At 64.5% G+C, this 57,143-nt stretch carries 51 protein-coding genes and 3 pseudogenes (1 of these 54 only partly in view); 22 read left to right on the top strand and 32 right to left on the bottom strand.

From position 1 onward, the window contains the following. Both U5768_RS06260 and U5768_RS06265 read left to right on the top strand, forming a co-directional pair. Window positions 1-410: the 3' portion of a MacB family efflux pump subunit gene (locus U5768_RS06260; RefSeq protein ID WP_322029502.1), read on the top strand. 1,588 nt of this gene lie to the left of the window's left edge; 410 of the gene's 1,998 nt are visible here — the last part of the coding sequence; its start codon lies beyond the left edge, outside the window; its stop codon occupies window positions 408-410. Window positions 411-414: 4 nt separating this feature from the next. Beyond that, window positions 415-1,818 (top strand): efflux transporter outer membrane subunit, encoded by a 1,404-nt coding sequence (locus U5768_RS06265; RefSeq protein WP_322029503.1) that lies wholly within the window; start codon window positions 415-417, stop codon window positions 1,816-1,818. On the opposite strand, the gene U5768_RS06270 is transcribed toward U5768_RS06265, so the two are convergent. Beyond that, window positions 1,749-2,552: a 4'-phosphopantetheinyl transferase family protein gene (locus tag U5768_RS06270; protein WP_322029504.1), complete on the bottom strand. Its 804-nt coding sequence runs from the start codon at window positions 2,550-2,552 to the stop codon at window positions 1,749-1,751. The two genes, U5768_RS06265 and U5768_RS06270, sit on opposite strands and share 70 nt — an antisense overlap. Window positions 2,553-2,753: 201 nt before the next feature. On the opposite strand from U5768_RS06270, the gene U5768_RS06275 reads away from it, so the two are divergent. Beyond that, entirely contained in the window at window positions 2,754-3,539 is a 786-nt protein-coding gene (locus tag U5768_RS06275) for a hypothetical protein (RefSeq protein ID WP_322029505.1), read from the top strand. Window positions 3,540-3,581: 42 nt separating this feature from the next. Here U5768_RS06275 and U5768_RS06280 read toward each other — a convergent pair whose 3' ends face one another. The 12 genes and pseudogenes from U5768_RS06280 to U5768_RS06335 form a co-directional block, all read right to left on the bottom strand. Then, the gene (locus tag U5768_RS06280) at window positions 3,582-4,547 is read right to left on the bottom strand and encodes a chemotaxis protein (RefSeq protein ID WP_322029506.1); all 966 of its coding nucleotides are present in this window, start codon (window positions 4,545-4,547) and stop codon (window positions 3,582-3,584) included. Window positions 4,548-4,696: 149 nt separating this feature from the next. Then, window positions 4,697-7,018 carry a putative bifunctional diguanylate cyclase/phosphodiesterase gene (locus U5768_RS06285; RefSeq protein WP_322029507.1) on the bottom strand — a complete coding sequence of 774 codons (2,322 nt, stop codon included), beginning with the start codon at window positions 7,016-7,018 and terminating at the stop codon, window positions 4,697-4,699. 300 nt (window positions 7,019-7,318) lie between these two features. Next, the gene (locus U5768_RS06290) at window positions 7,319-7,612 is read right to left on the bottom strand and encodes a hypothetical protein (RefSeq protein WP_322029508.1); all 294 of its coding nucleotides are present in this window, start codon (window positions 7,610-7,612) and stop codon (window positions 7,319-7,321) included. 22 nt (window positions 7,613-7,634) lie between these two features. Next, the gene (locus U5768_RS06295) at window positions 7,635-8,129 is read right to left on the bottom strand and encodes a 3-hydroxylacyl-ACP dehydratase (protein ID WP_322029595.1); all 495 of its coding nucleotides are present in this window, start codon (window positions 8,127-8,129) and stop codon (window positions 7,635-7,637) included. Between the two features lie 2 nt (window positions 8,130-8,131). Beyond that, a complete protein-coding gene (locus U5768_RS06300) occupies window positions 8,132-9,004 on the bottom strand; it encodes a beta-ketoacyl synthase chain length factor (protein WP_322029509.1) in 873 nt (290 codons plus the stop codon). Between the two features lie 5 nt (window positions 9,005-9,009). Next, entirely contained in the window at window positions 9,010-10,215 is a 1,206-nt protein-coding gene (locus U5768_RS06305; protein WP_322029510.1) for a beta-ketoacyl-[acyl-carrier-protein] synthase family protein, read from the bottom strand. Further along, window positions 10,212-11,105, bottom strand: a complete 894-nt coding sequence (locus U5768_RS06310) for a polysaccharide deacetylase family protein (RefSeq protein ID WP_322029511.1) — start codon at window positions 11,103-11,105, stop codon at window positions 10,212-10,214. Before U5768_RS06310 ends, U5768_RS06305 begins: the two co-directional genes overlap by 4 nt. Next, on the bottom strand, window positions 11,102-13,663 hold the full coding sequence (locus U5768_RS06315) for an MMPL family transporter (protein WP_322029512.1): 2,562 nt from the start codon (window positions 13,661-13,663) through the stop codon (window positions 11,102-11,104). Before U5768_RS06315 ends, U5768_RS06310 begins: the two co-directional genes overlap by 4 nt. Then, window positions 13,663-14,325 carry an outer membrane lipoprotein carrier protein LolA gene (locus U5768_RS06320; protein ID WP_322029513.1) on the bottom strand — a complete coding sequence of 221 codons (663 nt, stop codon included), beginning with the start codon at window positions 14,323-14,325 and terminating at the stop codon, window positions 13,663-13,665. The genes U5768_RS06315 and U5768_RS06320 overlap by 1 nt, the downstream gene beginning before the upstream one ends. 110 nt (window positions 14,326-14,435) lie before the next feature. Next, window positions 14,436-15,395, bottom strand: a pseudogene (locus U5768_RS06325) (acyl-CoA synthetase); the annotation flags it as partial. Further along, window positions 15,392-17,143, bottom strand: a complete 1,752-nt coding sequence (locus tag U5768_RS06330) for an AMP-binding protein (protein WP_322029596.1) — start codon at window positions 17,141-17,143, stop codon at window positions 15,392-15,394. The pseudogene U5768_RS06325 and the gene U5768_RS06330, both read right to left, overlap by 4 nt. A gap of 68 nt (window positions 17,144-17,211) precedes the next feature. Further along, window positions 17,212-17,916, bottom strand: a complete 705-nt coding sequence (locus tag U5768_RS06335; protein WP_322029514.1) for a hypothetical protein — start codon at window positions 17,914-17,916, stop codon at window positions 17,212-17,214. A gap of 528 nt (window positions 17,917-18,444) precedes the next feature. Here U5768_RS06335 and U5768_RS06340 point away from each other — a divergent pair. From U5768_RS06340 to U5768_RS06350, 3 genes are all read left to right on the top strand, one after another. Continuing rightward, the gene (locus tag U5768_RS06340) at window positions 18,445-18,705 is read left to right on the top strand and encodes a phosphopantetheine-binding protein (protein WP_322029597.1); all 261 of its coding nucleotides are present in this window, start codon (window positions 18,445-18,447) and stop codon (window positions 18,703-18,705) included. A 41-nt stretch (window positions 18,706-18,746) separates the two neighbouring features. After that, entirely contained in the window at window positions 18,747-19,469 is a 723-nt protein-coding gene (fabG, locus tag U5768_RS06345) for a 3-oxoacyl-ACP reductase FabG (RefSeq protein WP_322029515.1), read from the top strand. A 234-nt stretch (window positions 19,470-19,703) separates the two neighbouring features. Beyond that, entirely contained in the window at window positions 19,704-20,462 is a 759-nt protein-coding gene (locus U5768_RS06350; RefSeq protein WP_415913863.1) for a glycosyltransferase family 2 protein, read from the top strand. A gap of 55 nt (window positions 20,463-20,517) precedes the next feature. Here the strand turns inward: U5768_RS06350 and U5768_RS06355 are convergent, their stop codons facing one another. Continuing rightward, window positions 20,518-24,096, bottom strand: coding sequence for an indolepyruvate ferredoxin oxidoreductase family protein (locus U5768_RS06355; protein ID WP_322029516.1), 3,579 nt, complete (start codon window positions 24,094-24,096; stop codon window positions 20,518-20,520). Between the two features lie 229 nt (window positions 24,097-24,325). On the opposite strand from U5768_RS06355, the gene U5768_RS06360 reads away from it, so the two are divergent. The 4 genes from U5768_RS06360 (at window position 24,326) to U5768_RS06375 (ending at window position 28,761) form a co-directional block, all read left to right on the top strand. Further along, the gene (locus U5768_RS06360; protein ID WP_322029517.1) at window positions 24,326-24,961 is read left to right on the top strand and encodes a hypothetical protein; all 636 of its coding nucleotides are present in this window, start codon (window positions 24,326-24,328) and stop codon (window positions 24,959-24,961) included. A gap of 290 nt (window positions 24,962-25,251) precedes the next feature. Then, window positions 25,252-26,409, top strand: coding sequence for an HPP family protein (locus U5768_RS06365; RefSeq protein ID WP_322029518.1), 1,158 nt, complete (start codon window positions 25,252-25,254; stop codon window positions 26,407-26,409). A 121-nt stretch (window positions 26,410-26,530) separates the two neighbouring features. Continuing rightward, complete coding sequence (locus tag U5768_RS06370; RefSeq protein ID WP_322029519.1) at window positions 26,531-26,944, top strand: MarR family winged helix-turn-helix transcriptional regulator; 414 nt, start codon at window positions 26,531-26,533, stop codon at window positions 26,942-26,944. A 5-nt stretch (window positions 26,945-26,949) separates the two neighbouring features. Next, window positions 26,950-28,761 (top strand): chloride channel protein, encoded by a 1,812-nt coding sequence (locus tag U5768_RS06375; RefSeq protein ID WP_322029520.1) that lies wholly within the window; start codon window positions 26,950-26,952, stop codon window positions 28,759-28,761. A gap of 16 nt (window positions 28,762-28,777) precedes the next feature. Here the strand turns inward: U5768_RS06375 and U5768_RS06380 are convergent, their stop codons facing one another. The 5 genes and pseudogenes from U5768_RS06380 to U5768_RS06395 form a co-directional block, all read right to left on the bottom strand. Next, window positions 28,778-29,185: a DUF2000 domain-containing protein gene (locus tag U5768_RS06380; protein ID WP_322029521.1), complete on the bottom strand. Its 408-nt coding sequence runs from the start codon at window positions 29,183-29,185 to the stop codon at window positions 28,778-28,780. Window positions 29,186-29,467: 282 nt separating this feature from the next. Next, a complete protein-coding gene (locus tag U5768_RS06385; protein WP_322029602.1) occupies window positions 29,468-29,908 on the bottom strand; it encodes a hypothetical protein in 441 nt (146 codons plus the stop codon). A gap of 61 nt (window positions 29,909-29,969) precedes the next feature. After that, window positions 29,970-30,095: pseudogene (locus U5768_RS31950) on the bottom strand (IS30 family transposase); the annotation flags it as partial. 6 nt (window positions 30,096-30,101) lie between these two features. Beyond that, window positions 30,102-30,248 (bottom strand): annotated as a pseudogene (locus tag U5768_RS06390) (hypothetical protein); the annotation flags it as partial. A 28-nt stretch (window positions 30,249-30,276) separates the two neighbouring features. Further along, on the bottom strand, window positions 30,277-30,663 hold the full coding sequence (locus tag U5768_RS06395; protein ID WP_322029522.1) for a hypothetical protein: 387 nt from the start codon (window positions 30,661-30,663) through the stop codon (window positions 30,277-30,279). A 634-nt stretch (window positions 30,664-31,297) separates the two neighbouring features. Here U5768_RS06395 and U5768_RS06400 point away from each other — a divergent pair. Further along, complete coding sequence (locus U5768_RS06400) at window positions 31,298-32,017, top strand: hypothetical protein (RefSeq protein ID WP_322029523.1); 720 nt, start codon at window positions 31,298-31,300, stop codon at window positions 32,015-32,017. Between the two features lie 112 nt (window positions 32,018-32,129). Continuing rightward, a complete protein-coding gene (locus U5768_RS06405) occupies window positions 32,130-32,756 on the top strand; it encodes a tyrosine-type recombinase/integrase (protein WP_322029524.1) in 627 nt (208 codons plus the stop codon). Between the two features lie 51 nt (window positions 32,757-32,807). On the opposite strand, the gene U5768_RS06410 is transcribed toward U5768_RS06405, so the two are convergent. Continuing rightward, window positions 32,808-33,377: a hypothetical protein gene (locus U5768_RS06410; protein ID WP_322029525.1), complete on the bottom strand. Its 570-nt coding sequence runs from the start codon at window positions 33,375-33,377 to the stop codon at window positions 32,808-32,810. Window positions 33,378-34,122: 745 nt separating this feature from the next. On the opposite strand from U5768_RS06410, the gene U5768_RS06415 reads away from it, so the two are divergent. Then, window positions 34,123-35,148 (top strand): dienelactone hydrolase family protein, encoded by a 1,026-nt coding sequence (locus U5768_RS06415; RefSeq protein WP_322029526.1) that lies wholly within the window; start codon window positions 34,123-34,125, stop codon window positions 35,146-35,148. Between the two features lie 525 nt (window positions 35,149-35,673). On the opposite strand, the gene U5768_RS06420 is transcribed toward U5768_RS06415, so the two are convergent. Beyond that, the gene (locus U5768_RS06420) at window positions 35,674-36,228 is read right to left on the bottom strand and encodes a hypothetical protein (protein WP_322029527.1); all 555 of its coding nucleotides are present in this window, start codon (window positions 36,226-36,228) and stop codon (window positions 35,674-35,676) included. Window positions 36,229-36,548: 320 nt separating this feature from the next. Further along, window positions 36,549-38,108 (bottom strand): FAD-dependent monooxygenase, encoded by a 1,560-nt coding sequence (locus U5768_RS06425; RefSeq protein ID WP_322029528.1) that lies wholly within the window; start codon window positions 38,106-38,108, stop codon window positions 36,549-36,551. A 447-nt stretch (window positions 38,109-38,555) separates the two neighbouring features. Between U5768_RS06425 and U5768_RS06430 the strand changes: the two genes are divergently transcribed. Both U5768_RS06430 and U5768_RS06435 read left to right on the top strand, forming a co-directional pair. Continuing rightward, on the top strand, window positions 38,556-38,981 hold the full coding sequence (locus U5768_RS06430; protein WP_322029529.1) for a lipocalin-like domain-containing protein: 426 nt from the start codon (window positions 38,556-38,558) through the stop codon (window positions 38,979-38,981). Window positions 38,982-39,154: 173 nt separating this feature from the next. After that, entirely contained in the window at window positions 39,155-39,655 is a 501-nt protein-coding gene (locus U5768_RS06435) for a GNAT family N-acetyltransferase (RefSeq protein WP_322029530.1), read from the top strand. A gap of 5 nt (window positions 39,656-39,660) precedes the next feature. Here U5768_RS06435 and U5768_RS06440 read toward each other — a convergent pair whose 3' ends face one another. Genes U5768_RS06440 through U5768_RS06450 form a run of 3 tightly spaced genes read right to left on the bottom strand, consistent with a single transcriptional unit; the run spans window position 39,661 to window position 41,460 of the window. Then, on the bottom strand, window positions 39,661-40,560 hold the full coding sequence (locus tag U5768_RS06440; protein WP_322029531.1) for an MBL fold metallo-hydrolase: 900 nt from the start codon (window positions 40,558-40,560) through the stop codon (window positions 39,661-39,663). A 20-nt stretch (window positions 40,561-40,580) separates the two neighbouring features. Then, complete coding sequence (locus U5768_RS06445) at window positions 40,581-40,907, bottom strand: hypothetical protein (protein WP_322029532.1); 327 nt, start codon at window positions 40,905-40,907, stop codon at window positions 40,581-40,583. Window positions 40,908-40,914: 7 nt separating this feature from the next. Then, window positions 40,915-41,460: a sugar ABC transporter gene (locus U5768_RS06450; protein ID WP_322029599.1), complete on the bottom strand. Its 546-nt coding sequence runs from the start codon at window positions 41,458-41,460 to the stop codon at window positions 40,915-40,917. 166 nt (window positions 41,461-41,626) lie between these two features. Here U5768_RS06450 and U5768_RS06455 point away from each other — a divergent pair, with 166 nt between their 5' ends. From U5768_RS06455 to U5768_RS06470, 4 genes are all read left to right on the top strand, one after another. Further along, a complete protein-coding gene (locus U5768_RS06455; protein WP_322029533.1) occupies window positions 41,627-42,520 on the top strand; it encodes a LysR substrate-binding domain-containing protein in 894 nt (297 codons plus the stop codon). Window positions 42,521-42,710: 190 nt separating this feature from the next. Further along, on the top strand, window positions 42,711-43,499 hold the full coding sequence (gene lpxA, locus U5768_RS06460; RefSeq protein WP_322029534.1) for an acyl-ACP--UDP-N-acetylglucosamine O-acyltransferase: 789 nt from the start codon (window positions 42,711-42,713) through the stop codon (window positions 43,497-43,499). Window positions 43,500-43,992: 493 nt separating this feature from the next. Continuing rightward, entirely contained in the window at window positions 43,993-44,574 is a 582-nt protein-coding gene (locus tag U5768_RS06465; RefSeq protein WP_322029535.1) for an ANTAR domain-containing response regulator, read from the top strand. After that, window positions 44,571-45,692: a CmpA/NrtA family ABC transporter substrate-binding protein gene (locus U5768_RS06470; RefSeq protein ID WP_322029536.1), complete on the top strand. Its 1,122-nt coding sequence runs from the start codon at window positions 44,571-44,573 to the stop codon at window positions 45,690-45,692. Before U5768_RS06465 ends, U5768_RS06470 begins: the two co-directional genes overlap by 4 nt. Window positions 45,693-45,717: 25 nt before the next feature. Here U5768_RS06470 and U5768_RS06475 read toward each other — a convergent pair whose 3' ends face one another. From U5768_RS06475 to U5768_RS06495, 5 genes are all read right to left on the bottom strand, one after another. Continuing rightward, the gene (locus U5768_RS06475) at window positions 45,718-46,011 is read right to left on the bottom strand and encodes an antibiotic biosynthesis monooxygenase (protein ID WP_322029537.1); all 294 of its coding nucleotides are present in this window, start codon (window positions 46,009-46,011) and stop codon (window positions 45,718-45,720) included. Window positions 46,012-46,060: 49 nt separating this feature from the next. Beyond that, complete coding sequence (locus U5768_RS06480; RefSeq protein WP_322029538.1) at window positions 46,061-47,170, bottom strand: NAD(P)/FAD-dependent oxidoreductase; 1,110 nt, start codon at window positions 47,168-47,170, stop codon at window positions 46,061-46,063. A 139-nt stretch (window positions 47,171-47,309) separates the two neighbouring features. Then, complete coding sequence (locus tag U5768_RS06485; RefSeq protein WP_415913858.1) at window positions 47,310-48,425, bottom strand: porin; 1,116 nt, start codon at window positions 48,423-48,425, stop codon at window positions 47,310-47,312. A 57-nt stretch (window positions 48,426-48,482) separates the two neighbouring features. Further along, a complete protein-coding gene (locus tag U5768_RS06490) occupies window positions 48,483-48,842 on the bottom strand; it encodes a protocatechuate 3,4-dioxygenase (protein ID WP_322029539.1) in 360 nt (119 codons plus the stop codon). Continuing rightward, entirely contained in the window at window positions 48,839-49,684 is an 846-nt protein-coding gene (locus U5768_RS06495) for a gallate dioxygenase (protein WP_322029540.1), read from the bottom strand. Before U5768_RS06495 ends, U5768_RS06490 begins: the two co-directional genes overlap by 4 nt. Before the next feature lie 506 nt (window positions 49,685-50,190). Here U5768_RS06495 and U5768_RS06500 point away from each other — a divergent pair. Together U5768_RS06500 and U5768_RS06505 are read left to right on the top strand one after the other, a co-directional pair. After that, window positions 50,191-51,450, top strand: coding sequence for a LysR family transcriptional regulator (locus U5768_RS06500; protein ID WP_322029541.1), 1,260 nt, complete (start codon window positions 50,191-50,193; stop codon window positions 51,448-51,450). A gap of 137 nt (window positions 51,451-51,587) precedes the next feature. After that, window positions 51,588-52,715, top strand: a complete 1,128-nt coding sequence (locus tag U5768_RS06505; RefSeq protein ID WP_322029542.1) for an aminotransferase class V-fold PLP-dependent enzyme — start codon at window positions 51,588-51,590, stop codon at window positions 52,713-52,715. Between the two features lie 81 nt (window positions 52,716-52,796). On the opposite strand, the gene U5768_RS06510 is transcribed toward U5768_RS06505, so the two are convergent. Continuing rightward, complete coding sequence (locus tag U5768_RS06510; protein WP_322029543.1) at window positions 52,797-53,492, bottom strand: 4-carboxy-4-hydroxy-2-oxoadipate aldolase/oxaloacetate decarboxylase; 696 nt, start codon at window positions 53,490-53,492, stop codon at window positions 52,797-52,799. Continuing rightward, window positions 53,489-54,220, bottom strand: coding sequence for a PIG-L deacetylase family protein (locus U5768_RS06515; protein WP_322029544.1), 732 nt, complete (start codon window positions 54,218-54,220; stop codon window positions 53,489-53,491). Before U5768_RS06515 ends, U5768_RS06510 begins: the two co-directional genes overlap by 4 nt. Window positions 54,221-54,609: 389 nt before the next feature. Here U5768_RS06515 and U5768_RS06520 point away from each other — a divergent pair, with 389 nt between their 5' ends. After that, window positions 54,610-56,838, top strand: coding sequence for a TonB-dependent siderophore receptor (locus tag U5768_RS06520; protein ID WP_322029545.1), 2,229 nt, complete (start codon window positions 54,610-54,612; stop codon window positions 56,836-56,838). The last annotated feature ends 305 nt before the right edge of the window (window positions 56,839-57,143 follow it).

Here is a 57,143-nt window from a genome sequence, read left to right on the forward strand (position 1 = left end):
TCCGGACGCAAACCGAAACGCAGGACATGCTGACGCTGATGCTGGGTTTGATCGCCGCGATCTCGCTGGTGGTGGGCGGAATCGGCGTGATGAACATCATGCTGATGACGGTTCGCGAACGCACGCGCGAGATCGGCATTCGTATTGCGACGGGCGCACGCCAGCGCGACATCCTGCGCCAGTTCATGACGGAGGCGATATTGGTGTCGGGCATTGGCGGCGCGGCGGGCGTCGTCTGCGGGCTGCTTATCGGCGCGGTGCTGATCGCGGTGAATGCGCCGACCATCTTCTCGCTGCGCGCGATCGTTGCGGCCTTCGGCTGCGCGCTGCTGACGGGCCTCGTATTCGGGTTCATGCCGGCGCGCGCCGCCGCGCGGCTCGACCCTGTCGTCGCACTGGCGAACGAGTGACAGCGTGAAAAAGCCCCTCTCTTTCACGCTGATGCTCGGCCTCGCGGGTTGCATGAGCGCCCCGCCACCGCCCGACGCCGCCATTGCTTCGCCCGCCACGTACCGTTACGCAGCGAATGGCGCTGCGGGCGCCGACGACACAAGCGACTGGTGGCGCAGCTTCGGCAGCGACGAACTCGATAACCTGGTTGCGCGCGCATCGACCGGCAACTACGACGTCGCGGCCGCGCTCGCGCGTGTCCAGCAGGCGCGGGCGAATGCACGCATTGCGGGCGCAGCGCTTTATCCGAACGTCGAAGGATTCGCCGATGCGAGCCGCGAAGCGGGCTTCTCCATCAACGACACGCTGCCAAGCGGCAATGCCTTCGATCTCGGCGTCGCGGCGAGCTACGAACTCGACCTGTGGGGACGCAATCGCGCGCTGAGGGACGCGGCGCGCGCGAACGCACGCGCGTCCGGATTCGACCGCGCGACCGTGACGATCACGATTACCGCGGACGTCGCGAACACATGGCTGCAAAGTGTCGCATTGCGCGAGCGCGAACACATCGCCGAGGCGAATCTGCAGACCGCGCGGCGTCTGCTTGCCGTTGTCGAATCGCAGTGGCGCGCGGGCTTCGCGGGACCGCTCGACGTGGCGCAGCAACGCACCTTGCTGGCCGCGCAGCAACGCCAGCTTGCCCAGCTTCGACAGCAGTCGAACGACAGCGAAGCGGCGCTCGCGCTGCTATCGGGCGTGCCGGCGTCGGGCTTCGACATTGCCACGCGAACGCTTGCCGGCGTGCGCGCGCCCGCCATCGACGCTGGTCTGCCGTCCACGCTGCTCGCGCGGCGGCCCGATGTCGCCGCCAACGAGGCGCGGCTCGCGGCGGCGCACGCCGACGTGGCGGCCGCGCGCGCGGCGATGCTCCCTTCGCTGACGCTCACCGCCTACGCGGGGACGGGCAGCGACCGCGCCGTGCGCATTTTCGACAATCCCCTTTACAGCGTCGCCGCGGCGTTGACGGCGCCCATTTTCAACGCGGGCTCGCTCGCCGCGGGCCGCGATCTCGCGCTTGCGCAGCAGGAAGAAATGCTGGCGGCTTATCGCCAGTCGATTGTCGCCGCGTTCACCGATGTCGAGCGCGCGCTCAATGCGACGGCTGGCGTCGATGCGCAAAGCGCTGCTCAGGACAACGAACTGCGCGAAGCGCGCCGCACGCTGCACCTTGCCGAGAGCCGCTACGGCGCCGGCGCCGCAACTTCGCTAGACGTGCTCGATGCGCAACGCACGCTGTACGCGGCAGAAGACGAGCACGTCCAGTTGCATCTCGCGCGGCTGCAGGCGGCGGTGTCGCTTTATCGCGCGCTGGGCGGCGGCTGGCGCAATAGCGAGGTTTCCGCCGCGCGTGCCGGTCCTGACTCCTGAACGGATGACGAAGAAGTAAACGCAGGCCGGGCGTTGTCGTCTCCGAACGCCACACAGGCCGCGTGCCCTTCGACTTCGTCTATCCAGCGGTATTTAAGGGCGGCCGCCGCCGCGAATTCGCTGCCCGTCGCGACCGCGGGCCGCTGCGGGCTTCCCGCCGCCACATGAACGCTGATGCTGGCGAGATCGTCGCCAATGCCGAGACCGAGCGCCTTCACGAGCGCTTCCTTGGCTGTCCAGATTCGATAGAAATGCGCTCGCCGCTGATCGGCGCGGGCATCTTCGATGATGCGTTGCTCCTGTGCGGAACAGACGAGGTCCGCGATCGCGTGCCAATCGACCCCGGCGTTGACATGCTCGATGTCCACGCCGACGCTGCGCCGCGCCGAAACGGCGATGAGCCCGTGACCACCCGAGTGCGATGCATTGAACGACAGGCCGGGATGATCCTCCAAAAACGGCTTGCCGCGCGCGCCTTGCCGAAAACGAAGCGCCGCGGGCTCGCACCCGGTGTATCCCGCGAGCACGGTTCTCAATGCGTATCGCGTACAGACGAAGCGTTCACGATCCGCCTGCAAACGATATCGGCCTGCTCGCTGCCGCTCGGATGCATCCAGCGTTTCCTGCATGCGCGCGAGGTCGTCAGCGCTCGCGGACGCATCGATCAGGCGGACTTCGACATCCTCCGGCCAGCGACCGTGCCGCTCAAGCAAACGCCCTTCCGCGAGACGCATGGGTTTCGTCCTTTTCAAATGAGAATCATTTGCAATTATAGAGGAAATCGCTCATCATAGCCTTCGACGACACCTTTCCAAACCGAGGGTTCAATGAGTGTCCACACCCTGTCAGCGAGAGAGCTATTGCTCCTCGACGATGCACAAGCATGCGGAACATGCGAAGGATTACTAAGTGGTAACGGGAAACGCCAGCCCGTCATGCAGCCTCATCCGATACCGAAGTTCGTTGCGCACAGACTCAACTTCCGGCCCGGCGACGAACGCTCTCTCGTCGAGGACAACACGCTCTTCCTGTGGCGATTCCGGCCCGAATGGAGCCAGCTTTCGCGAGACTCCGGGTACGCGACGCTTTCAAGGGCCGAACTGGCGCGCATCAAGAACTATCCCAATCCTGCGCTGGGCAAGCGCTACGCCGTTGCGCGCGCATGCTTGCGCGAAATACTCGCGGGTTTGACGGGATTGCCCGCCAGCGACCTGCCCTTGTACGAAGACCGCGAGGGGCGTTTGCGCCTCGACCCTCTGCGCAGTCCGCTGTCCATCGCCACTGTCTACGCGGGCGCGTGGGTACTGGTCGCGGTCGCCAGAGCGAACGTTGGCCTTGCAATCAGCATGGTCACTCCGGCAGGTTCGTCGCTCGGCAGTTCATTCAACGACGCCGCAATCGCCGACGCGCAGCCGCTAGCGAGCCACACGCACCACACGCGCCAGCATGTCCGCCGCGCGAGTCTCGCCGACGCCGCCGACAAGCCGTTGTTCGACGTGACCGAAGGGCTCTTGCAGGACGACAGCCCGAGCGTCGTTCTCGACGCTCATAAGGATGGAGTCTGGCATCTCCTCGACTTGCCGATGCCCGGCACCATGCTCGCTTCGGTTGCGGTTGCTTGCCCTGTCGCTGCGGTGCATGGTTTTGGCTGGGTCAGCTACGAGGCTTCTGCGTTAAATGCCGCGAAAGCCCCGACGCGATTTCGTTTCGCAGTGCGATAGAAAGGCCGGCGCGCCTCGATGCGCGACGATCCAATCGGCAAATCACGCGTAAACCGCCTTCCCGGCAAGCGCGCTGCGAATCGCCCCGGCGAGATCGCCCGCGGCGAATTTCGCCACGTAACCGCTCGCGCCCGCATTCTTCACGTGCGCTTCATTCGCGGTGCCCGTGAGCGACGAATGGATCACCACGGGAATGTCCACGGTGCGCGGGTCCGCCTTGATCTTGCGCGTGAGCGTAAAGCCGTCCATCTCCGGCATTTCAAGGTCGGTCAGCACAAGCGCGATGCGATCCTTAGCGCGCACGCCGTCGCGCTCCGCGCTCGTCGCAATCGCGTCAAGCTGCTTCCATGCTTCGAGGCCGGTCTTCGCCATCGTGTATTCCACGCCGAGCGCCTGGAGGCTCTGCCCGATCAGTTCTCGCGCGAAACCCGAGTCGTCGGCGGCCAGCACTTTCGCGCCGGGCGGAATCATCGCGGGCTCGCCCACGTCCTCCGCCACCACCGCGCCGTGCTGCGCCGGGAAAACGTCGCGCAGCACCTGCTCCACGTCCACCACCTGCACGAGCTTCTTGCTCTCGGGGTCGTTCTCGAGCCGCGCGATGCTCGTCACGCGGTTGCCCATCGTGACGTCGGCGGTCAACACCTGGCTCCATTCGAGCCGCACGATTTCATCGACGCTTTCGAGCGCGAAGCCCTGCGTGGAGCGCGCGAACTCGGTCACGAGCAGGATGTTCAGGCCCGTGGCCGGCTCGCAGCCCATGAGCCGCGGCAGGTCGATCACGGGCATCACCTGCCCGCGGATGTTCGCCGCGCCCAGCACGTAGGGCGACGACGCCGCGATCGGCGTGATCGCCGGCATGCTCAGGATTTCCCGCACCTTGAACACGTTGATGCCGAAGGCTTCGCCAACCTCGCTGCCCGGCGCCGCGCCGAGTCGGAAGAGCAATAGCTCGAACTGGTTCGTGCTCGTCAGGCGGGTCCGTTCGTCGATTGCGAAGCCGCTGTCCATGATTCTCTCGTGTCCTTTTCCTTTGGCGCGATGCGTGCAGCATCCGCTTCCTGCCTTCGTCTACGGCCTGGCGCGGGAAATCTTGAGCCTGCCGCTTTGCGCCCGATTTTCCCGGTCCTCCGGCCCGGCCGTGCCGAAACAAGGCCCGTTCACGCGCCCTCGCGCACGCGCCGGGCGGCATGCTCGCGCAGCAGCGTCGCGCACGCCTGCGCGCTCACCGGCCTGCCGAACAGATAGCCCTGCTGCCGCTCGCAGCGCAGCGAGCGCAGAAACGACGACTGTTCGGGCGTTTCCACGCCTTCCGCCGTCACGCGCATGCCGAGCGAATGCGCCATCGCCACGACGGCCTGCGTGATCGCCACCGAGTCGCGGTTGTCGGGCAGGCCCGCCACGAACGTGCGATCGACCTTGAGATGGTGCAGCGGAAAGCGCTTCAGGTACGAAAGCGACGAATAGCCGGTGCCGAAGTCGTCCACAGAAATGCGCACGCCAATGTCGTTGAGCGCATGCAGCAGCGGCAGCACGCTCTGGCTGTCGCTCATGAGAATGCCTTCGGTGATCTCCACTTCGAGCGCATCGGGCGCGAGGCCCGTGCGCGCAAGGCAGCCCTTCACCTGCTCGACCAGGCCGTCCGCGATCTGGCGCGGCGAAAAATTGACCGCCATGACGAAGTCGGGCGCGAACAGCCGCCGCCACTGCACGGCCTGGCGGCACGCGTGTTCGAGCACCCACTGGCCGATCGGGATGATCATGCCGGTGTCCTCGGCCACGGGAATGAACTCCGCCGGCGAAACCTGGCCGAGTTCCTCGCTTTCCCAGCGCAGCAGCGCCTCCGCGCCGATCATGCGGCCGCTTTCGCCGTGCACGATCGGCTGGTAGGCGAGCCGCAGTTCGCCCGAAGCAAGCGCGCGGCGCAACCCGCGCTCGATCTGGAAGCGGCGCTGCAAGCGCTGGCGCAACTCGGTCGTGAAGAACTGGAACTGGTTGGTGCCGCGCTGCTTGGCCGCGTACATGGCCGAGTCGGCGTTGCGCATGAGGGCGGCGGCGCTGCGGCCATCGTCGGGATACAGGCTGATGCCGATCGACGCGCCCAGGTAATACTCGTTGCCCGCCACCGCGAACGGCGCGGCAATCGCGCCGAGCACGCGCTGCGCGAGCGCGACGAGTTCGTCCACGTCGTCGTAGCGGCGCACCGCGATCACGAATTCGTCGCCGCCCACGCGCGCAAGCGTGTCCGCCTCGCTCACGCAGCCGGTGAGGCGCCGCCCCACGTCGCGCAGCAGCGAGTCGCCGGCCTCGTGGCCGCCCGTGTCGTTGACTTTCTTGAAGCCGTCGAGATCGACGAAGAGGAGCGCCGGCCGCGCTGCGCCGCTCGCGCCTTCGAGCAGCGCATGCATGCGCTCGGCGAGAAACGTGCGGTTGTAGAGGCCCGTGAGCGCGTCGCGCGTGGCGAGGTAGCGCAACTGCTGTTGCGCTTCGCGCACGGGCCCGATGTCCGTGAACGAAACCACCACGGAAATCGGCTCGCTTTCGCCGGGCCGGAAAATCGGCAGCACGTTCTCGCTCACCCACACGATCTCACCATCCGCGAGTTCGAGGCCGACCGTCTCGCCGAGCACGGGCTTACCCGTTTCGAGCGCCTGCATGCTCGGGCGTTTCGAGGTGGGCCGCGGCTTGCCGCTTTCGTCGAGCACGCGCGGAATCACCTTCATGATGCTCTGGCCGATGGCGTCCTCGGGCAGGCGCAGGATACGGCGCGCGCTGCGGTTGCAGGCGAGCACGGTGTCGTCGCGGGCCTGCATCACGATGCCTTCGTTGAGGTGGTCCACCACGAGGCGATGGTGTTCCTCGCTCTGCGCGAGCCGCTCGGCGATGGTCTGCTGGTTGAGCATGGCCGCGACGCTGCGCGCGATATCGCACAGCAGCGCCTCCTCGGCCGCCGTCGGGCGCCAGGGGCGGTTCCGGTACACGGCGAGCACGCCGAGCACGCCGCCGCCGTCGCCGTCGAGGGGCGTTGTCCAGACCGCGCGCAAGCCGCTGTCGAGCGCGATGCGGCGGTACTCGCCCCACTCGTGCGCACGCTCGAAATCGTCGACGCACACCGCGCGCCGCGCGAAGATCGCCGTGCCGGACGGGCTCGTGCCGGAACCGACGGGCGTGCGGTCGAAAGCGGCGTGATACCGCGCCGGCAACGACGGCGCGCTGGCGATGCGCAGGCGCCGCCCGTCGCCGTCCAGTTGCAGGATCGCGCAGTGCGCGCCGGCGCCCAGCAGCCGCTCGGCGCGGCAGCACACCTCCGCCAGCAGTTCGGGCAGCGGCATGCTGCGCGACAACAGGCGCAATACGCTGCGCTCCTGTGCGAGCGCCGCATCCGTTCCGTTCGCCGCCTCGCTCGATTCCTTTGACACCTCCGGCTGACCGCCCCGTAATCCCGCTGCGTCGAACGCTCCCGCCGCCTGGGAATGGACCATACCTTCTTCCCCTCTTGTTGCCGCGGTGCATGTCGTGCACGTAGCGCCCGTGGTCGGCTCGATCTCGTTGTGTGGTGCGCGGCGTTCCGTCCGCCCTCAGGCGAGCGACTGCGCCGCCCCTGCATTAACGGCAACGGCGGCGGTATCTTGAAGTGGGAAGTAGCGAGGCGCGGGGATCGGCGGCGAGCAGGGAGAACTAAGCGCGGATGGAAAGCCGCGCCGGGCGGCGATGCAGAGGTCGCGCGGCGGCACGCGCGAGGGTAAACGCCTGGGGCGTGCCGGCGCGCGGCGAAAAATGCCTTACGCCTGGCTCTTTTCGCTGCTATCCGCGCTGCCGTCCTTGTGGAACACGCGCTTCGTCGCGCGTTTGGTGGCCTCGTAGCCTTCGCGCGACGCATGCGCGATGCCGTGGCCCACGGTCCTCGCCGCGTTCGCGGTGGCGTGGCCGAAGTCGCGCGCGGCGTGGCCGGTTTTCGCGGCGGCTTCCTTCGAATCGTGCTTGATGTCCTCTTTCACTTCGTGAACGTCGGCGTGCGCCATCGTGCTGGCCATGCCCAGCACGAGCGCGGCGAGTATGAACCGCCTGGATTTCATTGTCGGGCTCCCTTTTGTGTTGTCATCGAACGACCGCGGACGCGTCGAGCATGACCGCCGCGCGCCCCGTCAGCAGCACGCGGCCCTCGCCGCGCACCGTAAAATCATAGAGGACCGTGTTGCCGCCGCCGCTCACGCGTTCGGCTTCGATGACGAGCGGCGCCGCGATCGTGTCGAGGCGCTCGACATGCGCCTGCACGTTGCGCACGCTCGCAAGAAAACCCGCGCGCGGGCGGGCCGCCGCTGCGCCATCCATCGCGCCCAGCAACGCGCCATGCACCGCCATCGCCTGCGCCGCGTACTCCACGCCGCAGACCGCCGCGAGGCGTTCGCGCGAGCGCAGCGGGTTCTGCGGATCGCGATGACTTGCCGCCGTGCAGCGAATACGCGTTTCGTCCCACGCCTGCACGCCGTCGAGCAGGCACATCGCGCCGCTGTGCGGTATGCGGGCCGCGATCCATGCGCGGTCGATCGTTCCGATCGTCTCCATGAGCGAGCCCGGCACGACGGCTTGCATCGTCATGCGCCCTCTCCCAACGCGCCCGCGGGCGTCACGTCGATCTGCATGCGCAACTCCGGCAAATAGTCGATGACCACGCGTGCCGGTTTTGCGGGTTCTGCCGGTTTTGCCGGTTGGCCCGATTGGCTCGCTTGGCCCGCCTGGTTCATGCACGCGAGCGCTTCGAGCAACGGCAGCGCACGCGCGGCGGGATTATTCGTGCGCAGCGCTTCCAGTTCGGGCGAAGCGAGCGGTGTCGCGAACGCTTCAGTGAGCGTCACGTCGAGCCGCGCGAGCGTCGCCGCGCCCGCCTGCGGCGCGAGCACGAGCGCGACGCCGAATGCATCGGCCACGGGACGCAGCGTGTGCAGCGGCTCGGGATAATCGGCGTCGTAGGCGATCAGCAACGTGGGCACGCCATCCACGGCCACCTGGCACGCGCTTTCGAGCAAACCCGCCGCGAAGCTGCCGTCGTGCGCGCACAGCACGTTCGACGTCGCCTGGTCACGCGTGGCGATGCTCCAGTAACCTGCGGGCGCGTTATGCACCGAGTTGTGAAAACGCGTGGGCGATAGCAGGCGGTCGTCGCTGGCCAGGGCGTCGCAAATAATGTGGCAGTTCTGACCATCTCCGCCCGAGGCCGCGAACACGGCGGCCAGCGTCGCGGCGTCCCGCCCGCTTGCCGCAACGGCTTCGTGACCCACGGCGAGCGCGATCTTGACGACGGCTCCTGTGCGCCGCCGCTCCGCCGCCGGCAAGCCCTCGGGCGGCGGCAAAACGGTGCGCGCGCTCGCGTATGGCGCGCGCGCCGCAAGCACGTCCGCCGACTGCGGCCAGTTGGCGAGCCCCGGGCCAATCACGCCGACGCTTTCAATGAATGCGGAAAGTTTCATGACGCTCATCCGTGATGTGCGCGGTCCGCGCGGCCGAACAACAGGCTGCAGTTCGTGCCGCCGAAACCGAAGGAATTGCTGAGCGCGGCGCCGACTCGCGCCTCGCGGCTCTCCAGCACGTAGTCGAGGCCGAGCGCGGTGTCGGGCTCCTTGGTGTTGACTCCCGCGGGAATGAAGCGGTGGCGCAGCGCGAGCGCCGAGATCACCGCTTCGAGCGCGCCCGCCGCGCCGAGCGTGTGGCCCGTCGCGCCCTTGGTCGAACTGCACGGCGTGCGCTCGAACAAGGTGTTGATGGCGCGGCTTTCGGCGGCGTCGTTGCTCGGCGTGGCCGTGCCGTGCAGATTGATGTAGCCGACGTCGCCCGGCGACACGCCCCCGGTCGAAAGCGCCTGCGCCATCGCGGCGCGCGCGCCGAGCCCTTCGGGATGCGGCGACGACATATGATGCGCGTCGCTCGATTCGCCTACGCCGAGCAGCAGGATGGCGTCGTCGTCCAGCGTGTCGGGCGCGCGCTCCAGGAACGCGAACGCCGCGGCCTCGCCTATCGAGATGCCGTTGCGGTTTACGTCGAACGGGCGGCACGGATCGCGCGAAAGCAGTTCGAGCGAATTGAAGCCGTACAGCGTCGTTAAGCATAACGAATCAACGCCGCCCACCACCGCTGCGTCGATCAGCCCCGCCTCGATCATCCGGCGCGCCGAGCCGAACACCTTCGCGCCCGACGAACAGGCCGAGGAAATCGACGTGGCCGGACCGCGCAGGCCGAAGTACGCGCGCACGAACGAGGCCAGTGCGAACGGGTTGTGCGTTTGCGCGTAATGGAAGCCCGGCCTGAGCGCACCGCTTTCCAGATCGCGTTGACGGTAAGCGTTTTCGGTTTCCAGAATGCCCGAGGTGCTGGTGCCGGCGAACACGCCCACGCGGTTCGCGCCGTAACGCGCAATGGCGGCCCGAACGTGCTCGGCGAAGCCATCCTGCGTGAAGCCGATTTGCGCGAGACGGTGATTGCGGCACGTGTAGTCCGCGAGATCGGCGCGCAAGGTCTCGCTCTCCAGACCGGCCACCGCGCCGATCCACGTGTCGAGGTCCGCGCGCGGGAAGTCGCAGCGCGCGAGGCCGCCGCGTTTGCCGCGCAGGGCGTCTAGCGTCGCGTCGAGGCCGCGCCCGAGGCAACTGGTAGCGGTGAAGTGCGAAAGAATGAGTGGTTTCACGTCAGTCGTTCCGTTTGCGCTGCGGTGGAATCAGGGCGTCCGGTTTCGCCGTCGAGGCACGCGCGCAGCGTGGTCCACTGCAACCTGCGCCCGGCTGCGCAGCGCAGGAGCGGCGGCAGCACGTCGAGCACGAGCGGCTTGCCGCTCGCGTCGCGCGCTGCGTGACCGTCGTGCACGAGCAGGATGTCGCGGGCAGCGAGGCCGTCGAGCAGGCGGTGCGTGACCGTGGCGGCGTCTTGCGCGCGCGTGTCGAAGCCGCGCCGCGTCCAGCTTGCGAGGTGCAGGCCGAGGCCGCACAGCGCCGGCTCCAGGAACGGGTTGCGCAGGCCCGCCGGAGCGCGGAAAAAGCGTGGCGGCGTACCCGCGATGTCGGTGAGCGTGCGCTGCGCCGCCTCGATCTCGCGCTTCATCGCGTGCGGTCCCAGGAGAGAAAACGTATGCCGATGGCGCTGGCTATGGTTCTCGACGGCATGGCCGCGCGCCACCATCGCTTCGATCAGATGCGGGTAGCGTTGCGCCCGTTCGCCGATGCAGAAGAACGTTGCGCGCGCATCGAAACGATCGAGCCAGTCGAGCACGCGTGGCGTGACTTCGGGGTCCGGACCGTCGTCGATGGTGAGCGCGATGCGCTGCCCCGCGCGTTCGGGAAGGCGCGTCCAGTTCGGGCCGAGCAACGCGCTGCGCGGCCACAGGCCCGCGACGGTGAGCGCGATATGCGAGGCTGCCACGCTGCCCGCAGCCCACGGCCACGCGTGCGGCTGCGCGACCACAGCGGCCAGCGCACCCGCGTGCAACGCCGCCGCGCCGCACACGAACGGCGACGGCTTCCAGCGGCGCGCCTGGGCGGGTAAAGGCATCGCACGCGCGGGAGTCAGCGAAGCGGAGTTCATGCGCGGCCTCCGTGCGGGCCGCTCATATGCGCGCGTTCCGTGCGCGGGCGAGCGGCCTCGCGCGCTTCGGCGGTATCGGCGGCTACGTGCGCCTCCTCGCTGCTGCGCGCGAGCGGCGGCGCGAGAATCGCCGCGAACACGAGCGCGAGCATCGCGCCGGGGCCGACAGTCAGCCCGAACGTTTCGAGCAGCGGCACATGAGAGAGCGCGAGCAGACCGAAGCCCGCCACTGTCGCGAGATTGGCCACGAGCAGCGAGACGAGCGTGCGCGGCGTGACGCCCGCTTCGTCGTCGCGCTTGCAGAAGAACAACGCATAGTTCGAACCCACCGCGACGATGAGCAGCATGCCGACCAGGTGCAGGATGGTGAGCGACACGCCCGCCAGCGCGAATCCCGCCGCCACGACGAGCACTGCCGCGACGAGCGGCGCGAGCGCGCGCGCCGCGCGCGAAAACGAGCGCAGCGCGAGCGTGAGCAGCACGACGATGGCGACGAAGCCCGCGAGCGAAAGGCGGATGTCTTCGTGCACGTAGTCGACATACATGCGGTCGGCTTCGGCCTTCATGTCGACGAAGAGCGCGCCCGGCACGTTCGCATGCGCGACGGCGTCGCTCACGGAGCCTGCATTGAGGCTCGGCGCGTTCACGGCCTGCGTGGTCTGCGCGCCCTCCGGATGAGGCGGCGCGCGCAAGGCGAGCATGGCGTTCCACTGGCCGTCGCGCTGGGTCAGGAGCGCATCCACGGCGAGCGCCATCGACGTGCCCTTGAGGTCCGCGCGCGTGACGAGCGGCGCGTTGCGCGCCGCCTCGACGTCGGCGAGGAACGGGGCGAAGGCGTCGGGCCTCACGTCCACCGGCTGGTTTCTGATCGCTTCTTGCAGGCGCGCCGCGAGCACGTCCCTCGCGGGCAGGCTCGCGCGGCGCGCTCGCTGCGTGGCGTCGCTCGGCAGGTAACGCGCGGGGCTTTCGAAGCCGCCCAGCACGCCGCGATCGACGAGCGGCTGCAACTGCGCGCCGACCTTCTCCGCGCCTTCGAGCGCGGCCTGCTCGCTCGCGGCGGGAACCACCACGAGATAGCGCACGTCGGGGGCGCCCACGTCCGCGCGCAGGCGCGTGTCGAGCGCCTGGCTCGCGGCCGGCACGGGGCTCAACGCAGCAAGCTCGTGGCTCCAGAGATCGTCGCGATGCAGCCAGAGCGACGCCAGCGCAGCAAGCACCAGCGCCGCGAGAGGCCAGCGCAGACGCGGCGCCGCGTTAGCAAGCCGCGCGAGCCCCGCGCCGATGCGCGAAACGTCGCGAATCGCCACTGCGCCGCCGCAGAGTTGCGGCAGCACGAAGCGCGTGACGAGCGCGGCGCTCACGAGGCCCGCGATCGAATAGAGTCCGAGTTGCACGAGGCCCGGAAAGCCCGAAAACAACATCGTCGCGAAGCCGCATACGGAGGTGAGGACGCCCAGGCGAATGGTCGGCCAGTAGGCGGCGAGCCATGCGCGCATCGTGTCGCGGCCGTGCGCAACGCCACGTGGCGCGCCCTGCGACGACTGCACGAACAGATAGATCGAGTAATCCACGGCCTCGCCCATCAGCGTCGTACCGAAGCCGAGCGTCAGGCCGTGCACCGTGCCGAACACGAGCGAAACCGTGGCAATGCCCGCCGCCACGCCGGAGAGCACCGGAAGGAGTCCGAGCGCCAGCGTCCGCGGCGAGCGGTACAGCGTGAGCAGCAGCGCGACGATCAGCACGAGGCTCAAGGTGGAGAGACGTTCCACGTCGTGACGGATGGCGTCGCGCGTGGCGACCCCGAACACACCGGGGCCCGTCATCGATACCTGGTACGCCGAAGCATTGGGCAACGTGCGCGTGGCGGCAGCGAAGGCCGCTCGCACGGCGTCGATGGCGCGGGCCTGGGCGTCGGTGTCGGAGCCGGCGGCGGCGGTCTGCGCGACCAGCACGGCGCGCCGGCCGTCGCGCGACGCCCACACGCCGCCGCGGGTTTCGGGCTGCGCCGCGCTGTCGAGCTGGCCGAGCATCGCCGCGACCTCGCCCGTCGGGTCGCGCGGCAGCAGGTCCTTGGCGACCAGTCCCGCCGATGACGTAAGCAGATCCAGGCTTTCGCCCAGCGCTTCGTGCAGCCCGTGTTCCGTGAAGCGCTGCGGCGTGACGTCGGGGCTCAGCACGTAGCGATGCGCGAACATGAACTGCTCGTCGCGCGCGTCGCTCTCGCCCGAGCCGTTGTGGATGGCGGCGAATTGCGGGTCGGCGCGCAAGGTCGCCGCCACGCGGCGCGAGAGTTCGGCGCGCGTGCTTTCGTAGCCGCCGTCGATGCCAACGAGAATGAGCCGCGAAGCCAGGCCGTCGCGCAGTTGATCGACCAGCACCTGCTGCGTCGGGCTCGGCGAGCGCGGCAGGAACGCCGAGAGATCGGCGGTGAAATTCGCGCGGCCTATGGTTACCGCGCAGGCGATGAGGCACAGCAGCCACACGGCGACGGCGCGGCGCTGCACGAGCGCGAAAAACCACCGCGCACGCGCGAGAAGCGGATGTGCGCGCGCTCTCATCAGTTCGCGTCCGCGGAAAGGGCGTGCAGCCGCATCACCGAATGATCGCCGTCGGCCTGCTGGATCGCGACGCTGCGCATGGCGTCGCGCGTGCCGTCTATCGTGATCGTGCTCACCACCTTGCGCATGCGCGAGTCGAGCGGCGTGAGCGTGAGCGTCCAGTCGTCGCCCTGACCCGCGAGCGCGACCTTGTACACCTGCTCCAGCGCGAAGCGGTTGCCCGCGAGCGTGGCCCGGATGCTCTCGATGAACGCGCCCAGTTCCGGATAGCGCGCGAGCGCCAGCGTGTATTTGTGGCTCTCGCGCTGCACGGTCAGCATGTCGCCGTCCACCACGAGGTGCTCGGGCTTCGGGTTCTGCGTGATCTTTTCCAGATGATCGGGCGCGACGAACACCAGTTCTCCTGACGATTCCACGGGCTGCGCGGCAATCGAGAGGTATTTCGTCTCGGTGAAACTCGCGCGGCCGGACTTGCGCTGCGCGAGCGTGGACATCAGGCGGTCGAGCGTCCAGGCGGGTTGCGTGGATTCGGCGGCCTGCGCCTGCACGACCGTGACGCCAGGCAAGCCCGCCGTCACGATGAGCCCGGCAATGAAAGCGGCGCTCGCCAGCGCACGCAGGCGGCGCGCGCGCAACGTTGTGATACGGCGGATCGCGCTCATGCTTCGTTCACCTCGCGCACGGGTAGTTCGGCGTGCGGGCGCGTTTCGCGGCGGCGCGCCGGAGCGGGCGCGCGGGGCGCCGCGCTTGCAATCGGTGATGCCACCGGTGTTGCCACCGCCGTTGCCGCCGCCGTTGCCGTTACCTCGGCATTCGCGTCCTGCGCGCCGCCCTGCCAGAAGTCGTAGTAGTTGAACCAGTTGTACGGCGCCATGCGGCAATAGCGGTCGAGCAGCGTGACGTAGCGCGCGAGCGCCGCGTCGATGGCGCGCCGGCGTGCCTCGCGCGGTACGTCGGTGAAGTCCGCCAGCGTTTCGAAGTGGACATCGTAGCGATTGCCGCCGCGATAGAGGCCGGTCATGAAGAGCACGGGGCGCTTGAGCATTGCCGCCATGTAGAGCGGCCCGAGCGGGAACGCCGCCGGCTGTCCGAGAAACGCCATGCGCCGCATGGTGGCCGCGTCGTCGGCGAGCAGCGTGCGGTCCGCGAGCATGCCGACCATGCAGTTCTGGTCGAGACGGTCGTGCACCTTCATCATCGAGCCGACCTCACCGAGCCCGATCACTTCGGGCTTCGCCGCGGGATTCACGGCGGCGAGCGCCGCGTTGATCTTCTGCGCGTTTTGTTCGTACATCGTCACCACCACGCGCAGGTCGGGCCGCGTGCGGCCGAGCGCGCGCACGATCTCGAAGCTGCCGAGGTGCGCGCCCATCAGGAACACGCCGCGCCCCCTGGCGAGCGTTTCGTCCACGAGCTTATGGCCGTGCGGGCGGATGTCGAACATGTCGAACCGTCCGTTCGCCAGATAGATGCGGTCGTGGATCGTCGAAGCGAACGTGAACACGTGGCGGTAGACGTCGCGCCAGCGCGCCGGGCGCCCCAGCACGCGGCGCAGATAATCGCGCGAGGCCACGCACGCGCGCGGCGAAAACAGCACGAAATACAGCGCGATCAAACGCAGCAGCGCGCGGCCCGCGCGGCGGCCCATGCGCAGCGAGAGCCACGTCATGATGCGCAGGAGCAGCGTGTTGCTGCGCTCCTGCTGGCTCGCCCAGTCGGTGCGCTTCGTCATGGCCGCGCTCCGGTTGGCTTGCCGGCCATGCTGCCCGTTGCCTCGCTGAGCACGCCGCTCGCGACATCGCGCGCCCCCGAGCGCAGCGTGAAGCGGATCGCGCCGCTCGCCGCCGCGTCCCAGGCAAGATCGAGCGTTTCGCCGGGCGCGGCGGGGCTCAGGAATTTAGCGGTACTGAGCTTCCACGTAGCGAACGGCCGGTTCAGCGCGGCGCCGATCGCGTCGATCGCGTGATCGAGCAGCACGACGCCAGGCACGATCGGGTGGCCCGGAAAATGGCCCGGCAACGCGGGATGATCGGCGGGAATCGAGAACGAGAGCATGGACGCTTGCGCGCCCGTTTCCTTCATTGCCGCCGCCGCGCCGCCGCCGCGCACGTGTCGCGCGACGAATGCCGCAAGCACGTCGTGCGGCAGCTTGCCGGTGTCGTTGCGAGGCAGCGCATCGACGAACACGAGCGGACGCGGCAGGAATGCCCCGTCGATGCGCTCGCGCAACGCGCGCTGCAAATCGCCTGAACCAAGCGTAGGCGCCACCACGAGCGCGACGAGGCGCTGCACGACGTCGTGGCCCGTGTGCGCATCGTGTTCGAGATGCGCGGGCATGAAGAAGACGCCGTCCTCGACACCCGGAATCGCGTTGAGCTGATGATTGAGGTAAGCGAGCGAAGTCCGCTTGCCCGCGATGTTGACGAGGTCCGCCTTGCGCCCGTGCAGCAGGAAACGCTGCGCGTCGAGCCGTTCGATGGCGTCGCCCATCGGCACCGGCTCTTCCACGTGGCCGCCCGAAACCCACATCGTCGGGCCTTCGCCGTCCTGCGCCGCGCTCTCGCGCGCTTCGAAACGGACTTTCGGGAACAGTTGCCACGTCGCGCCCTTCGCGGTGCGGCGCGTCGCGATCTGGCCGGTTTCGGTGCTGCCGTAGATTTCGACGAGCGGCGCCTTCAGGCGCGCTTCTGCTTCGAGCGCGAGCTTTTCCGAAAGCGGCGCGGTGGCGGAGAGCACCAGTTCGGCCGGCGGCAGCGCGTGGCCCGTGGCGAGCAGCGCGCGCAGATGAATGGGCGAGGTCACGAGCACGCGCGGATGCGGCACCGCCTCGAGTTCGGCGCGGATATCGACGGGATAAAACGGCAGCCGGTTGCTGAACGCGAAACCGCCGATCAGCGCGAGCAGCACCGTCACCTCGAAACCGTACATGTGCTGCGGCGGCACGGTGCCGACAATCGTGCAGTCGTGCGCGTCGAGCAAACCGAGGCGCTCGGCCGATGCGCGCACGCCCGTCACCAGCATGCCCCACGTCTTGCCGTGCGGCACCGGCGCGCCGGTGGAGCCCGACGTGAACACATAGGCCATGATGCGCGAGGCATCGATCCGCGGGACGACGAACGGCGCGTCGGCGGGGGCTTTTTGCTGCGCTTCCGGATACGCGAAACGCGGCAGGTCGATCGCGCAGCCGGGCGCGTCGTGCAGGCAGAACGCGTCGGGCGCGAATGAGGCGAGCTGGCGCACCGTTTCCGGCGTCTGCGTGGAGGGCAGCAGGCTGATGCGGCCGGACACGAGCGCCGCGCACAGGCCGACGGTAAAACGGTAGCGGTCGCGGCACACGTTGAACACGTGGCCGCCCGCCGGCAGCGCCGCGGCCACGCGCGCGACATCGGCGAGGAAAGCGCGCACCGTGACGGGCGCGCCGTCGCGCCAGGCAATGACCTGGTCGGGCGACGTATGAAAAACGAGCGGATGAGTCTGCATAACTTCAGTCGATACGAATTCCTGTGTTTTTCCCTGCTTCGGCTCGGGCTGGCGGGCGGCTTCCATGATCAGGAATGCTCCGCGCGGGCGTGGGCCGTGTACTGCCTGGTTCGCGGCGCTGTTTGCCGCGCCGTGTGCCGCGTTGATTGCCGATAAGCGCGAATCGCGTCGAGCATGCCGGCCTGACGCTCGCCCGGCAGCACGAAGCGCCGGCACGCGTGCTCTGCGGCGAACATGACCGCCACGAGCGGCAACGCCAGATAGTTGGCGAACGTCGACCACGCGACGATCGGTGCAAACGCGAACATCAGCGTCGAAACGCAGGCAATCGCGATAAAAAAGAGCGTCCACGCGAGCGTGATCCGGCGCGTGTAGCGCGCGACGGCCGGCGCGAGCGTGCCGCCGTGGATCGTCGTCGCGAACTGCGTGCAAAGCGGCACGCGCCCCGCCGCGAGCGTGCGCCCGAACAGCAGCGCCATGGCGAGGTTGAAGCTCGCATGCTCCACGTACAGTCCCCATTCGAAGTGCAAAGCAAGCGGCGTGCGCATGCACCACAGCCCCAGCGCGACGAGCATCCAGAGCAGCAGCAGCCACGCGCGGCGCGGCGAGCGCGCGGCGGCGGCGAGCGCGATCACGAGCGGGGGCACCAGCGCCATGGCAAGGCCGAAGCCGTGTGCGCCCGGCGTCGCCACCGCGTAGTGCGCGCCGATTTGCCAGGCGGCCACCGTTGCCACGCCAGACGCCGCGCGTACCGCTGCGCCCAGCGCGCTCATCGGGCGCCTCCGCACGGGCGCGCGCCGCCCCGCCGTGCGCTCGGCGCGGGCGGGCGAAAGGCCCCGGTTCGATCCGGGACGTATGGGCTGAGCGGACAAGGCATCGGGCGAATAAAGCCGTAAGTCAATCGTAGGGTGTAGCAAGGTGCAGCAAGCGGCCCAGAATCTTCATAAGAATTGCAAGTATCGGGCCGGTTTTTTGCAACGCTGGTCTGGCACGCACATTTTAAGATTGGCGGGATGCTATCACCCGCCCTGCCAGGACCCCGTTTGTAACTGAATGTTCGGAATCGCGCCAGGCAAGGCTTTTGTCCGATAGAGAGAGCCCCGAAGCCGCGCAAGCGTCTCGCGCGTTCCGGTGGAGGAAATGCGCGCCGCCGCGCACCGACCCTCTGTAACCCTTTCGCCCCGGAGTCCCGTATACGCGCCGATACCCTTCCCTTAGAATCCTGGTAACTTTTACATCAAACGAACCTTAAAAACGGGCGGCCGACGCTACGGACCGCACGCCCGGAGAGCCCACGCATGATGAACGAACTGGAACAAGAACTCGCCACGCAGATCGTGAAAGAGCTGAATCTGGAAGATGTTTCGCTCGACGATGTGAGCGCGGACACCCCGCTCTACGGCGAAGGCTTCGGGCTCGACTCGATCGACATTCTTGAAATTGCGCTGCTGATCTCGAAGAAGTACGGCTTCGAGCTGCGTTCCGACAATCCGGAAAACGAAAAGATCTTCGCGACGCTCGGCACGCTGGCCGCCTACGTCGCGGCGCACCGCGTGCGGTAACGTCATTGCCGGCGCCAGCCAGGATCGATGGAGAAAAACGCATGCGCGCACTCGTGACCGGCGGCAGCGGCGCACTCGGGCAGGCCATCAGCGTTGCGCTCGCGCAGGCGGGCCACGAGGTCTGGGTGCACGCGAACCGGCGTCTGGTGGAGGCCGAGGCCGTCGCGCAGGGCATCGTCGCGGCAGGCGGCAACGCGCACGCCATCGCCTTCGACGTGACCGACGCCGACGCGACCGAAGCCGCGCTCGCCCGCCTAGTTGCAGACGAAGACGCGCCCGTGCAGATCCTGGTGAACAACGCGGGCATTCACGACGACGCGCCGCTGGCAGGCATGACGCGCGAGCAATGGCGCCGCGTGATCGACGTCTCGCTCAACGGCTTTTTCAACGTGACGCAGCCGCTGCTCATGCCGATGATCCGCACGCGCCGCGGGCGCATCGTCAACATCGCCTCGTTCGCGGGCGTGATGGGCAATCGCGGTCAGGCGAACTACGCGGCCGCGAAAGCCGGGCTGATCGGCGCGACGAAATCGCTCGCGCTGGAACTGGCCTCGCGCGGCATCACCGTGAACGCCGTGGCGCCCGGCATCATCGCGTCGCCCATGGCGGAGCATGCGTTTCCCGCCGAGCGCATCAAGCAGCTCGTGCCCGCGCAGCGCGCCGGCCAGCCCGCCGAAGTCGCGGGCATGGTGGCGTATCTGGTGTCCGACGCGGCCGCCTACGTGACGGGGCAAGTGCTCTCGATCAACGGCGGCCTGGCCTGAACACGCGGCGCGTTTTGCGCTGCTGCATCCTCTGAGGAAATACGAGTGTCTGTGCAACCCTTCGACGCAAAGCGGCAGTCGCGCTCCGCCCCCGGCATTGGCGCGGGCGCCGAAGCATCCGGTTACGAAGTCCCCGCGCGCGAGACGCCCGACGGGCGTCACGGCGGTTATGCGCGCGCAGCGGCGCGGCCTGAAATTTTTTCCCGATCGCGCGCCGCGGAGGCGTCCGCTGCCATCTCCACGCCTTCTTCGACGCATCTCGTCCTGATCCCGAGCTACAACCCGGGCGCCAAGCTCGAAGAAACCGTGCGCGGCGCGCGTGCGCAGTGGAACCCAGTGTGGGTGGTGGTGGACGGCAGCACGGACGGTAGCGCCGCGCGCCTGCAGGCCATGGCCAACGACGACCCCGGCCTGCACGTCATCGTGTTGCCCGCCAACCGGGGCAAAGGCGGCGCGGTGCTTGCGGGGCTCGAAGCCGCCGCGGCGCGCGGCTTTACGCACGTGCTGACGATGGACTCCGACGGCCAGCATCCCGCCGCGCTGATCCCCGAATTCATGGCGGCCTCGCAGGCGGCGACCGACGCCATGGTGCTCGGCATGCCAAAGTTCGACGCGAGCGCGCCCCAACTGCGCGTGCAGGGACGGCGCCTCTCGAACCTTTTCGCCGACGTCGAAACGCTGTGGGCGGGCATCGGCGATTCGCTTTACGGCTTTCGCGTCTACCCGATCGCGCCGCTCAAGGCGATCATGCACCGCCAGCCATGGATGCGCCGCTTCGACTTCGATCCCGAAGCGGCCGTGCGCCTGTGCTGGGCCGGCGTGCGGCCGATCCAGATCGAAGCGCCGGTGCGCTACTTCGGCGCTCATGAGGGCGGCGTGTCGCACTTCAACTACGTGCGCGACAACCTGCTGCTCGCGAGCATGCATCTGCGGCTCGTGAGCGGGTTCGCGCTGCGCCTGCCGAGATTGATCGGCAAGCGCTTGTTGCCCTGAGCGCTTCTCAGGCCGCTTCTCGGGCCGCTTCTCGGGCCGCTTCTCAGCCCGCTTCTCAGGCCGTTGCGCGTTGCGCGGCGGGCGCGCGGTAGCTGGCCAGCAAGCGCTCCTTCTTTTTCTCCGTCGCGGCGAGATTGCGCGCCTTCACGTGGCCGAAGCCGCGAATCTCGTCGGGCAGCGCCGCAAGCTCCAGCGCGGCCGGCAGGCGTTGCGCGTCGAGGCTCGCGCAGAATTCGTCGACCAGCGCCACGTATTGCGCAATCGAGCGGCGCTCGTCGCGACGCTCTCCCGTCTTGCCGAACACGTCGAACGCCGTGCCGCGCAACCCCTTCATGCGGGCGAGCATGCGCATCATCGGCAGCACCCACGGACCGAAGCGGCGCTTCACGAGATGCCCGTGCTCGTCGCGCTTCGCGACGAGCGGCGGCGCGAGCCAGAAGTTCAGCGTGTAGTCGCGGCCCGGCTCGCCTTCGAACTGCTCGCGCAGCTTCTGCAGATACGCGGGGTCGGCATAAAGACGCGCGACCTCGTATTCGTCCTTGTACGCCATCAGCTTCGCGAGATTCACGGCAACGGCGCGCGTGAGCGGCAGCGTAGCGCCGCCGCCAAGTTCGGTCTCCTTCACGCGGATGCGATCGACCACGCGGCGATATTGCTGCGCATACGCGGCGTTCTGATACGCCGTGAGCAATGCCTCGCGCGCGGCGATCACCTTGTCGAGCGACTCGGGCATCTGCAGAACGATAGCCTGCGGCTGCGCCGGCGATTTCACGAGCGCGCGCACGGCGGCCTCGCCATGATGCGCGACGTAACGCCCCCAGTCGAACGCCTGCTGATTCTTCTCCACGGCCACCGCGTTGAGTTCGATCGCGCGCCGCAAATGCGCGAGTTCCAGCGGCAGCCAGCCCTTTTGCCACGCATAGCCCAGCAGCAGTGGATTGCTGTAGATCGTGTCGCCGAGCAAGGCGAGCGCGAGCGCATTGGCGTCGACGAATGCGCAGCCATCGCCGATGCTCGCGCGCAGTTCGGCCTCGGTTTGCGCGCCCGGGAACGTCCACTTAGGATTCTTGACGAATTCCGCCGTAGGCGTCGCGCCGCTGTTGATCGCCGCCATGGTGACGCCATGCTGCGTGCGCGAAAGCACGTCGCCCGAGGCGGAGACGATCGCATCGCAGCCGATCACAAGGCGCGCTTCGCCCGTGGCGATGCGCGTGGCGTGCAACGCAGCGGGAGACGCCGCCACCTGCACGTGGCTCAGCACCGCGCCGCCCTTTTGCGCGAGCCCGGCCATGTCGAGCACGGTCACGCCGTTGCCCGCCAGATGCGCGGCCATGCCGATCAGCCCGCCGATGGTCACGACACCCGTACCGCCCACTCCCGTCACGAGAATGCCATAAGGCTTCGCGAGCGCCGGGAGCATAGGCACGGGCAACGCGTTGAAATCGATCGATGCGGCGCTCGACGCATTCGCCGCGCGCGGCTTGCGCAACTGCGCGCCCTCGGCCGTCACGAAGCTCGGGCAAAAGCCCTTCACGCACGAGAAGTCCTTGTTGCACGACGACTGGTTGATCTTGCGCTTCGTGCCGAGCGGCGTGGCGAGCGGCTCGACGGAAAGGCAGTTCGACTGCACCGAGCAGTCGCCGCAGCCTTCGCACACGGCGTCGTTGATGAACGCGCGGCGCGCCGGGTCCGGGTATGCCCCGCGCTTGCGGCGGCGGCGCTTTTCGGTCGCGCAGGTCTGGTCGTAGATCAGCACGGTGGTGCCGGCGGTGTCGCGCAACGTGCGCTGCACGCTATCGAGCTGGTCGCGATGATGAACATCGACGCCTGCGGGCAACACGATATTGGCATCGTATTTTTCCGGCTCGTCTGTCACGATGACAATACGTTTCGCCCCTTCGGCATGGACCTGATGCGCGATCTGCGGCACGGTGAGCACGCCGTCCACGGGCTGGCCGCCCGTCATCGCCACGGCGTCGTTGTAGAGAATCTTGTACGTGATGCTGGCGTTCGATGCGATGGCCGCGCGAATCGCCAGCAGTCCTGAGTGAAAGTATGTGCCGTCGCCGAGATTCACGAATACGTGCTTGTCGCCCGAAAAATGCATCTGGCCGAGCCACGCCACGCCTTCGCCGCCCATCTGGCTGAACGTTTCGGTCTTGCGGTCCATCCACATCGACATGTAGTGGCAGCCAATGCCCGCTAGCGCGCGCGAGCCTTCGGGCACATTCGTCGACGTGTTGTGCGGACAGCCCGAGCAGAACCACGGCTTGCGCTCGACGCTCACGCGCGGCTTCGCCGCCTCGCGCTCCTTCGCCTCGATGGTCGCCACGCGCGCGAGCATGCGCGCGCGTACTTCCCCGGGCACGTCGGCGCGCGCGAGACGGCGCGCAATGGCCTTCGCGATCAGCGCGGGCGAAAGTTCGTAGTGCGCGGGCAGCAGCCAGTTGCCGCGCGGCACCGACCATTCGCCGCCCTCGTTGTCGCGCTCGTCGAATTTGCCGTAGATCTTCGGGCGCACGTCCTCGCGCCAGTTGTATAGCTCTTCCTTGAGCGCGTATTCGAGAATCTGGCGCTTCTCCTCCACCACGAGAATCTCTTCGAGTCCGGTGGCGAATGAACGCGCGTCCTGCGCGTCGAGCGGCCATACGCAGCCCACCTTGAGCACGCGCACGCCGATCCGCGCACAGGTTTCATCGTCGAGGCCGAGGTCGGTGAGCGCCTGGCGCACGTCGAGATACGCCTTGCCCGCGGTCATGATGCCAAAGCGCGCGCGCGGCGAATCGATCACCACGCGGTTCAGGCGATTCGCGCGCACGTAGGCGAGCGCGGCGTACCACTTCTCGTCGAGCAGACGCGCTTCCTGGGCAAGCGGCGTGTCGGGCCAGCGGATGTTGAGGCCGCCTTCTGGCATCGTGTAGTCGGCGGGCGTGACGATTTCCACGCGATCCGGGTCGAGGTCGATCGACGCCGTCGATTCGATCACGTCGGTCACGCATTTCATGGCGACCCACAGGCCCGAGTATCGGCTCATGGCCCAGCCGTGCAGTCCGTAGTCGAGATATTCCTGCACGTTCGCGGGATAGAGCACGGGAATGCCGGCTGCGATGAGCGCGTGCTCGGATTGGTGCGCCACCGAGGACGACTTCGCCGCGTGGTCGTCGCCCGCGAGCACGAGCACGCCGCCGCGCGCGTCGCTGCCGGCCGAATTAGCGTGCTTGAACACGTCGCCGGTGCGGTCGACGCCCGGGCCCTTGCCGTACCACATGCCGAACACGCCGTCGCGCTGCGCGCCGGGCCAGAGATTGATCTGCTGCGTGCCCCATACGGCCGTGGCGGCGAGATCTTCGTTCACGCCGGGCTGGAACACGATGTCATGCGCGTGAAGATGCTTCTTCGCTTTCCATAGCGACTGGTCGAGCGCGCCGAGCGGCGAACCGCGATAGCCGGAAACGAAGCCTGCGGTGTTCAAGCCGGCCTCGCGGTCGCGCGCCTTTTGCAGCATGGGCAGACGCACGAGCGCCTGCGTGCCGCTGATGTACACGCGGCCTTTTTCCAGCGTGTATTTGTCGTCGAGCGAAACGGATGCGGCTAGCGCTGCGGCTTCTACGGCGGCGTGGTCTGGGGCGTTCATGGGGGCTGTCTCCGCAATCGGTACTTCATGGGTACGTTTTCCGGGCGAGTATAGGAAGCCGAAATGCCATCGTAAAATCACAAATTGGAAAGGCTGGTATGCGGAAAACGGATAGCCTGGCGCGGATGAAACCGTACGTGGAACCGCGTTTCCCGAGCCGCTCTCTCAAGCCCTTTGGGCATTTGCCGTTAACACACGGGACCAACCACAACCCGCCCCGGAGTCCCGCTTGAACGCGAAACCACGCGCTCTGCCATCTGCATTTGTCCTGTTCGCAACCCTGGCCGGAACCGCGCTGATCAGCGGCTGCGTCAGCAGCGCGCGCGTTGCCACGGCACCCGCGCGCCCCACGGTCGTCGTCGCCGCACCACCGCCCCCGCCGCCTGTCGTCGTCGCGCAACCCGTTTATGTGCCGCAGCCGTACGACGCGTACGTTTCGGTCGTGCCCGACCGCGACGTGGTCTACGCCGGCGGCAGCACGTATATCTGGATCGTCGGACCGGACGGCCATCGCCAGCGCCGCTACTATGGCCGCGGCGACCTGCGCGGCGAAATCCTGCACCGCCGCGCGGAACTGCGCGTGGTGATGGCACACAACGAAGGCCATCTGCCGATGCAACACGCGCGCATGCCCGAGCCCCAGCGCGTGCGCGCGACGATGCCGCCGCGCGGCGCGCCGCAGCATGGTTACCGGCCGCAGCCGGGCGGCCGTCCGCCGGTTCATGCCGCTCAGCATCGGCCGCCGCCCGCGCCGAACCGTAACCAGAACGCGAACGCCAACGCTGGGCATCACCGTCACCCCGATGGCCACCCCAACGCCGCGCCTGCGCCGCGCTTTGCGGGCCAGCCGCCGCACGCGGGCTAATACCGGCTTCCGCTTCAGTTCCGCTTTTCAGTACGTACGCGAGCGCAATAAAAGCGCCGCCGCCCTTCATGGCGCGGCGGCGCTCCCATCTTTTGCCTCACCTTCCGCCCCCGCTGGGCGGCTGCCGTTACATCCCCAGATTTCCCGCCTTCACCGCATCCGCGCGGTACATCACCGCCGCGACCAAGTGTCGCGATATATATCACATTGCGATACAATCTCGTTTCTTCGGGCGGCGCGCAGCCGTCTGCGTTCGCAATCCGTTCCAGATCAGCAAACCGTTCCGAATCGTGTCGCGCTTCAAAGTCCTTCGCTGGCTCACCCGCTTCGCCCCGTCCCGGGTCACCATCACGTGGCGCGAACGTCTGCGTTCGGGCGGCGGCGCGCTGGTCGGCATCGCGCTCACGGGCGCGCTGGCGCACCGGCTGCCTGGCGGCGACCCGAGCATCCCGTACCTGATCGCGCCCATGGGCGCCTCCGCCGTGCTGCTCTTCGGCGTGCCCGCCAGCCCGCTCGCGCAGCCCTGGTCGATCATCGGCGGCAACCTCGTTTCCGCCACCGTGGGCGTGACGGCCGCGATGTGGATCGCCGACCCCGTGCCGGCCGCCGCCGTGGCCATTGCCGTGGCCGTCGTCGCGATGTTCACGCTGCGCTGCGTGCATCCGCCTTCGGGCGCGGTCGCGCTCACCGCAGTACTGGGCGGTCCGGCCGTGCATGCGCTCGGTTATGAGTTCGTGTTCGTGCCCGTCGCGCTGCAGTCGGTCCTGCTGCTCGGCGGCGCGCTCGTGTATCACGCCGCCACGGGGCATCGCTACCCGCACGCCGCGCGGCGCCCTAAGGCACCCGGCCCCGCGCCCGCGCAAGCCGGTTTCACCCGCGCCGACCTCGAAGCGGTGCTGCGCGATCGCGACGAAATGCTCGACATCGACACCGACGACCTCGAAGCCGTGCTCCTGGACGCCGAGATCCGCGCGTACGCACGCAGCTTCGGCGAGCTGACCTGCGCGGACGTCATGTCGGCCAACGTGGTGAGCATCACGCCCACGACGACCGTTGGCGAAGCGCGCTCGCTGCTCAAGCGACACGACGTGAAGGCGCTGCCCGTGGTCGACGCGCATTGCCGGGTGAAGGGCATCGTCACGCGCGCCGACCTCGCCGGCGACGGGCGCGAGCGGCACCCGCTGCGCCTCGTGCTTGATGCGATCGCGCGCCTGTTCCGGCCGCACGCCGAATCCGGCCAGAGCGTCGGCACGCTGATGACCACGCAGGTGCTGAGCGTCGCGAACACGACGCCGATCGTCGAACTCGTACGTATTTTCGCGGGCCGCGGGCACCATCACGTGCCGGTGGTCGATCACGAAAACCGGCTCGCCGGCATCATCACGCAGGCCGATCTGATCTCGGGGCTCTATCACCAGGCGAGGACGCCGCAGCAGGCTTCGGCCTGAGCGGGTTTGCGCTCGGCGTCGCGCCGGTACACCTGGGCGCGATGCTGATGTGACGGGCGTTTGCGAGGATAAATATCATGTCGTGATATATTAGGAGACTGAAACGTTCCATGGACTCCCAATGAAAAAAAGCACGCGCGATCTCGACAAGGCCGACTTCGAACAACTCTCCGAATTTCGCTATCAGATGCGCCGTTTCGAGCGTTTCTCGGAGCAGGCCGCGCAGGCCGAGGGCATTACGCCGCTGCAATACCTGCTGCTGCTGCATGTGAAGGGCTACCCGGGCCGCACGTGGGCGACCATTGGCGAGCTGGCCGAGCGTTTGCAGGCGCAGCATCACGGCGTGGTTGCGCTCGTCTCGCGCTGCGAGGCGATCGAACTCGTCGAACGCTGCGTGAGCGAGCGCGACCGCCGCCAGGTGGAAGTGCATCTGCTCCCCGCCGGCGAAAAGCTGCTCGCGCGCCTGGCCGAACTGCATCGCGCCGAGTTGAAGTCGCTCGACGGCGCATTCACCGTTCCGCATATCGATCTTTAAAGACCATGCATTCCGACGATTCCCACAAGCGCGACTTTTCGGCGAACGCACGCCTGCCCGGCATCAGCGCGCTGGCCGCCGTGATCGGCGCACTGGCCACGCTCGCGGCGTTCGTGCTGCTGAGCCTGATCCACTGGTTCACGAACCTGTTCTTCTTCGGCCAGTTCTCGTTCGCCGACCGCTCGCCCGCGCTCAACACGCTGGGGCCGTGGGTCATCGTCGTGCCCGTGATCGGCGGGCTGATCGTCGGAATGATGGCGCGCTTCGGCTCCGAGAAGATTCGCGGCCATGGCATTCCCGAAGCCATCGAAGCCATTCTGTTCGGCAAGAGCAGGATGTCGCCGAAAGTGGCCATCCTGAAGCCGCTTTCGTCGGGCATCGTGATCGGCAGCGGCGGACCGTTCGGCGCGGAAGGCCCGATCATCATGACGGGCGGCGCGCTCGGCTCGCTGCTGGCGCAGTGCGTGCGCGTGACCTCCGCCGAGCGCAAGACGCTGCTCGTGGCGGGCGCCGCCGCGGGCATGACGGCCGTGTTCGGCACGCCGGTCGCGGCCGTGCTGCTGGCTGTGGAACTGCTGCTGTTCGAATGGCGCCCGCGCAGCTTCCTGCCCGTCGCGCTTGCCTGCGCGGTGGCCGGCTTCGCGCGCTCCGTGTTCTTCGGCACGGCGCCGCTCTTCCCCATGCAGACGCTGCCGCCGCATGCCGTGGCGCTGTTCTCCTGCATCGTCGCCGGGTTGCTCGCGGGCGCGCTCGCGTCGGGGCTTTCGGCGGCGCTCTACAAGGTCGAGGACCTGTTCGGCCATCTGCCGCTGCACTGGTCGTGGTGGCCCGCGCTCGGCGGGCTCGTGGTGGGCATTGGCGGCTTTATCGAGCCGCGCGCGCTCGGCGTGGGCTACGACGTGATCGGCGATCTGCTGCATCAGCACATCGTTCTTCAGGCCGCCATTGCGATCCTCGTGGTGAAAGCCGTGATCTGGGTCGTGGCGCTCGGCTCCGGCACGTCGGGCGGCGTGCTCGCGCCGCTGCTCATGCTCGGCGCGGGGCTCGGCTCCGTACTGAGCCACGTGCTGCCCGGCAGCGACCCGGCGCTGTGGCCGCTCGTATGCATGGCGGCGACGCTTGGCGCCACGCTCGGCGCGCCGCTCACGGCCATCGTGTTCGCGTTCGGCCTCACGCACGACACCAATGCGCTGCTGCCGCTCCTCACGGCCACGCTGGTCGCGCATGGCTTCGCGACGGTCGTCATGAAGCGCTCGATCATGACCGAGAAGATCGCGCGCCGCGGCTATCACATCTATCGCGAATACGGCGTGGATCCGCTAGAGCGTCATTACGTAGATGAAGTGATGACGCGCCATGTCGATACGATCGACGCGAACGTCACCGTGCGCGAAGCGCTCGAGCACTACTTCGGCTCGACGCAGCAGCGCCGCGCATACCCGGTGCTGCGCGAGGGCGCGGTGCTCGGCGTGGTGGATCGCGCGATGCTCGACGCCGTGCGCGCGAGCGCCGCGACCGACGATCTCGACACGCCGCTCGCTTCGTTGCTCGCGCAACGTTCTCCCGACATGGCGCTGCCCGCCGAAACCTGCCGCCAGATCGCCACGCGTCTCGCGATTCACGGGCTCGAACGTCTGCCCGTGGTGGCCGATCGCGAATCGCGTCGGCTCGTGGGCATCGTTTCGCGCAGCGACCTCGTCAAGCTCTCGCTCTCGCACTTCGAGGAGGAGCACAAGAAGGAGCGCTTCCGCCGCATTCCCATGGGCAGCAGCAAGAATGGCAAGCGGCGCTTTCCGCCGGTGCGCAAGGCTGGGTGACGAAAACGGCGCGCGTTTACGGATGCAGCACCAAGCCCTTCACGGCTTTGTCCACGGCGTTCTTTGGCCCGTATAGCGCGACGCCGACCAGATCGGGATTTTCCGGGTCTTCGGCGCGAAACACCTCGCGGTTGGCTGCGTCGTGCCCCGTCGAAAACATCGCGCGCACGTACGGCACGATCGTCAGTTCGCGCGACACGCCGCGCCGCAGCGCGGCCTGCAGACCCTCGCCGTGCGCGCCGTAGATCATCATCGGCTGGCCCAGCATCCTGCCGTAGCGCTGCCCGCGCGCGTCTTCGTAAGGCTCGCCCAGCGCTTCGGGCGCCGCCGCCGCAATGCCCGTTGCGAGAAACGCGGTCACATTGAGCTTCTGCCAGACCGCCAGATCGTCCCGCACGACCAGCGCCACTTTCGTATCGAACATGCTTGTTGCCTCCTTTTTCGAGGCGCTCATGGTGCGCGAGACGAGCCTGCGTGTCTGGAACGTTTGTGCGCGGGGGTGCCGTGAGCATCTCCCAGAAAACCGTTCCGTTTAAAACTGGAAAATTCCGGCATGATGTTGACACCCTGACCTGGAGGTCATGCCGTGAAGAAGAGCAGATATACAGAGGAACAGATTGCTTACGCATTGAAGCAGGCCGAGCTGGGCACACCGGTCGCCTCGTATTACGCAGCGCGCAAACCCTTTAATGACTCTGCCACTACCTCACGCCGCGAGCGGTTTCCTCAACGCCTTGATCGGGTGCACCGTGTCTCCCTGCACATTGTTCACTGCATCCAACGGCGCGGGGTAAATGAACTGAATCATCAAACAAACAATGACCCCAAATATCTGGATGATTCGCGTGGTCGAAAAAAAAGCTCCGTTGGCGGGAATGAAATACCGAACTGCACCAATGCGCGGCACCATGCCAACTCCGAAGCTTGATGCTGACGCCGGCCCGCGTAGCGCAGCTGGCGTCCCCGCCACGAAAAGCGTAAACAACATCGAGCCCATCAATGCAGCTCCAATATGCAACTCAATGAGCCAATTGGGTTGAACTGGTGCAATAGACGCACCGTTGTGTGCGAGGTTGATGTACGCAGAAAAAGCTGTGCAGCCCGCACAGAAGCCCGCTGCGAAAAGCCAAGATTTCATGTTCGCCATTGTTTGTTTTCTATAACACGTCATGATATCGAGGGCATTGTGGCCGAAGCACCCGGCGGATTCAACCGGTCGATGCAACGATTTGGTTAAATCGCTCAGCCGGCGTATCGAATTTGGGTGTTTTTCGGGGACGTTCATTGAGCCGCCTGGCCGCACACCCCAGTGCTGCGTGTGAAAGTGCGTACAAGGGATCTGAAGTCGACAATAGCGGACTCGATCCGTCGAAGAGGTTGCCAATCCCGTTCGCTCCGACCGCCGTCGCATCCTGTGCGAGGTTATCAACCAGCGCGTTGCCGAAGCTGCCGCCCGCGATCGCGGTCTGCGCCGCCGCACCGATCACTGACTGCGCGCCAAGGTTGATCGCTGTGCTACCGATTTTGGCCAAGGGGCGCTGCCGGCCGGAGATCCGCGGAGCGGCAGAACCAGTCCCGCCCGTCGACAATCATCCGCCCGATCTCGAATGGAGCGATCTCGACGGCCGTGCCCGTCACCGTCCACACTTCCAGCGGGCCAAGCCCGTGGCGTGCAGCCAGTTCATGCGGTGGCTCGCCCTGCAGGTTCATGCGGTTTCGCTGCGACGGGCTGACGGAGGCCCACGCCAGCGAATGCATGGTCCGTGAATTGCCGTGAGGCGGAAAGCGCCGGGCGGCGCGCGCCGCAATTTCTCGATTGAACGCGAGGTAGATGCCGCGCCGCTGGCCGAAATGCTCGGCCACGAGCTGGAGCGTGGAGGTTTTGCCCGCGCCGAGCGCCATAAAGCACAAACCCGGCGCGTGGCCGGCTTCGTTTCACTGCTGCGATCGCTGATCCACGCCTATTTATTGAATTTTCGATCCAGCTCCCTGCCCGATGTAGTGTCTAGGAGAATCTGCATTCCACGCCATTCGCGTTCTGCCCCAGCGCGGCCGCAAGCCCCCCCGGCGAGCATCGCGATCGCTGTCGTGAACGCCGCCTGCCCAATAGTCGGCGGTGCGCCCGTCGGATCAAGCTGGCCAATCACGTACGGCGAAGCGATCACACTCGTGGCTCCACCAATTGCACCGCCGGCACATCCGTTTCCGTCGGCAGCAGAAAGCGCCCATCCTGGTGCGGCATGAGCCAACACGTATCCAGGGGGTTTTTCCGCCAGGATTGAGTTCTTGTCCGGCCAAATGTCGTCGTGTTGCTGGTATCGGTCTGGGTGGAACTCGCCGTCTGATTGAAAGCGATCGTATTGGCGGGAAAATCATTGGCGCCGCCGTCCGTCCCGGCAATCGTGACTGACGCTGCCGCGCCGACTACGCGATTTAGGCTAGTGGGGAAAGGGCTCTCTGAGTTTCAGATTCGGCCAACAGCAGACAATTGGTATGGCAGGCTCGTTGACAATCTTTGCCTCAGGAGGTTGCCTTGATGCGATACAACAAAGAGTTCTTCGACCTGCAAATCCGATTTGCTCAGACCGTCGCCGCTCTGATAGACATGCCTATCGAGAAGGCGCTCCTTGACTATACGAATATCTATGTTCGGTTCGGGCTCGGTCGGGCCTTTGACCAACATCATCCGATCTGGCGTTGCTACGCAGACGGCCTGAGCCAATCGGTCGACTTGTGCGATTGGACATATGGCTTCTACCTCGCGAGAGCTGAAGTTACCCAGACGCGGTCCACGGTCGCGACGTCGGGTTGCTTTTCATATGCCATACACAACGCGGAATGCGTGCGCATTCACTTCGAAAATGTAGAGCCAGCCACGGTTTCTCCGCTGAGTATCGACCGTCTACCTGTACGGCGTGAGGAACTTCGCTCGCTTTTCGATCACGTACGGCGCAACCAGCGAGAAGCGACGCGCGTTGCAGGAACTTCCTGGCTCTATAACCTACGCAGCTATCGACGGTGCTTTCCAGATGAATACAGTGCGAGCGTCAAGGTCGCGGAATCGCGGTTTCGAAACATGTCTCTGTGGGGGCAATTTCTGGATCGCCATGGCGCGGTCAGAGTTGGCGTCGCGGAAAATTTCACACGACGGCTATCGCACATAGCGAATTTAAAAGACCTGGTATGCAGCTTTCCGCTTCAGGCACTCGCGGTTGAAGCACCAATAGAGCAGTTTTACCGTTTCTATCGGGTCTAACAGGACTGCCGGATGTCCGCTATGTGAAAGCATGACCGCCCCTGGTGGGTCGGATATCGTCCGCCGGTGGTTGCCGCACACCGATTTTCCTTCCAACTAAAGGAGAATCGTCATGGAAACCATTGACGTCGGCGGCGCGCGGCGCGTGCCGTGGAACAAGGGAAAGCTGAGCGGCCAAAAGCTACCACTGAAACTCAGGGAGATCTGGGCGATTCGTATCCGTTTACAACACGCAGGTAGCACGCGGGACCTGGCAATGGTCAATCTGGCGATCGAGAGCAAGCTTCGGGCGTGCGATCTCACGAGGCTGCGAGTCTCAGACGTTTGCCACGCCTCGCACGTGGCGGCGCGAGCAACCGTCATGCAGCAGAAGACGCAGCGGCTGGTGCGATTCGAGATCACCGAGCAGACGCGCGCGAGCGTGAAGGCGTGGATCAAGGCCTCAGCTCTCGCGTCGGACGACTATCTGTTTCCGAGCCGGATCTACGGCTCGCCGCATATGTCGACACGTCGGTACGCCCGGCTGGTACATCGCCGGATCCGATCGATCGCACTGGGCGACTCTACTTACGGAACAAATACAATGCGCCGCACAAAGGCTTCAATGCTCTACCGCCGTACGAAGAACCTGCGGGCGGTGCAGTTGCTGCCTCGTCACTCAACGCTCGAGAGCACGGTTCGATACCTCGGTATCGAAGTCGACGACGCGCTTGAGATGGCGGAGCAAACCGACGTGTGAACCAGGAAGGCCGGACGGCTCGCAAACGCTGTCCGGTCATCAAGCGGGTGTTCAGTTCTTTGACGCCAGCCTGAACGGGTCAACGGCCCATATTTCGCCAGCGCGTAGTTGAGGCTCAGCCTGCACCAGCCATTCTTCAAGCGGCGTCAGACTGACGCCCGGTAAAACTGCACCGCCAAACGATTCGGAGACAAACGGCGCGCTATCCTCGGGCCGGCGCACGACCTGAACAACGTGGGTAATCCCGCGCCGACGCGGGTAATTGTTCGCCCACGATGGCTTTCCCAGTTTGAGCCCAATGGTGGCGCAGCGCGGAAGACTGTGGAACGTAATCTCCTCTCCTTCAAGGACAAATCCCGTTCGAACCTCGATCTCCTGAATGATTCGATCCGACCACGCTTGCAGGGCTTCCACATCACTTGGCGCAAACACCGGGTGCCCAGCAGCTTCGTTTTCCGCTTGCATCGCATTTGCGAGGAGCAACCGGGTCCACCCGGAGCAGTCGATGACCGGCGGGTCAGCCGATAGACCTTCCGATTTCACGCCGCGTTGATAGCCGACTCGGCCTGTATAAGTTTGCACGAGTTCCCACATCGTTCTCTCAGCCGTATCGAACTGCATGGCGCCCCCACGTTGCCGCTGCCCTTGCGCATTATCGCTTTATCCAGTTGCTGCTATAGGTACCGGTAGGTCCTTTCGGGCCGGTCATGCTGATTGCATGGAGTGGAAACCCGCCTCGATCCTCTTGTCGACCTGTGGAAGGCGATGCGGCCAGTTTGGGACATTCGACATAGCAACCCGAAACGCTGACAATCGGTGACGACAGCCCGCTGACGGGGCATTTGACCTATAACCCATGAAAACCATGTCAGAAGACGCTGATCTCGCCCACAAGCGTATTTATAAGCGCGGCCTATTCGGGGGGCGTTGGAATGGTGCTTTTCGCTCTCGCGATATCGATTCTCTACGGGGCTGGTTGGAAGCCGGTACTGGTGCTTATGCCGCTCTACCTAGAATTTTTTTGGAGGTATTACATAGCAGTTGGTAAAGGAACTGCACGCACTCAAATCCGGCCGCGGAAACGGTCGAGCTAGTTTTCTCATTCGACCTGGTGGTTGCCGCCTTTGTAAGCTACGTAGGCATACTGCCTTTCCGAATGAATGAAAATGGCCTTCGTACGTCCGCTTCTGAACAGTTCAGATTTCCGCTCCGGATCGAATTATGTCGCTTGCATCGTCCGGACGCTTCAAGATGATGTCGCCGCTATCGTCGGGCGCCTGTCGGTCAATTTGAGACCTTCGGCATCGATACCTGGATTGGCAACAATCCACAACGCGTAGCTTGAAAACCAGGGAGCGCGCTAACAATGAAGACAAGGATTGTTCATCAGCTCACTCGAAGCCTGTTGCCAGCTATCGCGGCGAGCATGATGGTGGCGTGCAGTTCTCCTGGCACGGCTAACTCTTCGATCACAAGTTCCCTCGACGACAGTAAAAGCGGCATCATAACGTTCGCGTCGATTACGCCCCGGAGTGCCGGAGACTATCTCTCGCATTACGCCACTGGTAAAAAGGCTTTCATTACCGGGGACTTGAGCATGCCTGAGAATGGGCCTCGCGTCGTGCCCGCCGTGATCATCCTGCATGGAAGTAGCGGCGTGAATCGAGGCGAACGGGTTTGGGCCCAGCGCATGAATGCGCTAGGTTATGCCAGCCTGGTGGTGGACAGTTTTACCGGGCGCGGCATCAGGAACACTGAAAGGGATCAGACGCAGCTTTCGATGACCGCCGATATCGCAGATGCCTACGCCGCGTTGCGCTTACTTGCGACAGATCCTCGTATCGACAGAGGCCGAATCGCAGTCATGGGTTTTTCGCGCGGTGGTGTCGCCGCGCTCTATTCATCGCTGGAGCCCTTCCGCACGGCTTCGATGGAAGGCAATCTGCGTTTTGCAGCCCACATCGCTTTCTATCCGTCCTGCGGCATCGCTTATGAGTCGGCACATCTAGACGGTTCTCCCATCCTGATGCTGATCGGCGGAAAAGACAACTATACGCCGGCGGCACCTTGTATTGCCTATGCAGACTCACTCCGCTCGAAAGGCGCGCGGGTAACGATAAAAGAATATCGGAATGCCTGGCATGGTTTCGACCGGCCGACACCGTTGCATTCAATACCGCTTGCGACTAGTGCACGGGAATGTCACGGCTTCTACGACCTCGATAGCAGAACCTTCACAATGGTTCGAGGGGGCCAGACGCTCTCCGGCGCTGCCGCCGTAGATGAGTCGAAGCGTTGCCTGACCATGGGCATCACCTTGGGCGGCGACCCGGAAGCACAGGCTCAATCGCCCGCTGAAGTCGCTGCATTTCTCAAAGCTGCATTCGAATAGGTGCAATACACGTGCGGTCGACCGCGTTGAGCGGCGTTCGGCCAGGAACTGACACCGGATCGGAGGCGCCTGATTTGCCGCAACAGCCAATCTATATAACCAGCGGATGTCACCTTCAAGGATGAACCTCAGATCGGCGCCGGTCCCGCACGCCGCTGGTGGGATCTCAAGGCCAACCCGGGGACTGGTGCCCGACCCACGGCCCGGAGCGCCCACCCATCACGGTTGGTGGGGAGGCGATGGGGACCGGGCCTCTCTATTTCTGCACGGCTACGAGTCACAACGGCTGCAAAGCGTTTTGGGGGGAAATGCACGACTGAAAGCGATCAAGAACAGCTACGACCCCGAGGGATTCTTTTACGTCCATCACGGGTCGGCAGCGAAGACTGGAGTTCCGACGGCTTCACGCCAGCGCGGTCGTGAGCCTCGGAAGGTTTGTTGATTGACTTGCAGCGGTGGCTACGGGCCGTATGCAAAATGCGGAGCGTAAATCTCCGCACGTCCACCATTTAATTTCCAGACACGCTACGACGACTTCTTGACATCCTTCACCGGCTTGGCAGCAGGGGCAGGCTTGCTTTGAGCGGCGGCGTGCGCAACTGGCATAGCGCCGGGCATCGGATGGTTCTGTGCGACTGCGCCTGGATGGCTCGGGGCGCCAGGATGTTCGATCGGCCCGTGCGCGGCTATTGCGTGGTCGGGCAAGTGACCGCCATGATTCATTATGACCTTGTGAAGTTCGTCCCTGCGATGGAAGACGTCTTCCCGATGATCGCCATGGGCGTAGAAGCGCCGGTGCCGCACTCCGTCCGCGCCGACCACCCAGATATATGTATCGCCGCCGAGAAACACCACATCACGATCGACGACAGTCGAAATGTAGATGTCATTGGGCATCGGCTGATAGGCTTCTTCGACGACCACAGGCGGCGGGGCTGGCGGTGGACTCAGCGCGCCCGCCAATATTTCGTTTACCTTGTTCGGATCGACAACGAGCAGGCCCTGCTCATTGGTTGCACACCCCGCAAGGAACGTCGCGCAAGCGATTGACGCGATGGAAATTCGCAATGTTGTTTTCAATTATATTCCCCGGTACGGACATTTTTAAATGCTCGCTTATATAACGGTTGTTCAGTTACCGTCCTTGATGGTCCGGGCAGGGATTTTCATGCGATAAATATTACGCGCCGTTACGCGCTCGCCTATGTCCGTTACCTGAAAAATCGACTGGCTCTTGCCAGGTCGACTATTCCTGTTGCAGCGAGCACGATACGAGATGACTGTCTTGCTTGATGGTGGGACGCATTGCGGCCCATGAAGGGACATACGCTCGGACGATCGCAGCGACATCCATACGTCCGACGTATCAGATAAAGCGGCCATCCCGATGATGCTTTCGGCTAGGCGGATCCGACCACATTTCCTGGTTCACCGAACCATCGCGTCAAGGCCTCGGCACATTCCTCGACGCGAGGCGTGGCTTCACTCACCCAAGCGACGAATCCATCAGGACGCAGTAGTACAGCGCTCAACCCGAGCCGTTCCTTGGCATCGCTCGCGATATAGGTGACCTGCTTTCGCCAAACGCTTGCAAGCGCTTGAAGCGATGCATTTCGATCGAACTGCAGTAATAGACCCTTGCCATCGCGCAAAAGGCTACCGACTGTAGTTCCGTCGATGAGTTCAAAATCAGGCGCGCTGCGGCCGGCCAGCAAGTGATCGCCGCCAAGGTCGTAGCGCAGCGATACGCCCCACACACGCTCGGCGAAATAGGTTGCGCCATCCTGGGTCCCGATGAGATCACGGATGACTGCTGTAAGCGCGCGCGTGCTTTGCGTGGGGCGCATAAGCGCCACCTGCGCGCGCGACCAGTCGAGAACGTCTGCTCCCACCGGATGCCGCTCTCGCTGATAGCTGTCGAGGAGATCGGCCGGCGCGTCGCCGCGGATAGTCGATGCCAGCTTCCACCCGAGGTTCATCGCGTCGCCCAGTCCCAGATTCAGCCCTTGACCACCCAATGGAGAATGGATGTGCGCGGCGTCGCCTGCAAGTAATACGCGCCCTTTACGGTAGGTCGTCGCCTGGAAAGCGCGATCCGTCCAGGTGGTAGCAAGCTGAAGTTTAGTCAGGGTGATAGCAGCGCCGGACACGCGGCGCAACACCGCCTGCACATGCGCAAGCGTGATTGGGTGGGTTCGGTGAAACGCGCCACCATCAAATTCCACCATCGCGATGGTGCCGGGCGGCGCATAGGTGAACATACCGGTCGGCGTGTAGTGCCGCCCGGGTCGAAGTGCCTCGGGGTCAGCCATTTCGACTTCGACGGAATATCCGGTGAATTCGGGATCGGTGCCAACGAATTCGAACGCCGCTGCCTTGCGTATTGCGCTGCGTCCACCATCGCAACCGACAAGCCACTGTCCGGCAAAAGTTTGACCGCCCGCGTGAACGCTCACGTCGTCGTCTGAAGCATGAATTGTGTCGACGCCCAAGCCGCGCCGGATCTTGGCCCCCATCGCAATGGCGCGGTTGGCCAATACGGTTTCGAGCGTTTCGAGTGCGACGGCTACGCTGGTGCCGGCCGGGCCTGGCAGGCGATACGGCCACTTCGAAGTGTCAATATTGTCGTGATAGAACTGGATGCCAGCGAAATGGCCGGCTGGCCGGCGCTGCTGACCCATCCAATGCGGGGTGCCTGCTACCTTGCCTGCGGCATCGCTTTCACGCTGTACCGCGACTACCTCATCCAGCAGTCCACGGCGATACAGCGCGTCGAGCGTAGGCGCCGAGAGGCCGCGCATGCCGAATGGAAGGCGTTTTAAAGGGGAATGTGGGCTTTCGGCTTGCTCCAGCACCAGGACCGAGAGGTCAAAGAGGCGCAATTCGCATGCGAGAAAGAGGCCGACAGGACCGGCCCCGGCAATGACAACGTCGTAGAAATTCGAATGATGTGCGCGCATGAACTACTCCTGTGTCGATGTTCGACCGGAGCGTTTCTCGATGAGATCCACACGGACGAACGCTCAGACGCCTATACCGCGTCAAATGTTCGTCGTGGGGATCTCGTGCGCGAGGCCAAAGACCAGAGCTTTCGTTACCGAAAGGACTTGGGCTTACCAAACCAAGTCTGCCTTTTCCGACACCGCTTTATAGCATCGTGACGATGAGACGGCAACAGGGGGCGGCAGGCAAGTCGGTGTGATCGCGCTTATCAGCAGTTTGCGGATTATCCGGGTCGCCGCGCTTGGACCGCTGTCCGATGCGCGCAAACGCTCACATGTCGTTCAGCACGGCCACCGCGCGGGCTCTAGCCCTGCGTCATTCCATGCACGGAGTAGAATCGCCGATAATCGGACGGCCGCGCCAGGCGACCCTTACTCCGAGGGAGGGTCAAAACAGGAGGGAGTATGTCTGAGCGTAACGGTAAGCTCCATGGTTGCTGGCGGCTGATTTCCTTTGAAACGGAGCTTCAGGACTCAAAGGAACGCACCCAGCCTTGGGGCGCCGACCCCAATGGGCACCTCATTTTCGACCCACATGGTCGAATGATAGTACTGCTTACCGCAAGGACGCGGGAGCCCGGCGATACAGACGAGAAACTGGCGGCACTTTTTCGCACTATGGTGTCCTATACAGGACGGTATCGGATAGAGGGGGATAGGTTCATCACAAAGGTGGACTCATCCTGGAATGAAGCATGGAACGGCACGGAGCAGGAACGGTTCTATAAACTCGATGGAGACACACTCAACGTCACTACGGCCTGGATGCCGAATCCGTTAATACCAGGAAATCCGGTAGGAAGAGGTATCCTCAGTTTTAGACGCGAGTAATTTCCCCATGCTGAGTTCGCAACTAGCCGCTAGTTTGCCCGTCATCAACTCGGCAGTGAGTCTGGCGGACAGACAGCCGCCTTGAATGACCGCATTGTGGCGCGTCGATTGTTGACGGTCGGCGTCTTCGACAAATGCCAGATCTCATGTTTCCGACGGATGAGAGCTTACAGATGCAACCCACCTTCGAAACCCGACGCCTCCTCCTTCGTCCCCGCGCGTTGATGGACACCGACGAGTGTCTGGCCATGGATTGCGACCCAGAAGTAACGCGTTTCGTGGACGGCCCGTGGGGTGACGGCCAACGGCATCGGGAATTCATTGAGACCCGCACGCTCGCCTCTTACCCACCGGGAATGGGCTATTGGACAATCAGGAATCGAAGCGACGCGTCCGAGTTCCTTGGATGGATTCTTTTGACTCCAACGGATGCCCGTGACACGGAAGTCGAAATAGGGTGGCGTTTGCCTCGCAAAGCGTGGGGATCAGGTATCGCCACTGAGGCAGCACTTCCAGTCCTTCAGCACGCAAGCGCAACACTCGGTTTGGCTCCGGTGGTCGCAGAAATTGACATGTTGAATCTGGGATCGCTTCGAGTCGCCGAGAAGCTTGGTTTAATACGAAGGGAGGAAGTTTTTAACCATGGCAGACGAAGCGTTCGATATACGACGTAACAGGGCTAGGTGGCCGACGGTGCATGGCGAATTCTCGGTTCGGCCACGGGCCGCCGTTCAGATGCTTCGTTCTCGTACAGTAGACCGTAGCCGGTGCTCGTTCGCTTTATTCGCGCGAAGCCCAGTTCCCCCAAATGCATACCGGCGATCAACAGTCCCTCCGAACTAGCCAGATCGAGAAGCCGTGATCGTGTGGCGGCAGCTTGGGAAGCGTCTTGATCGAATGCAATCGATACCTCGGGTCGTTGAATCTGGATATGAGGAAAATGAACGATATCTCCCCATACGAGCACAGTCTGATCATGGGAGCCGAGAAGATATCCGGAGTGTCCGTCTGTCTGTCCCGGCAGCGGCATCGCTCTAATACCGGGAAGGACTTCTCCTTCATCGAAAGTGCGAAGCTTGTCGCGGTATCCGTCGAATACCTGGCGCGCTATCGCAAAGTTACCGCGTGCACGCTCGCTGGCACGACTCAGATTTCCGTCATCCTGCCAGAATGCGACCTCTCGCTGATGAGCAACAAGCTCCGCATTTGGAAAGGCAATTTGTCCAGCTATGTCCACCAGTCCTCCGACATGGTCAGGGTGGGCGTGTGTGAGCAGGATCGTGTCGATCTCGGCTGGTTCGACGCCGGCAAGCGATAAGTTGGTTTTCAGGCGCCCGCCCCATTGCTTGATGCCTCCGGCCCCGCTGTCGATAAGAATTGTGCGGCCCGCCCTGCGTACCAGGTAGCAGTTGATATGCACGGCTGAGGTCTGCTTCTGCGCTGCATCGCTTTGCATTCGGGCGGCCTCGGACGGATCGATGTTCGACAAGGATTCCAGCCTCGCGGTGAGATAGCCGTCGCTGATTGCGGTGATTGTGAAATCCCCGGCTCGCTGACTGGGAAAGGTAACGGTCGACACAATTCTTCTCCAGAAGCCTTCTAATTTCGGGCGTGAATATCCGACGCGGCATAACCAAAACAACGGATGCGCGCCGTGAGACCCGTGTGGCGCGCGATAGCGTCGTCAAGGGCTTCCATGAACTGGGTCATTACGGCCGGCGTGCGAAACGTTTCCTGGCGATATTGGATTTCCGCGAAAACCGGATGTCCATGCCCATGCCGAACCTCGACATAGATGCCATGAACGTTTTTGAGTGCCGCCTGAAGGCCACCTGTGCAGAGATCGACGCAATCGAGGGAAAGCCCGGCGAGCTTCTCATCAGAGGGCATTTTCCCCGTAGGGATGTGGAAAGTGACGTTGGGCATTGCGGATCTACTTTTCCTGTTCTGTCGGGGCGGTTCGGGAGCTTGTCAGTTGCTCCGTCATCGGCGAATAGAGGTACACGTCTTCGGACAGGCTCCCGACAAGCTGGGCAGATTGCCGGGGCAGTTTTGCAAGCCAACGGCGTGCCGGAAACTTCTCCAGGGCAACGGCTTGCATCGACAATGGCGTGAGGCCCATCTGGATCAGGGGTTCGGGGCCGCTTGCACAAAGCGCGAGGAGTTCGTCTGCGTTGACTGCTGGCGCAAGGCCGATATCGCTGTAGAGATTTCGGTGCCAGTCGGTGATGTGTTGCTGCCACCTTGCAAAATTGCCGCCGCCTTTCTGGCGATATTCGTCGCCCGTCAGGACATCGACATCGTCAATCGTATGGACGGCTAGATAGACCGGGCAGCCGCTGCTTATCGACTTGAAGCGCTGCGAGGTGTGAAAGCCGGTCACCGAAATGAGAGCGGGCAGTTTTTCAAGGCTGTAGAAGTCATTCCATTCGCCTTCGCTGTCGGGATCGGCGAAGCTGCATTCAACGGTGTAAATCATCAGATTGTCCTTCATGACGGCCGGGCAAATTGCTGCAAACGATCGCTGTTCATTGCATTAACGTAATGCTAATGTGGTACTTCCCGCATATATAGCGATATAAAATCAGCCTTCATTGACATTTGTTCAAGGTGGCGTCCAACGCCTAACCACCGGCAAAACTCCGATGCGACGTAAGATTCCAAGCAATTCCGCGCTGCTGGCCTTTGAGGCCGCGGCTCGACACGGCAGCTTCGCGCGCGCGGCTGAAGAGCTAGCGCTGACCGAGGGCGCCATCAGCCGTCAGATTGGGCGCCTGGAAGCGTTTTTGGGTGTCGCGCTGTTCGAGCGCGTTGGAAACCGGGTTCGGCTTGCGTCCAACGGCACGCGCTATGCCGTGCAGGTTCGCGAGATACTGGATCGGCTGGAACGGGACAGCCTTTATCTGATGGGGCAGCCGATCGAGGGCGCGAGCATCGATATCGCCGCCATTCCGACGTTTGCCACCCGCTGGCTTATCCCCCGCTTGAAACACTTTCAACACAAGCATCCGAACGTCACTGTGCATATCGCCGAGTGCATGGAACCGTTCATTCTTGCCGGTAGCGGCTTCGATGCAGCAATTCATTTCGAGCATCCGGCGTGGGCGGGTATGCATTCGCAGCGACTGCTGGAGGAGGTGCTGGTGCCAGTCTGTAGTCCGGCACTTCTCGCCGACGCCGGCGCGAACACATCGCTAGACGAGTTGCCACGCCTTCACAGACGACAAAATCCGGACGCGTGGCAGCTATATGCGCAGGAGGCCGGCATTGTGCTGACCAATTCGGCGGTTGGCGCACGTTACGACCTGCATTCGATGCTGATCGAGGCGGCGCTAGCTGGCCTCGGTGTCGCGTTGGTGCCGCGCCTTTACATCGGGGCCGAGCTTGAACAGGGCCGTCTGGTGGCGCCCTGGCCGGACGGCAAAGCGATTACCAAAAACTTCTGCCTGGTTCTTCCTGAGCCAATCGAGTTAAGTGAAGAGCCACTACAGGCATTTGCGAAATGGATTCTTCACGAAGCCCGGGGCCTGGACGTTTAACGCAGCGTCTCATGCTCACCACAAAACAGCCGCGTCTCCGCATTTTCCCTCGTCGCGCGGCCGCGTCGCTTCGAATTGGACATCGGCGAGCATAAACGAAGACTCCTATAATCAGTCCGCGAGCCGTTGCTTGCACACCAATATTCGATGTGAGCCAGATCCAACCCTGACATTCCTGAGAGGTTCCTTTGTGATCGACGAGACGGCTGTAATTCACCCCACCGCAGTTATTGAAGAAGGCGCCATCATCGGCGCTCGGGTCCGTATTGGTCCCTATTGCTGCATTGGTAGCGACGTCGCGATTGGCGAGGGCACGGTGTTCAAGTCTCACGTCGTCGTAAGCGGGCATACCCGTATTGGCCGGGACAACATAATTTATTCATTCGCGTCCATCGGAGAGGAAAACCAGGACCTCAAGTACGCCGGAGAGCCGACTCTCGTGGAGGTTGGCGACCGCAACAGAATCCGGGAGAGTGTCACGATCCATCGCGGCACGGTCCAAGGCGGCGGCATCACCAAGATTGGAAATGAAAACCTCTTGATGGTTAATGCTCATGTTGCTCACGATTGCGTTATTGGCAACCATTGCATTCTGGCAAACAACGCCACCTTGGGCGGTCACGTGATCGTGGACGACCACGTGATAATCGGCGGGATGTGCGCAGTCCATCAATTCTGCGTCATCGGAGCGCACGTGATGATAGGAGGCTGTTCTGGGGTCGCGCAGGACGTGCCGCCGTTTGTCATTGCCCAAGGCAATCACGCTTCGCCGGTCGGAGTGAATACCACTGGACTACAACGTCGTGGCTTCAGCAAGGAGGCAATGCAAGCCATTCGGAATGCGTACAAGCTGCTCTACCGCAGCGGGAAGACGCTTGACGAAGCGAAGCCTGCGATTGCTGAGATCGCCGCGGCTCACGCCGAGGTGAAGCCTTTTTACGAATTCCTTGATCGCTCGACTCGCGGTTTGATTCGGTAACGGCAGTTGGTTTACGCCGGCTGGATGAGCCGGCATACAACAAAGATCCCTCGAAGTGGACGGTTAGATGGAGGGACTGCCGAGATATACGCGTTGAGCGACGCGCTGGCGCAGCCAAGCGGATGATGAGCGGCGAAGCGCGCTTTCGCGTGGTGCTCAAGCCCGGCGCTTGAGCACCACGCACCTCCCTCGCACGACTGCCCCTTTCGCGGCCCGGCCTTGCCCTTCGCGAGGCGAGTCCCGGCGCGCGCACGGCTCCGGACTAGCCCGATGCGCCAACTGTGTGCGCTCCCTCAGTCATCGCACTGCCGCGGTGCACAACGCGCTGTCTCACGCGTTTCCTGACCTCGCACCCACAGCCCCGCCCGGCAACGCTCTCCGGGCTATCGACAAACTGGCACATACCTTGCTGACTTGTCTCGCGCGCCCAGCGATGGCGCGCAATGCACCGATCAACCGTCGAAGACGTCATGCCGACGACCACCGAACCCTCATGCTGCGCGTACTGCTCGTAACCGACACCGAAAAGCCCATCGGCGACCTGCGCGACGCGCTCGCGACGCTCGGCTACGACATGCTCGCCGAACCCGCCACGCCGCAGGCGCTGCATCGCACCGTCGAACGCGAGCGGCCCGACGTCATCATCATCGATACCGAATCGCCCTCGCGCGACACGCTCGAACAGCTCGCGGTGATGAACGCCACCGCGCCGCGTCCGGTGCTGATGTTCAGCCACGACGCCAACCAGCAATTGATCCGCTCGGCCGTGCATGCGGGAGTGACCGCGTATCTCGTGGAAGGGCTCGCGAGCGAGCGCCTCGCGCCGATTCTCGAAGTCGCGCTCGCGCGCTTTGCGCAGGAGGCGCAGTTGCGCGAGCGTCTCACGCAGGCCGAGAACGAACTGGCCGAGCGCAAGCTGATCGACCGCGCGAAACGCATGCTGATGGAGCAACAGAAGTTGACCGAACCCGCCGCCTACGCGGCGCTGCGCAAGCGCGCGATGAACCAGAGCGTGAAGCTCGCCGAGATTGCCCGCCAGGTCGTCGCGGCGGGCGACGTGCAGGACCGCCCATGAACGCCACCACACCGCTCGCCGCGCCCGAGAAAACCCATCTGAAGATCGGCTTCGTGCCGCTTGCCGACGCCGCGCCGCTCGTCGCCGCGAAGCTGCTCGAATTCGGCCACGCGCACGGCCTCACGCTTGAACTTTCGCGCCAGCCTTCGTGGGCCGCGCTGCGCGACAAGCTGCTTTGCGGCGAACTCGACGCCGCGCATTCGCTTTACGGTCTCGTGTATGGCGTGCAGCTCGGCCTGGGCGGCCCGCAAACCGACATGGCCGCGCTGATGGTGCTCAACCGCAACGGCCAGGCGATCTCGCTCTCGAACCGTCTCGCCGATGCGCTTGCCGAACACGGCTCGCTGCCGCGGGCGCTCGCAACGCTCGATCGCAAGCCCGTGTTCGCGCAGACCTTTCCCACAGGCACGCACGCCATGTGGCTGTACTACTGGCTCGCTTCGCAAGGCGTGCATCCGCTGCGCGACATCGAGAGCGTAGTGATTCCGCCGCCGCAAATGGTGGCCGCGCTGGCGGAAGATCGCCTCGACGGCTTTTGTGCAGGCGAGCCGTGGCCGGCGCTCGCGCAGCAGCGCGGCGTGGGACGCACGATCATCGCGAGCGGGACGATCTGGCAGGACCATCCCGAGAAGGTGCTCGCCTGCCGGCGCGATTTCGTGGCGCGCCATCCGAACACGGCGCGCGCACTCGTGCAAACTTTGCTCGAAGCGTGCCGCTGGCTCGACGGCGAAGGCAACCGGCGCGAGATTGCGCAATGGCTCGCGCACCCCGAGATGCTTGGCGTGGACGCCGCGCTAATCGCGGCGCGGCTCGAAACGGATGCGGCTTCGCGCGCGCCGGGCATGAAGTTTTTCGAGGAAGGCCGCGTGAATTATCCGCGCGAATCGGAGGGGGTATGGTTTATTACGCAGTTCGAACGATGGGGCATGCTCGCGCGCCGAAGTGACTATCGCGAGATCGCGCGCGACTTGAACCAGACGGCGCTGTACGGACAAGCGGCGGCGGCCATGGGAATCGCGGTGCCGGCCGCCGCGGCAACCGCGCCGTTCGTCGATGGCCACGTTTGGGACGGCGAGGACGCGGCGGGGTATGTGGAGGGGTTTGGTATCAAGGCGTAAGCGCGGCCTGGCCGCGCTCAGTCCGCTACTTCACCACGACCTCGGTATGCCCCACAACCGGCGGCTTTTCGAAGTACGGGCCGACAAGGCGCCGCCACTCCTGAAAATCCGCGGACTCGCGAAAGAGCACCATGTGGTCCTCAAGGGTATCCCACTGCACGACGAGCCCGTACTGGTTCGGCTCTTCCACGCCGCGTTGCAGTTCAACGGCGCGGCAGCCGCGCGCGCGGTGAAAGAGCGGCAGCGCTTGCGCCACGGCCGCCTCGAATTCGGCGTTCTTGCCTGCGCTCACCGTGATATGCGCCATTTCGTAGACCATCCTGTTCTCCTCGTGTTTTGCGTTGTGTCGCGTTGATTCAATACTGCAGTCAGTTGATGTTCAAGCGTTCGACCACTTCGTCCGCAATCGCGAGCGAAGCCGTCAGCCCCGGCGACTCGATGCCGTAGAGATTCACTAGCCCGCTCACGCCGTGTTCGCGCGCGTCCTGGATCACGAAGTCGCCGCTGTGTTTGCCCTGCGCCAGCTTCGGGCGAATGCCAGCATAACCCGGTTGCAGCGCGTCGTCAGGCAGCGCCGGCCAGTAAGTGCGAATCGCCTCGTAGAATTTTGCCGCGCGGCCCGGGTCCACGGTGTAGTCGATCGCATCGATCCACTCCACGTCGGGGCCAAAGCGCGCCTGGCGGCCAAGATCGATCGTGAGGTGTACGCCGAGGCCCCCTTCCTCCGGCACCGGATAGATAAGCCTTGAAAACGGCGCTGCGCCCGCGAGCGAATAATAATTGCCCTTCGCGTAGCGCCCCGGCGGGATGGATGGCGCCGGTATGCCTTCGATGCACGCCGCCACCTGCTGCGCGTAAAGGCCCGCGCTGTTCACCACGCGCGTGGCGAGCAGTTCCATCGGCTCGTCGCCGCCTACCTTCAGCAGCGTCGGCTGCCCCGGCCGTGCGAGGCCGCCCGTGACCGGCGAGCAGAACGCGAGCATGCCGCCCGCCGCCTCGAAGTCGCCCTGCAGCGCGAGCATCAAGCCGTGGCTGTCGACAATGCCCGTTGAGGGCGATTCGAGCGCCGCCACGCAATGGAGCGCGGGTTCCCGTGCGCGCGCCTCGTCGCGTTCGAGCCAGCGCAGGTCGTCCACGCCGTTGGCGGCCGCCGCCGCGCGAATCGCGCGCAGGGCGTCGAGTTGCCCTTCGTGCGTCGCGACAATGAACTTGCCGCAGCGGCTGTACTCCACGCCCTTTTCTTCGCAATACGCATAGAGCTTGTGCTTGCCTTGCACGCACAGCCGCGCCTTGAGCGAGCCCTGCGGATAGTAAATGCCCGCGTGTATCACTTCGCTGTTGCGCGAGCTGGTGCCCGTGCCGATGGCGTTCTCCGCCTCGACGAGGACGGTTTCCCAGCCCTGTTGCGCGCACGCGCGCGCAACAGCGAGACCGACCACGCCCGCGCCGATCACCACGCAATCCACGGTGTCCGTCATGAAACTTCCTTTCTCGTCACGCGAGTAATGTTTCGATTGACGTTATTTTGCCTAATTCGCGTGCATTGCGTGAAAGGACGCGCACCATGAAAAACGCCGCCCGATCATGTGACCGGACGGCGTCAACCCACCCCGTGCATTAGAAGTGCGTATGCAGGCCCACGCGCGCGACCGCCTGGCTCTGACCGCTCGAAGCGCCATCCGCGGAATTCATGCCGTTGATCTGCGCAAGACCGCCCGAACTGGCTCGCTGGTACACGCCCAGCGCGTACACGCTGGTGCGCTTGGAGAGCGCGTAATCGACGATCGCCGCGACCTGATGCGCGTGATTGTTGTCCACCACCTCGTTGCCCTTCATGTACATGTACGACGCGCCGGCGCTCAACGCAGGCGTGAAGTTGTAGTGCGCGCCCACCGATCCCTGGTACACCGAACCACCATTGGCCGAGTTATGCACCGTGGTAAAGAGTGCGTTCGTGATCCATCCGCCAAAGCGATAATGCGCGCCGATACCCCAGTTGCGCACGCTCACGTCGCCCTCGCCCGTCACGACGGTCTTGAGGTTCGTATAGGCCGCGTTCACGCCGAAGTCGTGCGCCGCGTAGTTCAACGCGAAGCTCGTGCCGTTGCCCGTGCCGATCGAGCCAGCCACGCCGCCGAAGCTGTACATCGCGCCCGCACTGAAACCGCCGAACCCGGGCGACAGATACTTCACGGAGTTGTTGACGGTTTCGCCCGCCATGCGGTCCCAGTCGAACGCGCCGGTCGGATTGTTCGGCAGTGCGAGCTTCTGGAACGGGCCCGCACGGAAATCGTAGAAGTGGCCCGAGAGTTCCGCCGGATCGTTGCCGCCGAAATACAACGAGTCCGTCATGAAATCGTACTGATTGCCGAGCGTCAGCTTGCCCAGCTTGTCGTTGCTCAGACCGAGAATCGACGTGCGGCTAAAGAGGCTTTTGTTCGGCATAAAGGCGCCGTTGTCCACCTGAAACTGGTTGACGAGCTGAAAGAAGGCCTTCGTGCCGCCGCCCAGTTCCTCCGTGCCGGTCATGCCCCAGAGGTTCGGGCCGTTCACGCCGTCGTCCATCTTGACGTTGTGCTTGCCGCCCTGGTTGCTCACGTAGGTAATACCGGAGTCCATCATGCCGTACAGCGTCACGCTGCTCTGCGCAAATGCCGGTGTCGCGCACGCCATCGCGCAGATGGTCCCGGCAATCGCCAATGCAATCTTTTTGTAGTCCTTATGATTCTGCATGCTCCAGGTCTCCTGTTTTAACAAATCTGTTTATTCGAGTATTGAAGGGTTAAAGGCTCAAACCGCGTCGGGCACCTTGCGCGTCTTCAGGAACGCATCAAGGGTTTCGCCGCGCATGCTCGCGTACATGCCGAGATTCGTGATCTTCACCACGCGCGCGAACTTCTCCAGCACGAAGAAGCACACGCCGTACTGAATGAGGCCGAGCCAGTCCGTTGTGTCGACGAGCGCGCGTTCCTCATCAGTGAGCGCGGCCTGGTCATAAGCGGCGTTGCGGTCGGTGAGCCACAGTTCGCGCGCGTGCGGCAGACGCATTTCCCAGAAGAAGCGATTCAGGCGCATGGCCTTCATGCTCTGGCGAATGTCGAACGCATAGGTGCCCGGCAGTTCCTCGATGCCAACCAGTTGCGGATTCATTGCCGGCCCTCTTCTTCGTACACCGTGACCGCCATCGCCGTGCTGGTCGCGAGATAGTAGCTGCGATGGACTTCGCGGATCTTGCCGCCCAGCGCTCCGCGCATGGCGAGCCACATGATCGTTTCCACGCTTTCCGCGCCGCCAAGGCGCACGTAGTCCACGTGCTTCATGCGTGCGAGGCGTTCGGGGTCGTTCACGATCAGATCGAGGAACTCCATGTCCCATTCGGTGTTGTTGTAGCCGCTGCGCTCGCCATGCACCTGGTGCGAGAGGCCGCCTGTCCCCACCACCACGACATCGAGGTCCTGTTCGAACGATTCGATCGCGCGACGCAGCGCCTGGCCGATGCGGTAGCAGCGATTGGCGGTCGGCAGTGGATACTGGAGCACGTTCACCTGGATCGGCACCAGTGCCGCGGGCCAGCCGCCTTCATGCGGCAGCATGAGCGAGAGCGGCGAGTTGCAGCCGTGATCGAGCGGCTTGTCCTGGAAGATCGTGAGGTCGAACTCGTCGTTCACGAGCTGCTCGGCAATATGGATCGCGAGATCGGGATGACCCGCGATGTCCGGCAGCGCCCGCTTGCCCGCGCCTTCGTCCGCGAACTCGTGATTCGCCGAAACGCCCAGCGCGAACGTCGGGTAGCAGTCGAAGAAGAAACTGTTGGCGTGATCGTTGTAGAACATCACGAGCGCATCGGGCTTGCGCCCGGCGAGCCACCGCGCGACCGGTTCGTACCCCTGGAAGAGCGGCGCCCACGCGGGTTCGTTCTGCTTGCCCTTGTCGTATGCCATGCCGATTGTCGGCACGTGCGATGTGCCGATGCCGCCCACGATTCTTGCCATGATCTTGCCCTCTGCTTCTGTTCATGCGGCGCACTCGCCGCGCGCTGGACCGGATACGCCGGCTAAACGCCTTCGCCCCTCGATTGGGATACGAAATTACAAAAACGGCGCCCCAACGGTAAGCAAGGGTTAACCACGAATTTTTTTGTTTTTCTCTTTAATTCAGGGTCTTTAAGCGCTGCCGCACGCTCGGCCACGCGCCCAAACCCACGCGGCGCAACGGTTTTTGGTATCCTGAAATTATGTTCTGGACGGGGTGGCAACGCCGCCCTGGGAACGCCCTCATAAACGAAACAGATATCAAAAGAACGAACTCGCAAGCGAAGGCGCGCGCGTCGAAGCGCTGATGAAAGAGCACACGCATATTTCGAAGGAGAGCCTCGATCTCCCGGTCGACCGGCTGCATCTGGGCGCGGGCGGCGAAGCCGCCGCAGTTCCCACGGTCGCCGCCGTCGTCACCGCATGAGACACGGCGCGTATCCCACCCAAAACGACACGATCGAGCCGTGAGCCAGCCCGAACTCCTGAACCTCGCGCATCTGCGCGCCTTTCGTCTCGTTGCCGACACCGGCAGCGCCACGCGCGCCGCTTCGGCCCTGTATCGCGCGCAATCGGCCGTCACGCGCTCGGTGCAGGAACTGGAGACGGCCCTCGGCGCGCCGCTCTTCGAGCGCAAGCCTTCGGGCATGTTGCCGACGGCCGTGGGCCGCGTGGTGCTCGAACGCTGCGCGCGCATTTTCGGCGAACTGGAAGAACTCGCGCAGTGGTGCGCGGCGCGCCAGGCGCGCCGGCGCGCGTTGAGCGAAGGCACGCTGCCCGCCTACCTGCTCAACACGCGACGGCTGCAGCTATTCGTCGCCCTCGCGCGTCACCGTCACATGCCGAGCACGGCGAATGCATTCGGCATCAGCCAGCCCGCCGTGAGCAGCGCCATGCGCGTGCTCGAAAGCGGCTCGGGCGTCACGCTCTTTCACCGCGGGCCGCGCGGCGTGCTGCTCACTGCCGAAGGCGAGACCGTTCTGCTGCACGTGCGGCGCGCGCTCAACGAACTGCGCCACGTACCCGACGACATCGCGGCGCTGCACGGCAATATCCAGGGCGCGGTGACGGTGGGCGCGCTGCCTTTGGGCCGCACGCTCATTCTGCCGGCCGCCATCGCCCGTCTTTCCGCGCAACATCCGGGCGTACGTGTCGTGACCGACGAAAGCGCGTATGAACTGCTCGTGGCGGGCCTGCGCGCAGGCGACGTGGACTTCGTGCTCGGCGCGCTGCGCGAGAACGACGCCGCAAGCGGCCTGGGCAATGAACGTTTGATGTCGGAAGACATGGTCGTGCTCGCGCGGCGCGACCATCCGCTCGCGAAAAGGCATGGCCTCACGCTGACCGACCTGCGCGACGCGCAATGGATTCTCTCGCGCACGCATTCGCCTTCGCGCGGGCTGCTCGAAGCGCAGTTCCGCCGCGTGAAGCTCAAACCGCCGCTGCCGACCGTCGAAACCGCCGATCTCGCGGTGATTCGCGGGCTGCTGCTCGGCACCGACATGATCACGGCGCTCTCGGCGCAGCAGTTGCACTACGAAATCGAATCAAACCAACTGGTGATTCTCGACGTGCCGTTGCAGCACACGCGCCGCGATATCGGGCTCACGCTGCGCGCGCAAGGCTCGCCCTCGCCCGCGGCGCGCGCGCTGATCGACGCGATCCGGCTTGCGGTGATGGACGTTGCGCCTGCAACGCGCGTGGTGGAGGGACGGCGCACGGGTTGAGCGCGGCGTCGCGCAGCAAACCCGCAAGCCGCCGACGCTCTGCCGCATCGCACCATCGCCGCAGGCTGCCCAAAGCTTCGCCTTTCGCTAGAATCTATTTTTGTCGCGGCAAAAACTTATTTTTATTGGAGGCGAGCGTGCCAGGGTTACTTCCCAACGTCGACCGCGAGGGACTCCTCGAATATTCAGTGGTTTACACCGACCGCTCGATCAATCACATGTCGCAGCTCTTTCAAGGCGTCATGCGCGACATCTCCGCCTCGCTGAAAAGGGTCTACAACGCGAAGTCGGTCGTGGTAGTTCCGGGCAGCGGGACCTTCGGCATGGAAGCCGTTGCGCGCCAGTTCGCAACGAACAAGAAGTGCCTCGTCATTCGCAACGGCTGGTTCAGTTTCCGCTGGTCGCAGATTTTCGACATGGGCAACATTCCTTCGGAATCGATCGTGTTGAAGGCGCGCCCGGTCGAACCGGGAAGGCAGGCCGCTTACGCACCGCCGCCGATCGACGAGGTCGTCGCTGCGATCAAGGAACACAAGCCCGATCTGGTCTTCGCACCGCATGTCGAAACCGCTTCGGGGATGATGCTGCCCGAGGCCTATTTGCGCGCCGTGGCCGATGCCGTGCATGCGGCAGGCGGCATGTTCGTGCTGGACTGCATCGCTTCCGGCACGGTATGGGTCGATATGGCGGCGAGCGGCGTGGATATTCTGATCAGCGCGCCGCAAAAGGGGTGGAGCGCATCGCCGTGCTGCGGGCTCGTCATGCTCAGCCCGCTCGCGCGCGAGAGAATCGAAGCGACGACCAGCACCAGCTTTGCCTGCGATCTGCGCAAATGGCTGCAGATCATGGAAGCCTACGAGAACGGCGGGTTCGCCTATCACGCCACGATGCCCACGGACAGTCTCGCGACGCTGCGCGACGTCATCAAGGAAACCGAGGCCTACGGCTTCGACAAGGTGATGGCGGAGCAGCTCGAACTCGGCAAGCGCATTCGCTCGCTGCTGGCCAGCAAGGGTTTCCGAAGCGTGGCGGCCGAAGGGTTTCAGGCGCCGGGCGTCGTGGTCAGCTACTCGGACGACGACGGCATTCGTTCCGGCAAGAAGTTCGCCGACGCCGGCCTCCAGATCGCGGCTGGCGTTCCGCTTCAGTGCGACGAGCCCGAAGACTTCAAGACCTTCCGCATCGGATTATTCGGCCTCGAAAAACTGCATGACGTCGAAGGCGCGGTCGACAGGTTCGCCAAGGCACTAGACCGCGTTCTTTAATGCGCATTTCCTGAGGCCCACGGCCTCAGGTATACGCGAAGAAAAACGAGCGCCCTTGCGGCGCTCGTTTTCGTTGCGGACTCAAGCATCTGCCGGTGTCTCGACGTAGCGCAGTCCTTTTTCGGCCAGGCGCTCGCGCATTCCGTAATAGTCGAGGCCGAGCGTCCCGCCCGCGAGCACCATGCGCGTCTTTTCTTCCCTGGCAAGGCGCGCCTGGGTGGCTTCCACGACTTTCGCCACCGTGGCGAACGGCACCACGACCACGCCGTCGTCGTCGGCAACGATCACATCGCCCGGATGCACGATCTGCTGCGCGCACACCACCGGCACGTTCACCGAACCCAGCGTTTCCTTCACCGTGCCTTGCGCGGAAACGGCTTTCGACCACACCGGAAAGTCCATTGCCTTCAGTGCGCGCAGGTCGCGGCAACCCGCGTCGATGACGAGTCCGCGCACGCCGCGCGCCGCGAGCGAAGTGGCGAGCAGTTCGCCGAAGTAGCCGTCTTCGCAGGGCGAAGTGGGCGCGGCCACGAGCACGTCGCCTTCGCGGCATTGCTCCACGGCTACGTGCAGCATCCAGTTGTCCGAGGGCGGCATGAGCACGGTCACGGCCGAACCGGCAATCGCGGCGCCCGAATAAATGGGCCGCAAACAGGCGGCAAGCAGGCCGAGACGGCTTTGCGCTTCGTGCACGGTGGCCGTACCGGCTTCCTTGAGGATTTCGACATGGCGCGCGTCGGCGCGCGCAATACGGGTGACGACTACGCCGCGCTTCATGACAGGTCTCCCACGACGGCAGGCGTCAGACGCATATACCCTTCCGCGTATTGAATATCGCGCTTCGCCGTAATGCCGATATTGCGCTTGGCCTGCACGCCGCGTTGTTGCGCCACGCGCGTGTAGTACTCCCAAAGATGTTCCTGGCCCGCCATGCATTCAATCGCGCGGCGCTTCACGTCCCACACTTCGGTGATGTCGAGGAACGTGTCCGGAATCCACTCGCACTGTTCGGTCTGATGCGGTTCGAACGCGTAGACGGGCGGCGCACCGACGATCTTCTGCCCTGGCTGGTGGCCCTCGGCCTGCGCAATGATGCGCGCTTCCTGCGCCACGTGCATGGCGAGCGGATGATCGAAGTTGTACGGGTCTTTCGGCGAATGACTCAGCACGAACGCGGGCTGCACGTCGCGATAGATGTCCACGAGGCGCAAAAGCGCTTCGTCCGGAACGCGCAGCGGGTAATCGCCCAGATCGAAGAATTCGCATTGCGCGCCCAGAATCGCGGCGGCGGCGAGCGCTTCCTCGCGGCGCGCGGCCTTCACTGTCTCGATGGTCATGCCGGGATCTTTGCGCCAGAGCTTCGCCGACTCGCCGCGTTCGCCGAACGAGAGACACACCACCTTCACGCGATAGCCGTTCTTCTTGTGCAGGGCGATCGCGCCACCCGCGCGCCACACGAAATCCGCGCTGTGCGCGCTCACCACGAGCATCGATTTTTCAGTCATTTCCGGTTCACCAGACGTCGATCATCACGAAGTCCCATTGTAGGTTTGGGCGCGCATCGCGAACCAACGAAAGGACTGCCTGAAGGCATCGAATCTGCTTATCGGCTCCATGCGTCGGTTTGGTTGAGCGCGCAACGTTGAGCGAAGTCGCGCTCATGGCTTACGACCCCGAATTTTCGAATTCTTTCAGGGCTTCCCTCCCCTGAAATTGTTGCGTAAACGCTGAATACACCTATTGACAGCAACATTTAAATAACAAGCATTCTCATTTGCAATACAATCCGCATACTTTTCCGTCTGACCGGCAAAGCATAACCAGTCGCCCGGAGCCTGCGCGCAGCACAAGGCATCACGGGGCGCCAGCGCTACCTTCGCTACGAACCCTTTTTATGTCCGCATCCCGTTTGCATTCGCCTTTCAACTTGCCCTCGCGTCTCCCGACTTCCCGCGCTGCCATCCTCGCCGCCATCGCCGTCGCCTTCAGTCTGCCAGCCGCCGCATTCGCGCAAGCCGCCGCGCCCGCCGCAGCGAGCGGCGCCGCCGCAACCGGCGACGCAGGCAACGCCACTTTGCCCACCGTGAAAGTCCAAGCGGCCCAGGAAACGCTGCCGGGCGACCTGCAGCCGACTTTCGGCGGCGGCCACGTGGCGCGCGGCGGCGACTTCGGCGTGCTCGGCTCGCAGAAGAGCATCGACATGCCGTTCAGCATGACGACCTACACCGCGAAGCTGATCGAAGACCAGCAGGCGCGCACCATCGGCGACGTGCTCTCGAACGATCCGGCCGTGCGCACCGCCTACGGTTACGGCAACTTCCAGGAGGTGTACGTCATTCGCGGCTTCACGCTCGACAGCGACGACATCTCGCTCAACGGCCTGTACGGCATCACGCCGCGCCAGCTCGTCGAGACGGCGGCGCTCGAGCGCGTGGACATCTTCAAGGGCGCGAGCGCGTTCCTGAACGGCGCGTCGCCCAACGGCAGCGCCATTGGCGGCAGCGTGAACCTGCAACTCAAGCGCGCCGACGACAAGCCGCTCACGCGCGTGACGCTCGAAGGCAGCGCCTCGGGCGAGTTCGGCACGCATATCGACGTGGGCCGCCGCTTCGGCGACAACGACCAGTTCGGCATTCGCGTGAACCAGTCGAACCGCGACGGCGAAACGAGCATCGACAACGAGATGCGCCGTAACAACCAGACGGCCGTGGCGCTCGACTGGCGCGGCGACAAGCTGCGCCTCGAAGGCGACTTCATGTATCAGCGCCAGCACGTGTCGGACGGCCGCCCGGTCGTCTACGTGCTCGGCGACGAGATTCCCGCGGTGCCCTCGGCCACGCACAACTATGCGCAAAGCTGGTCGTATAGCGACGCCGAGGACACCGTCGGCATCCTGCGCGCCGAATACGACTTCCTGCCCGGCTGGACCGCGTATGTCACGGGCGGCGTGCGTCACACGAACGAGCACGGCGAATACTTCTCGCCGTACTACACCGATCCCGCGAACACGACCGGCTCGCGCCTGGGCGTCGTGCGCAAGGAAGGCGCGACCTCCGCGGAAGCGGGCGTGCGCGGCCGCTTCGACACGGGCCCGGTGAGCCACTTCGTGACCGCGGGCGCCTCAATCGTGCGTGTGGAAACGAGTTCGGGCTGGACCTACGGCGGCCCGTTCGACACCGATCTCTACAACACGCCGCAGGTGCCGTACCCCCCCACCACGATGCAGGCCGGCATGGACGGCAACCCGCCGATCACGGCGCTGAACCTGCTGCGCAGCATCTCCGCTTCGGACACGCTCGGCTTCTTCCACGACCGCGTGCTGTTCACCGTGGGCGTGCGTCACCAGGAGATTCTGTCGAACGGCTACTCGTCGTCGACGCTGCTGCAAACCTCGAACTACAACGACTCGATCACCACGCCGCTGTTCGGCCTCGTCGTCAAGCCGTGGGAAAACGTGTCGATCTACGCGAACCGCAGCGAGTCGCTTTCGGCGGGCGGCATTGCGCCTCAAGGCACGCTGAACTACGGCGAGCAGCTCGCGCCGGAGCGCACGAAGCAGTATGAAGTGGGCGCGAAGTACGACAACGGCAAGTACGGCGCGCAGCTCGCCCTCTTCCAGCTCGAAAAGCCGCAGACGTATACCAACGGCGCAGGCGTGTACGTGGCCAACGGCAACGAGCGCCATCGCGGCGTGGAAGCGTCGGTGTTCGGCGAGGTGTACAAGGGCGTGCGTTTGATTGCGGGCGCAACCTATATCAACGCCGTGCAGCTCGACACCGAAGGGGGCTCGACCGACGGCAAGGCGCCGGTGGGCGTGCCGAGCTTCCTTGTCAACCTGGGCGCCGAGTACGACGTGCCCTGGATTCAAGGCCTCACGCTTTCGGCGCGCTGGACGCACACGGGTCCGCAGTACTTCGATGCAGCCAACACCATGTCGATCAAGGCGTGGGACACGGTGGACCTGGGCGCGCGCTATGCGACGAACGTGTTCGGCCGGCCGACTACGTTCCGCGCCAACGTCTATAACCTCGCGAACAAGGCTTACTGGGCGTCGACCAACGGCGGTTATCTGACGATGGGTGCGCCGCGCACCGTGTTGTTCTCGATGACGACGGACTTCTGATTGGTAATTGTCCGGATGTAGCAGTATGAAGAGGGCCTGGCGTTGAACCGCCAGGCCCTTGTTTCTCATGCCTGATTAATTCGCTATCCTGATCAACCACGCGAATTTGAAAGCAAGCCACACGCGGTCCCCGACTTGGGAGCGCCCCCGTTGCGCATTTGCAACGCGCACGACCTTTTGTTGCGCGCTCAGGAATTGTCAATCAACCGGCCTCTTGTCCCTAACGGCGCGCGCAACTGTCAAATCGGCCGCCAGGCCGCGCCAGCCCGTGATCTACGCACGCCACGCAATGGGCATAAACATAT

The sequence above is a fragment of the Paraburkholderia sp. J76 genome, from assembly GCF_905220295.1.
Classification (GTDB): domain Bacteria; phylum Pseudomonadota; class Gammaproteobacteria; order Burkholderiales; family Burkholderiaceae; genus Paraburkholderia.

Bases quoted from the DNA above. Each gene is read 5' to 3' on its own strand.
- U5768_RS06330 (WP_322029596.1), bottom strand. From the start codon at position 17,143: ATGCAGACTCATCCGCTCGTTTTTCATACGTCGCCCGACCAGGTCATT.
- U5768_RS06485 (WP_415913858.1), bottom strand. From the start codon at position 48,425: ATGCAGAATCATAAGGACTACAAAAAGATTGCATTGGCGATTGCCGGG.
- U5768_RS06435 (WP_322029530.1), top strand. From the start codon at position 39,155: ATGCAACCCACCTTCGAAACCCGACGCCTCCTCCTTCGTCCCCGCGCG.
- U5768_RS06370 (WP_322029519.1), top strand. From the start codon at position 26,531: ATGAAAAAAAGCACGCGCGATCTCGACAAGGCCGACTTCGAACAACTC.
- U5768_RS06455 (WP_322029533.1), top strand. From the start codon at position 41,627: ATGCGACGTAAGATTCCAAGCAATTCCGCGCTGCTGGCCTTTGAGGCC.
- U5768_RS06450 (WP_322029599.1), bottom strand. From the start codon at position 41,460: ATGATTTACACCGTTGAATGCAGCTTCGCCGATCCCGACAGCGAAGGC.
- U5768_RS06475 (WP_322029537.1), bottom strand. From the start codon at position 46,011: ATGGTCTACGAAATGGCGCATATCACGGTGAGCGCAGGCAAGAACGCC.
- U5768_RS06385 (WP_322029602.1), bottom strand. From the start codon at position 29,908: ATGGCGAACATGAAATCTTGGCTTTTCGCAGCGGGCTTCTGTGCGGGC.
- U5768_RS06300 (WP_322029509.1), bottom strand. From the start codon at position 9,004: ATGAAACTTTCCGCATTCATTGAAAGCGTCGGCGTGATTGGCCCGGGG.
- U5768_RS06290 (WP_322029508.1), bottom strand. From the start codon at position 7,612: ATGAAATCCAGGCGGTTCATACTCGCCGCGCTCGTGCTGGGCATGGCC.
- U5768_RS06510 (WP_322029543.1), bottom strand. From the start codon at position 53,492: ATGAAGCGCGGCGTAGTCGTCACCCGTATTGCGCGCGCCGACGCGCGC.
- U5768_RS06395 (WP_322029522.1), bottom strand. From the start codon at position 30,663: ATGGCGCTCGGCGCGGGCAAAACCTCCACGCTCCAGCTCGTGGCCGAG.
- U5768_RS06405 (WP_322029524.1), top strand. From the start codon at position 32,130: ATGGAAACCATTGACGTCGGCGGCGCGCGGCGCGTGCCGTGGAACAAG.
- U5768_RS06280 (WP_322029506.1), bottom strand. From the start codon at position 4,547: ATGGACAGCGGCTTCGCAATCGACGAACGGACCCGCCTGACGAGCACG.
- U5768_RS06490 (WP_322029539.1), bottom strand. From the start codon at position 48,842: ATGAATCCGCAACTGGTTGGCATCGAGGAACTGCCGGGCACCTATGCG.
- U5768_RS06285 (WP_322029507.1), bottom strand. From the start codon at position 7,018: ATGGTCCATTCCCAGGCGGCGGGAGCGTTCGACGCAGCGGGATTACGG.
- U5768_RS06295 (WP_322029595.1), bottom strand. From the start codon at position 8,129: ATGCAAGCCGTCGTGCCGGGCTCGCTCATGGAGACGATCGGAACGATC.
- U5768_RS06275 (WP_322029505.1), top strand. From the start codon at position 2,754: ATGCAGCCTCATCCGATACCGAAGTTCGTTGCGCACAGACTCAACTTC.
- U5768_RS06465 (WP_322029535.1), top strand. From the start codon at position 43,993: ATGCTGCGCGTACTGCTCGTAACCGACACCGAAAAGCCCATCGGCGAC.
- fabG (WP_322029515.1), top strand. From the start codon at position 18,747: ATGCGCGCACTCGTGACCGGCGGCAGCGGCGCACTCGGGCAGGCCATC.
- U5768_RS06400 (WP_322029523.1), top strand. From the start codon at position 31,298: ATGCGATACAACAAAGAGTTCTTCGACCTGCAAATCCGATTTGCTCAG.
- U5768_RS06335 (WP_322029514.1), bottom strand. From the start codon at position 17,916: ATGAGCGCGCTGGGCGCAGCGGTACGCGCGGCGTCTGGCGTGGCAACG.
- U5768_RS06375 (WP_322029520.1), top strand. From the start codon at position 26,950: ATGCATTCCGACGATTCCCACAAGCGCGACTTTTCGGCGAACGCACGC.
- U5768_RS06310 (WP_322029511.1), bottom strand. From the start codon at position 11,105: ATGAACTCCGCTTCGCTGACTCCCGCGCGTGCGATGCCTTTACCCGCC.
- U5768_RS06415 (WP_322029526.1), top strand. From the start codon at position 34,123: ATGAAGACAAGGATTGTTCATCAGCTCACTCGAAGCCTGTTGCCAGCT.
- U5768_RS06520 (WP_322029545.1), top strand. From the start codon at position 54,610: ATGTCCGCATCCCGTTTGCATTCGCCTTTCAACTTGCCCTCGCGTCTC.
- U5768_RS06515 (WP_322029544.1), bottom strand. From the start codon at position 54,220: ATGACTGAAAAATCGATGCTCGTGGTGAGCGCGCACAGCGCGGATTTC.
- U5768_RS06410 (WP_322029525.1), bottom strand. From the start codon at position 33,377: ATGCAGTTCGATACGGCTGAGAGAACGATGTGGGAACTCGTGCAAACT.
- U5768_RS06270 (WP_322029504.1), bottom strand. From the start codon at position 2,552: ATGCGTCTCGCGGAAGGGCGTTTGCTTGAGCGGCACGGTCGCTGGCCG.
- U5768_RS06320 (WP_322029513.1), bottom strand. From the start codon at position 14,325: ATGAGCGCGATCCGCCGTATCACAACGTTGCGCGCGCGCCGCCTGCGT.
- U5768_RS06355 (WP_322029516.1), bottom strand. From the start codon at position 24,096: ATGAACGCCCCAGACCACGCCGCCGTAGAAGCCGCAGCGCTAGCCGCA.
- U5768_RS06380 (WP_322029521.1), bottom strand. From the start codon at position 29,185: ATGTTCGATACGAAAGTGGCGCTGGTCGTGCGGGACGATCTGGCGGTC.
- U5768_RS06480 (WP_322029538.1), bottom strand. From the start codon at position 47,170: ATGACGGACACCGTGGATTGCGTGGTGATCGGCGCGGGCGTGGTCGGT.
- U5768_RS06430 (WP_322029529.1), top strand. From the start codon at position 38,556: ATGTCTGAGCGTAACGGTAAGCTCCATGGTTGCTGGCGGCTGATTTCC.
- U5768_RS06425 (WP_322029528.1), bottom strand. From the start codon at position 38,108: ATGCGCGCACATCATTCGAATTTCTACGACGTTGTCATTGCCGGGGCC.
- U5768_RS06315 (WP_322029512.1), bottom strand. From the start codon at position 13,663: ATGAGAGCGCGCGCACATCCGCTTCTCGCGCGTGCGCGGTGGTTTTTC.
- U5768_RS06340 (WP_322029597.1), top strand. From the start codon at position 18,445: ATGAACGAACTGGAACAAGAACTCGCCACGCAGATCGTGAAAGAGCTG.
- U5768_RS06445 (WP_322029532.1), bottom strand. From the start codon at position 40,907: ATGCCCAACGTCACTTTCCACATCCCTACGGGGAAAATGCCCTCTGAT.
- U5768_RS06495 (WP_322029540.1), bottom strand. From the start codon at position 49,684: ATGGCAAGAATCGTGGGCGGCATCGGCACATCGCACGTGCCGACAATC.
- U5768_RS06470 (WP_322029536.1), top strand. From the start codon at position 44,571: ATGAACGCCACCACACCGCTCGCCGCGCCCGAGAAAACCCATCTGAAG.